Source organism: Edaphobacter sp., assembly GCF_028283685.1.
In the GTDB taxonomy this organism is placed as follows: Bacteria; Acidobacteriota; Terriglobia; order Terriglobales; family Acidobacteriaceae; genus Edaphobacter.
Genome location: NZ_JAPWKF010000005.1, coordinates 288,357 through 346,027, shown reverse-complemented (window position 1 = coordinate 346,027; position 57,671 = coordinate 288,357). Strand labels below are relative to the sequence as shown.

Annotated in this window: 51 protein-coding genes and 1 pseudogene (1 of these 52 only partly in view); 25 read left to right on the top strand and 27 right to left on the bottom strand. The window is 62.1% G+C overall.

Translation table 11 applies throughout. The features are described 5' to 3' along the window. The 9 genes from scpB to PW789_RS08520 all read right to left on the bottom strand — a co-directional run. Positions 1 to 1,123: the 5' portion of an SMC-Scp complex subunit ScpB gene (gene scpB / locus PW789_RS08560; RefSeq protein WP_299374349.1), read on the bottom strand. Its footprint begins 173 nt before the window's first position; 1,123 of the gene's 1,296 nt are visible here — the first part of the coding sequence; its start codon is at positions 1,121 to 1,123; the stop codon falls past the left edge of the window. Positions 1,124 to 1,242: 119 nt separating this feature from the next. Continuing rightward, positions 1,243 to 2,847, bottom strand: a complete 1,605-nt coding sequence (locus PW789_RS08555; protein WP_299374346.1) for an inorganic phosphate transporter — start codon at positions 2,845 to 2,847, stop codon at positions 1,243 to 1,245. 173 nt (positions 2,848 to 3,020) lie between these two features. Beyond that, positions 3,021 to 3,521 (bottom strand): PEP-CTERM sorting domain-containing protein, encoded by a 501-nt coding sequence (locus PW789_RS08550; protein WP_299374340.1) that lies wholly within the window; start codon positions 3,519 to 3,521, stop codon positions 3,021 to 3,023. A 258-nt stretch (positions 3,522 to 3,779) separates the two neighbouring features. Continuing rightward, positions 3,780 to 4,751, bottom strand: a complete 972-nt coding sequence (locus PW789_RS08545; RefSeq protein WP_299374337.1) for a segregation/condensation protein A — start codon at positions 4,749 to 4,751, stop codon at positions 3,780 to 3,782. A 9-nt stretch (positions 4,752 to 4,760) separates the two neighbouring features. Then, a complete protein-coding gene (trpS, locus tag PW789_RS08540) occupies positions 4,761 to 6,335 on the bottom strand; it encodes a tryptophan--tRNA ligase (RefSeq protein WP_299374334.1) in 1,575 nt (524 codons plus the stop codon). Positions 6,336 to 6,370: 35 nt separating this feature from the next. Further along, positions 6,371 to 7,135 (bottom strand): site-2 protease family protein, encoded by a 765-nt coding sequence (locus PW789_RS08535; protein ID WP_299374331.1) that lies wholly within the window; start codon positions 7,133 to 7,135, stop codon positions 6,371 to 6,373. Between the two features lie 2 nt (positions 7,136 to 7,137). Next, positions 7,138 to 7,938 carry an acyltransferase gene (locus PW789_RS08530; protein ID WP_299374328.1) on the bottom strand — a complete coding sequence of 267 codons (801 nt, stop codon included), beginning with the start codon at positions 7,936 to 7,938 and terminating at the stop codon, positions 7,138 to 7,140. 33 nt (positions 7,939 to 7,971) lie between these two features. After that, the gene (locus PW789_RS08525; protein WP_299374326.1) at positions 7,972 to 8,703 is read right to left on the bottom strand and encodes an SIMPL domain-containing protein; all 732 of its coding nucleotides are present in this window, start codon (positions 8,701 to 8,703) and stop codon (positions 7,972 to 7,974) included. Next, positions 8,700 to 8,882, bottom strand: coding sequence for a hypothetical protein (locus tag PW789_RS08520; protein ID WP_299374323.1), 183 nt, complete (start codon positions 8,880 to 8,882; stop codon positions 8,700 to 8,702). The genes PW789_RS08525 and PW789_RS08520 overlap by 4 nt, the downstream gene beginning before the upstream one ends. A gap of 139 nt (positions 8,883 to 9,021) precedes the next feature. Between PW789_RS08520 and PW789_RS08515 the strand changes: the two genes are divergently transcribed. From PW789_RS08515 to PW789_RS08485, 7 genes are all read left to right on the top strand, one after another. Continuing rightward, positions 9,022 to 9,294, top strand: a complete 273-nt coding sequence (locus PW789_RS08515; protein ID WP_299374406.1) for a hypothetical protein — start codon at positions 9,022 to 9,024, stop codon at positions 9,292 to 9,294. Between the two features lie 233 nt (positions 9,295 to 9,527). After that, positions 9,528 to 9,812, top strand: a complete 285-nt coding sequence (locus PW789_RS08510) for a hypothetical protein (protein ID WP_299374321.1) — start codon at positions 9,528 to 9,530, stop codon at positions 9,810 to 9,812. 93 nt (positions 9,813 to 9,905) lie between these two features. After that, entirely contained in the window at positions 9,906 to 11,915 is a 2,010-nt protein-coding gene (locus tag PW789_RS08505; protein WP_299374318.1) for a (Fe-S)-binding protein, read from the top strand. Further along, positions 11,912 to 12,679 carry an electron transfer flavoprotein subunit beta/FixA family protein gene (locus PW789_RS08500; RefSeq protein WP_299374314.1) on the top strand — a complete coding sequence of 256 codons (768 nt, stop codon included), beginning with the start codon at positions 11,912 to 11,914 and terminating at the stop codon, positions 12,677 to 12,679. The genes PW789_RS08505 and PW789_RS08500 overlap by 4 nt, the downstream gene beginning before the upstream one ends. Continuing rightward, the gene (locus PW789_RS08495) at positions 12,676 to 13,644 is read left to right on the top strand and encodes an electron transfer flavoprotein subunit alpha/FixB family protein (RefSeq protein WP_299374311.1); all 969 of its coding nucleotides are present in this window, start codon (positions 12,676 to 12,678) and stop codon (positions 13,642 to 13,644) included. The genes PW789_RS08500 and PW789_RS08495 overlap by 4 nt, the downstream gene beginning before the upstream one ends. Positions 13,645 to 13,795: 151 nt before the next feature. Beyond that, entirely contained in the window at positions 13,796 to 14,890 is a 1,095-nt protein-coding gene (gene moaA / locus PW789_RS08490) for a GTP 3',8-cyclase MoaA (protein WP_299374308.1), read from the top strand. A 106-nt stretch (positions 14,891 to 14,996) separates the two neighbouring features. Next, positions 14,997 to 16,076 (top strand): sensor domain-containing diguanylate cyclase, encoded by a 1,080-nt coding sequence (locus PW789_RS08485; protein ID WP_299374305.1) that lies wholly within the window; start codon positions 14,997 to 14,999, stop codon positions 16,074 to 16,076. Positions 16,077 to 16,092: 16 nt separating this feature from the next. On the opposite strand, the gene PW789_RS08480 is transcribed toward PW789_RS08485, so the two are convergent. Continuing rightward, a complete protein-coding gene (locus PW789_RS08480) occupies positions 16,093 to 17,058 on the bottom strand; it encodes a hypothetical protein (RefSeq protein WP_299374302.1) in 966 nt (321 codons plus the stop codon). Positions 17,059 to 17,261: 203 nt separating this feature from the next. On the opposite strand from PW789_RS08480, the gene PW789_RS08475 reads away from it, so the two are divergent. From PW789_RS08475 to PW789_RS08465, 3 genes are all read left to right on the top strand, one after another. Then, positions 17,262 to 17,615, top strand: coding sequence for a hypothetical protein (locus PW789_RS08475; protein WP_299374299.1), 354 nt, complete (start codon positions 17,262 to 17,264; stop codon positions 17,613 to 17,615). Positions 17,616 to 17,746: 131 nt separating this feature from the next. Beyond that, on the top strand, positions 17,747 to 20,473 hold the full coding sequence (locus PW789_RS08470) for a TonB-dependent receptor (RefSeq protein ID WP_299374296.1): 2,727 nt from the start codon (positions 17,747 to 17,749) through the stop codon (positions 20,471 to 20,473). Between the two features lie 82 nt (positions 20,474 to 20,555). Continuing rightward, on the top strand, positions 20,556 to 20,999 hold the full coding sequence (locus PW789_RS08465) for a MerC domain-containing protein (protein ID WP_299374293.1): 444 nt from the start codon (positions 20,556 to 20,558) through the stop codon (positions 20,997 to 20,999). Between the two features lie 49 nt (positions 21,000 to 21,048). Here PW789_RS08465 and PW789_RS08460 read toward each other — a convergent pair whose 3' ends face one another. After that, a complete protein-coding gene (locus tag PW789_RS08460) occupies positions 21,049 to 21,444 on the bottom strand; it encodes a hypothetical protein (RefSeq protein WP_299374290.1) in 396 nt (131 codons plus the stop codon). A 242-nt stretch (positions 21,445 to 21,686) separates the two neighbouring features. Between PW789_RS08460 and PW789_RS08455 the strand changes: the two genes are divergently transcribed. Then, on the top strand, positions 21,687 to 22,616 hold the full coding sequence (locus PW789_RS08455; protein WP_299374287.1) for a DMT family transporter: 930 nt from the start codon (positions 21,687 to 21,689) through the stop codon (positions 22,614 to 22,616). Positions 22,617 to 22,620: 4 nt separating this feature from the next. Here the strand turns inward: PW789_RS08455 and cysS are convergent, their stop codons facing one another. Both cysS and tsaD read right to left on the bottom strand, forming a co-directional pair. Beyond that, positions 22,621 to 24,114 carry a cysteine--tRNA ligase gene (gene cysS / locus PW789_RS08450; protein WP_299374403.1) on the bottom strand — a complete coding sequence of 498 codons (1,494 nt, stop codon included), beginning with the start codon at positions 24,112 to 24,114 and terminating at the stop codon, positions 22,621 to 22,623. A 127-nt stretch (positions 24,115 to 24,241) separates the two neighbouring features. Next, complete coding sequence (tsaD, locus tag PW789_RS08445; protein ID WP_299374284.1) at positions 24,242 to 25,465, bottom strand: tRNA (adenosine(37)-N6)-threonylcarbamoyltransferase complex transferase subunit TsaD; 1,224 nt, start codon at positions 25,463 to 25,465, stop codon at positions 24,242 to 24,244. Positions 25,466 to 25,487: 22 nt separating this feature from the next. Here tsaD and PW789_RS08440 point away from each other — a divergent pair, with 22 nt between their 5' ends. The 3 genes from PW789_RS08440 (at position 25,488) to PW789_RS08430 (ending at position 30,575) form a co-directional block, all read left to right on the top strand. Then, on the top strand, positions 25,488 to 26,885 hold the full coding sequence (locus PW789_RS08440; protein ID WP_299374281.1) for a CCA tRNA nucleotidyltransferase: 1,398 nt from the start codon (positions 25,488 to 25,490) through the stop codon (positions 26,883 to 26,885). Positions 26,886 to 27,016: 131 nt separating this feature from the next. After that, positions 27,017 to 30,046, top strand: a complete 3,030-nt coding sequence (gene fdhF / locus PW789_RS08435; RefSeq protein WP_299374278.1) for a formate dehydrogenase subunit alpha — start codon at positions 27,017 to 27,019, stop codon at positions 30,044 to 30,046. Positions 30,047 to 30,098: 52 nt separating this feature from the next. After that, complete coding sequence (locus tag PW789_RS08430; protein ID WP_299374275.1) at positions 30,099 to 30,575, top strand: DUF1641 domain-containing protein; 477 nt, start codon at positions 30,099 to 30,101, stop codon at positions 30,573 to 30,575. A gap of 18 nt (positions 30,576 to 30,593) precedes the next feature. Here the strand turns inward: PW789_RS08430 and PW789_RS08425 are convergent, their stop codons facing one another. Further along, positions 30,594 to 31,868 (bottom strand): D-tagatose-bisphosphate aldolase, class II, non-catalytic subunit, encoded by a 1,275-nt coding sequence (locus PW789_RS08425; RefSeq protein WP_299374272.1) that lies wholly within the window; start codon positions 31,866 to 31,868, stop codon positions 30,594 to 30,596. A 16-nt stretch (positions 31,869 to 31,884) separates the two neighbouring features. Continuing rightward, positions 31,885 to 33,789 carry an enterotoxin gene (locus PW789_RS08420; protein WP_299374268.1) on the bottom strand — a complete coding sequence of 635 codons (1,905 nt, stop codon included), beginning with the start codon at positions 33,787 to 33,789 and terminating at the stop codon, positions 31,885 to 31,887. Positions 33,790 to 34,013: 224 nt separating this feature from the next. Here PW789_RS08420 and kdsA point away from each other — a divergent pair, with 224 nt between their 5' ends. Continuing rightward, positions 34,014 to 34,865: a 3-deoxy-8-phosphooctulonate synthase gene (gene kdsA / locus PW789_RS08415; RefSeq protein WP_299374266.1), complete on the top strand. Its 852-nt coding sequence runs from the start codon at positions 34,014 to 34,016 to the stop codon at positions 34,863 to 34,865. Between the two features lie 224 nt (positions 34,866 to 35,089). On the opposite strand, the gene PW789_RS08410 is transcribed toward kdsA, so the two are convergent. Together PW789_RS08410 and PW789_RS08405 are read right to left on the bottom strand one after the other, a co-directional pair. Then, positions 35,090 to 35,989, bottom strand: a complete 900-nt coding sequence (locus PW789_RS08410; protein WP_299374263.1) for an OmpA family protein — start codon at positions 35,987 to 35,989, stop codon at positions 35,090 to 35,092. A gap of 307 nt (positions 35,990 to 36,296) precedes the next feature. Then, positions 36,297 to 36,857: a DUF2393 family protein gene (locus tag PW789_RS08405; protein ID WP_299374260.1), complete on the bottom strand. Its 561-nt coding sequence runs from the start codon at positions 36,855 to 36,857 to the stop codon at positions 36,297 to 36,299. Between the two features lie 165 nt (positions 36,858 to 37,022). Here PW789_RS08405 and PW789_RS08400 point away from each other — a divergent pair, with 165 nt between their 5' ends. After that, a complete protein-coding gene (locus tag PW789_RS08400) occupies positions 37,023 to 37,202 on the top strand; it encodes a hypothetical protein (protein WP_299374257.1) in 180 nt (59 codons plus the stop codon). 30 nt (positions 37,203 to 37,232) lie between these two features. Here PW789_RS08400 and PW789_RS08395 read toward each other — a convergent pair whose 3' ends face one another. Continuing rightward, positions 37,233 to 37,994, bottom strand: coding sequence for an ATP-binding protein (locus PW789_RS08395; RefSeq protein ID WP_299374254.1), 762 nt, complete (start codon positions 37,992 to 37,994; stop codon positions 37,233 to 37,235). Positions 37,995 to 38,245: 251 nt separating this feature from the next. Between PW789_RS08395 and rpmE the strand changes: the two genes are divergently transcribed. Together rpmE and PW789_RS08385 are read left to right on the top strand one after the other, a co-directional pair. Further along, complete coding sequence (rpmE, locus tag PW789_RS08390; RefSeq protein WP_299374251.1) at positions 38,246 to 38,476, top strand: 50S ribosomal protein L31; 231 nt, start codon at positions 38,246 to 38,248, stop codon at positions 38,474 to 38,476. A 153-nt stretch (positions 38,477 to 38,629) separates the two neighbouring features. Then, positions 38,630 to 39,926 (top strand): annotated as a pseudogene (locus PW789_RS08385) (tRNA dihydrouridine synthase). A 6-nt stretch (positions 39,927 to 39,932) separates the two neighbouring features. On the opposite strand, the gene PW789_RS08380 reads toward PW789_RS08385, so the two are convergent. The 4 genes from PW789_RS08380 to PW789_RS08365 all read right to left on the bottom strand — a co-directional run bounded on the left by PW789_RS08380 (position 39,933) and on the right by PW789_RS08365 (position 44,294). Beyond that, complete coding sequence (locus PW789_RS08380) at positions 39,933 to 41,492, bottom strand: FAD-dependent oxidoreductase (RefSeq protein WP_299374247.1); 1,560 nt, start codon at positions 41,490 to 41,492, stop codon at positions 39,933 to 39,935. 146 nt (positions 41,493 to 41,638) lie between these two features. After that, positions 41,639 to 43,285: a hypothetical protein gene (locus PW789_RS08375; protein WP_299374244.1), complete on the bottom strand. Its 1,647-nt coding sequence runs from the start codon at positions 43,283 to 43,285 to the stop codon at positions 41,639 to 41,641. A 40-nt stretch (positions 43,286 to 43,325) separates the two neighbouring features. Further along, complete coding sequence (locus PW789_RS08370) at positions 43,326 to 43,751, bottom strand: GNAT family N-acetyltransferase (protein ID WP_299374239.1); 426 nt, start codon at positions 43,749 to 43,751, stop codon at positions 43,326 to 43,328. 9 nt (positions 43,752 to 43,760) lie between these two features. Continuing rightward, positions 43,761 to 44,294, bottom strand: a complete 534-nt coding sequence (locus PW789_RS08365) for a YfiT family bacillithiol transferase (protein WP_299374236.1) — start codon at positions 44,292 to 44,294, stop codon at positions 43,761 to 43,763. Positions 44,295 to 44,365: 71 nt separating this feature from the next. Between PW789_RS08365 and PW789_RS08360 the strand changes: the two genes are divergently transcribed. Further along, positions 44,366 to 45,190, top strand: a complete 825-nt coding sequence (locus PW789_RS08360) for a glycoside hydrolase domain-containing protein (protein WP_299374233.1) — start codon at positions 44,366 to 44,368, stop codon at positions 45,188 to 45,190. Positions 45,191 to 45,220: 30 nt separating this feature from the next. Here PW789_RS08360 and PW789_RS08355 read toward each other — a convergent pair whose 3' ends face one another. The 3 genes from PW789_RS08355 to PW789_RS08345 form a co-directional block, all read right to left on the bottom strand. Continuing rightward, positions 45,221 to 45,700: a hypothetical protein gene (locus PW789_RS08355; RefSeq protein ID WP_299374230.1), complete on the bottom strand. Its 480-nt coding sequence runs from the start codon at positions 45,698 to 45,700 to the stop codon at positions 45,221 to 45,223. A gap of 77 nt (positions 45,701 to 45,777) precedes the next feature. Beyond that, entirely contained in the window at positions 45,778 to 46,200 is a 423-nt protein-coding gene (locus tag PW789_RS08350) for a fosfomycin resistance glutathione transferase (protein ID WP_299374225.1), read from the bottom strand. Between the two features lie 22 nt (positions 46,201 to 46,222). Further along, a complete protein-coding gene (locus PW789_RS08345; protein WP_299374222.1) occupies positions 46,223 to 47,623 on the bottom strand; it encodes an ATP-binding protein in 1,401 nt (466 codons plus the stop codon). Between the two features lie 139 nt (positions 47,624 to 47,762). Between PW789_RS08345 and tldD the strand changes: the two genes are divergently transcribed. The 4 genes from tldD (at position 47,763) to PW789_RS08325 (ending at position 52,834) form a co-directional block, all read left to right on the top strand. Then, on the top strand, positions 47,763 to 49,220 hold the full coding sequence (gene tldD / locus PW789_RS08340; RefSeq protein WP_299374400.1) for a metalloprotease TldD: 1,458 nt from the start codon (positions 47,763 to 47,765) through the stop codon (positions 49,218 to 49,220). 281 nt (positions 49,221 to 49,501) lie between these two features. Next, positions 49,502 to 50,050, top strand: a complete 549-nt coding sequence (locus PW789_RS08335; protein WP_299374219.1) for a hypothetical protein — start codon at positions 49,502 to 49,504, stop codon at positions 50,048 to 50,050. 150 nt (positions 50,051 to 50,200) lie between these two features. Next, the gene (locus tag PW789_RS08330; RefSeq protein WP_299374214.1) at positions 50,201 to 50,929 is read left to right on the top strand and encodes a hypothetical protein; all 729 of its coding nucleotides are present in this window, start codon (positions 50,201 to 50,203) and stop codon (positions 50,927 to 50,929) included. Positions 50,930 to 51,178: 249 nt separating this feature from the next. Then, on the top strand, positions 51,179 to 52,834 hold the full coding sequence (locus tag PW789_RS08325) for a sensor domain-containing diguanylate cyclase (RefSeq protein WP_299374204.1): 1,656 nt from the start codon (positions 51,179 to 51,181) through the stop codon (positions 52,832 to 52,834). Positions 52,835 to 52,896: 62 nt separating this feature from the next. Here PW789_RS08325 and PW789_RS08320 read toward each other — a convergent pair whose 3' ends face one another. Next, positions 52,897 to 53,727, bottom strand: coding sequence for a rhamnogalacturonan acetylesterase (locus PW789_RS08320; protein ID WP_299374201.1), 831 nt, complete (start codon positions 53,725 to 53,727; stop codon positions 52,897 to 52,899). Between the two features lie 211 nt (positions 53,728 to 53,938). Between PW789_RS08320 and PW789_RS08315 the strand changes: the two genes are divergently transcribed. Further along, positions 53,939 to 55,198 (top strand): MFS transporter, encoded by a 1,260-nt coding sequence (locus PW789_RS08315; RefSeq protein ID WP_299374196.1) that lies wholly within the window; start codon positions 53,939 to 53,941, stop codon positions 55,196 to 55,198. 25 nt (positions 55,199 to 55,223) lie between these two features. Continuing rightward, a complete protein-coding gene (locus PW789_RS08310; protein WP_299374191.1) occupies positions 55,224 to 56,138 on the top strand; it encodes a VWA domain-containing protein in 915 nt (304 codons plus the stop codon). Positions 56,139 to 56,147: 9 nt separating this feature from the next. On the opposite strand, the gene PW789_RS08305 is transcribed toward PW789_RS08310, so the two are convergent. Further along, positions 56,148 to 57,299: a cation:proton antiporter gene (locus PW789_RS08305; RefSeq protein ID WP_299374188.1), complete on the bottom strand. Its 1,152-nt coding sequence runs from the start codon at positions 57,297 to 57,299 to the stop codon at positions 56,148 to 56,150. Positions 57,300 to 57,671: the final 372 nt, after the last annotated feature.

Here is a 57,671-nt window from a genome sequence, read left to right as displayed (position 1 = left end):
CAAGCTCGCCCGCAGTCTCCGGAGCATGGTGTTCAGGGTGCGCCTCGGCGGGTACCTCATTTGCGGGCACCTCATCTTCGCCTCCCTGCTCAGCAGCTGCCTCCGCAGGATGTGCCTCCATCGGAATCTCCTCCTGCTCGGCAAGCTCTCCGGCCATCTTCTCGAACTCCTCAATCGAGGGCAATTCATTGATGTCCTTCAGGCCGAACCGCAGCAGAAAGTCCTTCGTCGTCTTGTAAAGAATCGGCCTGCCGATGACCTGCTTTCGCCCCGCCGTCGTAACCAGCTTGCGCGTCATCAGGCTGCCCAGCACGCCCCCCGAATCTACGCCGCGGATCTCCGAGACCTCAGGCGCCGTGATGGGCTGCTTGTACGCCACAACGGCCAGCGTCTCCAGAGCCTGCAACGACAGCTTCAGCGGTGGCTTCAGCGACTTCACAAAGCCGCGCACCGCATCGTGGTACTCCGGCTTGGTCGCCAGGCGGAAGCCGCTTGCAACCTCGCGAACCTCCAGGCCACGATCGCTGCTTGCATAGTCCCGCATCAACTGGTCAAGCATCGAGCGGAAATAGTCCCGCAACCGCCGCGCCTTTTCCTTCTCTTCCTTCGCCTCGCGCGCTATCTTCTTCTCGGGATCCTCTCCCGCCTGAGCAGGAGCATCCGCCACAGCCTCATCCGGAGCGGCCTCCTCCGTAGTCGTCTCGCTGACGACAGCCTCTGCAGCGAGCAGCTCCGCGGCAGCCTCTTCCTCTGAAGCAGCCTCGTCTTCGTCTGACGCGGCGACTTCCTCGTCCGGCACAGCAGACTCATCTGCTGTTACCGCAGACGCTTCTATTGCCGCAGATTCTTCTATTACTGCAGACTCTTCTGTTACTGCAGACTCTTCTGTTACTGCAGACTGCCCGTCACCGATGACCTCGGCATTCAGACCATCCGCATCACCGGCGTCCTCTTGCACGTCGTCGTCGACAAACTGCTCATCGAGCGCCAGCGTCTGCTGCGCGGCATCGATCTGGTCGAGCTCGGCCTGGGCCTCCTGTCCTAGCAGCCCAATCAACTGGGCGAGGGTTACAGGCTCTTCCGAGGCGTAGATGACGGCTTCGATCTTGGCTTTAAGGCTCATGTCCCTACGAGTTTATAAGAACGCGACGAGGCCGGGGATGGCCTTTAAAGCCAGTTTGGGACGGGTTTTACACAAGAAAGGGGCATTTTGGGGCTCACGCCCGGTCAGCCCCGAATCCTTCAGCGAACGAAGAGGCTGAAGATCCAGTACAGCAGGCCCGACAGCAGGGCCGCCGCCGGCAGCGTAAAGAACCACGCCAGCGCGATATTGCGCAGCGTGGACAGTTGCAGGCCGCTCTTGCTCGCCGTCATGGTACCGGCGATGCCGGAGGACAAAACGTGCGTCGTACTGACCGGCAACCCGAAGTTGTCTGCGGCAAGAATCGTTCCCATCGCCACCAGCTCCGCCGCCGCTCCCTGAGCATAGGTCAGGTGGGTCTTGCCGATGCGCTCGCCGACCGTGACAACGATCCGCTTCCAGCCGACCATCGTTCCCAGTCCCAGCGCCAGTGCCACCGCAACCTTCACCCACGTGGGAATGAACTTCGTGGAGTGATCGATCAGCTTCTTGTAATTGGTAAAGACCGTGGTGTCCTGTGCAGCGACATGCGGACCGTACTTCGGCAGCAGGCGCAGCGTCTCGCTCACCAGGTACATCTGGTTGCGGATATTCGACTGCATGTCGGCGGGAACGCGGCTGTACGTGCCGTAACGCATCACCTCATCCTGGATCGACCCCACCGTCTGCTCCAGCGCAGGCATCGTCTGCACCTGGAACTTACGTGAATTGACGAAGCGCTCCAGCTCCGGCCCCGGATCGGCCACCGTCACCATCGGGTCGGCATAATGCGAGATGGACTGGACCGCCTGCTGCGATACGGCGGCAAAGGTCTGTACCTCGGATGCGCTGACGGCGTGGTTCAGGGCATACGCCGTGGGAACCGTGCCCACCAGCACCAGCATGATGAGTCCCATGCCCTTCTGGCCGTCGTTCGATCCATGCGCAAAGCTGACGCCGGTGCAGGTCAGCACCAGCAGGGCGCGAATGTGGAACGGCGGCGGCTCAGTTCCCTTCGGAGCCTCGTACAGGCGCGGATCGCGCAGCATAACCTTGAAGATCAGGTACAGCGCCGCGGCGCCCACCAGGCCGACGATCGGCGAAAACAGCAGAGCCTTAAAGACCTTCGCCACCTGCTCCCAGTCCACGCCGCTGAACCCGCTGGCGCCGTGCAGCAGCTGATTGGTGATGCCGACTCCGATGATCGAGCCGATCATCGTATGCGAGCTGGACGCCGGAAGGCCGCGATACCAGGTCGCCAGGTTCCACAGGATCGCCGCCATCAGCAGCGAAAACACCATGGCAAAGCCTGTGCCCTTGCTGACCTTCAGGATCAGCTCCACCGGCAGCAGCGTAATCACGGAGTAAGCCACCGCGCCCGAGCTGGTGAGCACGCCGATAAAGTTCCAGATGCCCGACCAGATCACCGCCGTATGCGGATCGAGCGAGTGGGTGTAGATCACCGTCGCCACCGCGTTGGCCGTGTCATGAAATCCGTTAACGAACTCAAACCCAAGAGCGATCAGCAGAGCGATGCCCAGGAGAAAGTATGGATACATGCTGGTGGTGTGGACGAAAGAGAGATCGATCGTAAGACGATTGACGATGTAAGCAACACCACCCAAAACAAGAAGAGTAAAAACTACGGCCCCGGTCCTGCCAGGGGAGGTCTTCTTCAGCTTCTCGTCAAGCATACGACCTGACGGAAGGGTGGCTTGTGTTGCCATAAAACGGTATCACCTAAAAAGGTCAGGTCGTCGAATCAATATGCCGTGGCTATAGTACCGCCGGATTGTGAATGCAGTGTTACAACTGCGCCGGAATAAGTTTACAAATTGTTTATTTTCATAAACTTACATCCATTAATATTTCCTTCACAATCCGGTCGGGTTCTTGCCTGTTACGACAATGTCTGTTCTGCGAGTCTTTCGGGATTCGCGCGGAGACGAATCAGCAGGCCTCCAGCGATAGCACCGAAGCCAAGCAGAAGCAGCGGTGATGGCTCGGGAACCGGTGAGGTCTCTGCCTCTTCTGCGACGACCGTGAAGCCATCGAAGTTAAAGTTCCCGGGTATGAAGGTCGGATCGGACGTGGATCCGCTGAACAGCACAGGACCACTGAAGAGATGGCCTTTGGCCTCAGCGCCGCCACCTGCTGCGGCAGTGAAGAAGTCGACCAGCTCAGTGATTGGATTGCCGGAAACGTAAGCAGTCACGGGAATCTCGAAGTATGTATCGGTATAGAAGGTCGGTACGGGGGTGGCGGGCAATGTAGCGGTGACGGTGCCATACGGTGTGTTGTAGGCGGTGAAGTTGTAAACGGTGTCTGCTTTGCCCGGGATGGTGGCCAGGCAAAGCACGGCACCAACGAGCGCCAGAACACGGCCAGGTGCTTTGCGCATAAAGAGGGTCCTTTCCTCACGTTCAGTAAAGAAAACTGGAATTCATCCGCATGCCCAAAGATTCCGGGACATGCGAACTGCATGGATTGTTCGGGGATGAGATCCTTGTCAGCTCACAAACGGGCTGCTTCTGGCTTCGACAAAAGACAGTAGGACGGCATAACTCATAACTGCAGCTTGACGCAATGAAAAGACGCAAACCGTCGCCGGCAAGTTGCCACGCCCGCTAGAAAATTTTCTCTATCTTGATCTCTACAACTACTTCCAGTCGTCGCGCGCCTGTTGCTGATCGGCAAAAACCTGGTCGAAGTTCTCTGTTTTCTTGATGAGGATGTCTCCCTGCAGCTCCGGCTGATGCAACAGCACAGCCTGCAGACGGACCAGCTCCAGCATCGCAAGGAACATGCAGATCAGTGCTCGCTCGGTATGTGTGTTGTGCAACATACGGCGCAGCGAGATCGGCTTGTCTTCCATCACCAGACGCCGCTTTACGTAGTCGATCATCTGCGCAACCGTCACCGACTCTTCATCGACGTTCAGCGTCGGCCGCTTGCGCAGGCGCTCGAGGATCTCCTGAAAGACGCGGACCAGGTCCACGGTATCGGCATCGATCTCGCGCTCGGCCGCAGCCGTCTCGCGAAACTCGCGGATACCGGGATTGCTCCAGGTGGCCTCTTCGATCTGCTGCTTCTGCAGCAGCATCTGCGCCGCGGCCTTGAACCGCTCGTGCTCCAGCAGCCGCTCGACCAGCTCGCGGCGCGGATCCTCGGACTCACCGCCGGCAACATCGGCGGGATCGCGCGGCAGCAGCATCTTCGACTTGATGTGGATCAGCAGCGAGGCGGTGTAGATAAACTCGCCCGCCGCATCCACGTCGGTCTGCTGCAGCTTGTGCGTGTATTCCAGAAACTGCTGCGTGATCCGCGCAATCGGAATGTCGTAGATGTCGATGTTCTGCTTGCGGATAAGGTCCAGCAGAAGATCCAGCGGTCCGTCATAGACCTTGCCGACGATCACGGAAAAGGGTGACTGAGAGGCCTCGTTCTTCTCCTTCTCCTTATCCCTGTCCCTCGCGGGGCGTTTGGGCTCAGGCGCGGGCGCCGGAACCGGATGCTTCAGGGCAAAGGCCTCCGTCTGCTGCTCTACGGGAGCGGCGGTGGACGTCTGCTCGGCCTGTGCCGTCTCTTCGACGACCGGCTCGGATTCGGGATGAAGGGTTTCGTCTGCCATAAAGCCTTATTAGCCGGGGATAACGCTGTATTCGGATTCCGTTGACGTGATGTCAATCGGCGGAGGATTCAGGAGATGCAAAAGGTAGCGATCGCCCGATCTCTCCACAGAAAATTTGATGTCGCTCTTACCTGCATTCTTCTTCGCAGCGATCCACTCGCCAAGGATAAGCTTCTGGGGAACGACAAAGTCGCGCAGATAGTAATTTTCATCCCAGCAGAGTAATACCAGCATCTCGTACGATTTCGGCTTAGCCGAGAACTCCCAAGCCGCCCCGGGACCGTTTTGCTTGGCGACCGCGACCAGGATTCGCTGGCCCTTCTGCGTGATCCAGACGCCTTCGGCATCGGGCTTGAGCACCTTACCCGATGGCAGGAGATCTGTACGCCATCTCTCGCGCAGATTTCGCGTCAGAATGGGAGCATCCAGGTCCCACCAGTCTTTGAAGGCCGTAAGGTTCCGGCTGGCGCTCTTATCCAGCTCCTGAAAGGGCTGATGGAGCCTGACGCCGGAGCGATCGCGCGACAAACCGGTTACAGCTCGAATCTGCTGCATGGTCTTCTCCGCACGCTTCGAGGCACGGGCAGAACCCTCGTCCAGAATCTCCCAGACACGGTCCGGGTCTTCGATCAGACGTGCCCTGCGCTCGCGGATAGGATGCAGGTGAAGATTGATGGAAGCAGCTGCCATGATCTTGCACTCATCGCAGCGGATCGTCGCGGTACGGCAACCCTGCGTGATGTGCGTCAGAACATGGGGCTCGCTGAAGAGGCGATGCATGTCGCCGACGGGACAGATATCGGGGTCGCCCGGCACGTCGGACGTCGGACGCTGTCCGCCGTTGCTCATCCGCAACATCTTGGACTCCACATCGCCTGTGGTATCCGAAAGCAGGATCGAGTTCCCGTAACTCTTCGACATCTTTCGACCGTCGATGCCAGGCAGCTTCGGCGAAGGGGTCAACAATACCTCCGGCTCAGGAAGAAGAAGCTTGTCCGGGTCGGGCTCCGTGACCGTCCTGTCGCCGACGGTTGCAACGTGCTTCGGGCTGTAGAGATAGTTGAAACGGCGTGCGACCTCGCGAGTCAATTCGACGTGCGAGACCTGATCCTGTCCCACAGGAACAAAGTTCGGCTGGTACACGAGGATATCGGCCGACTGCAGCAGGGGATAGCCGAGAAATCCGTAGGTCGCCAGGTCCTTCTCGCGCAACTGCTCCTGCTGATCCTTATACGTAGGAACGCGCTCCAGCCAGCTGACCGGAGTGATCATGCTAAGCAGAAGATGAAGCTCGGTATGCTGCGGAACATGCGATTGCACAAAGATGGTGCACCGGTCCGGATCCAGCCCAGCCGAAAGAAAGTCCAGTGCCACTTCAAAGATGTTCTGCTTCAACAGGCTGGGATCGGCATAGTCCGTCGTCAGCGCATGCCAGTCGGCGATAAAGAAGTAGCACTCATACTCGTGCTGCAGCTTCACCCAGTTGTAGAGCGCGCCCATGTAATTGCCCAGGTGCAGCTTGCCCGTGGGGCGCATGCCGCTAAGGACGCGGGGGCGTGAGGATGTCGTCATCTGCTCGGTCATGTTTCGTCGGTCTAGCAATGATACGGGAACACGCTCTACAGCATGGCCAGGATGCGATCGAACGTCGATTGCAGCGGATACAGGAAGGTGCGGAAGATAAATCCTCCCGCCAGGAACATGAAGATCCACAGGGCGAAGACACCCATGCGGTCATAGACCTGCAGCGCGCCATACGGCAGAAAATGCCGCAGAATACGGCTTCCGTCCAGCGGAGGAAACGGCACCAGGTTGAAGACGAACAGCAGCAGATTGATCAGAATAATGTAGTAGAACAGCAGCGCCAGGGGAAACAACGCAGGCAGATTCTCCGTCGAGACCGGAAAGTGCATGGCCACCGCCATGGCCGTCAGTACAGCAACTCTGCCACCCGAGATCACATGCTTGATGATCAGCAGCAGAATCAGCGCCGCCGTCGCCAGCAGCAGGTTGCTGATGGGACCGGCGATGGTGACGATAATGTCGTCGCGGCGATAGTTCTTGAAGTTTCGCGGCGTCACCGGCGTGGGCTTGGCCCAGCCAAGCAGGGGCCAGTGATAGACCAGAGCCACCAGCGGCATCAGCACCGAGCCAAAGGGATCGAGGTGCTTGATAGGATTCAGCGTCACGCGGCCCAGCATCTTTGCAGTGGGATCACCCAGCCGCCATGCCGTCCAGGCGTGCGCGCACTCATGGACGCAGAACGCCATAATCAGCGCCAGCACCTGCATGAGGATAAGAACGACGTCCTGATTCATAATCTCTAGCTTATCGAAGAACAGAAGAACCAGGGCCGCCGCCAGCCTGGGCAGCGGCCTCCGCAAGGTTATTTCTGCTCCTGCGCGTCCTTCTCGCGCTTGACCTTGGCCGGAATGCCCACCGAGACTGCACCTGCCGGAACCGGCTTGGTCGCCAGTCCCAGAGCTCCCAGCATCCCGTTCTCGCCCACGCTCGCTCCTGCCAGTACCGTCGCGTGATAGGTCACACGCGCGCGCGGGCCGATCTCCGTCTTCTTGTTGGTCACATCGGCCTGCACGTTGATGTCGTGCGTGTGCGAGTAGATATTCGCGTAGTCCGAGATGCTCGAACCATCGTGAATCACGATCTCGCCACGATCATCCAGCATCACGTTCTTGTGGATCGTGCAGTTGTCCCCGATGGTGAGGTTGTAGCCGTAGGTGAACTCCACGTTGTGGAAGATCTTCACGCCCTTCCCCACGTGCCGGAAGATGTGATGGGCCAGCATGCAGCGGAACTTGAAGCCCAGCCAGTGATTCAAACCCAGCGGCGAGCGGTCGAACTGCTGCCAGAACCAGATCAGAGGCTTGCGCAGCGCATACTTCTCGGCATCGATGTCGCCGTAGTACTCCGGCTCCAGCGTGACGTTGCGCGGATCGAAGTTCTCCGCCAGCACATTGCCCGCCAGCTCGCTGTCCAGCTGCACATTCAGCTTGCCGCCGTGCGGCTTGCCCAGGTAGATCTGATACAGCTCGTCACGCACAATCTCCGAACGACGGTCCACATTCTGGTGACGGGAGATCTCCTCATTCAGGTGCGCAATCCAGCGGCGAAAGGTCGCTTCGGCTTCGGGAGTAGGCTTCAGTTCGCGATATTTGTACTGCGGCATGTCATTCCTTCCGTTGTCTTTTTTTGACGATGGTTATTCGATGGCAAAGACAGCGTAAACGGTCGCAGAACGTTCGATCTCACGCGGATTGATCGCCAGCGGCTCAACCTTGTCCATCGGCACGCTCGCCATAGCCATGCTCCGCATCATCGGACGCGGGCCGCTGGGCTGAGCCTCATTGCTCGCATAAAGCAGAGAGCCAAGTTTTGCTCCAAGGCTTGAGGCCATCAGCTCGGCCTGTCCGCGCGCGCGTTTGATCGCCTTGGCAGCCGCCTCGGCATCGGGAGCGTTGTCATCCTTGAAGCCCCATTCGATCTGCCCGGATTGGTTGGCGCCCGCCTTCACCGCTACATCCAGCAGCTTCGCCGCCTCGTTGGCCTCCGTCTTCACCGTCCAGCTCTGCGTTACCTGGAACTGGCGCTCAGCCTTCTGTGCCTCGGTCAGCTTCTCCAGCTGGTAGGGCTGCACCGGCGAGACCTGCTGATTCTGGCTCTGAATCGTCTCCTTCGGCACACCGGCTGCGGTCAGCGCCTTGACGATGGCATTCGAAACCCGCGAGCCGTTGGCGTACGCCGTGTTGCTGTCGCGGCCATAGGCAATGAAACCGATGTTCAGCGTCGCCTGGTCCGCGATGGCCGTCACCTTGTCGGTCGCGGTAATCGCGATGGTGCGGTTGTCTTTATTCACCTGGATGGTCTGCGCGGCCCCGGCGATCGACGTCAGGGCGAGCGCCACGGTCATCATGCTGCTGCGAAATCCGGTCATGCCTCTTCTCCTCGGTTGGCAAGCAGGTCGGCAAGCGTCTTCTTGTGCCTTGGCTTTTCGGCCTGCTTCTGTTTCGGGTCAGGTAGAACGCGCTCCGGCGGAGGCGCACCGACGCGCTCCCGCGCATTCGATTTGATTGCCTTCACCGCCGAAAACACCTTCTTCTTCGCCTTGCTCATATGCTGTCCGGAGGCTCGGCACACGCTGCGAAGCCCTTTGCGATTATGCAATACTTTGATCGCAGCGTCTGGTAACCGCCAGACGGTACAAGGGATGTGGCAGATGACCAGCCCGGCCTCATCCGGTAGAGGTGCAGAGATGGAAGAACGCGATTTTTTTGACGAACGGCCCGAACAGCGTACCCACAACATGACCTGCCCACACTGCGGCCAGCAGGGCGAGTATGAGCTCGGCTGGATCGTACGCCGTAAGAAGTCCCAGGTTCCCCGCGGAGCCGACGAACGGGACCGCGCCCGCTTTGCCAAGGCGCAGAGCTACATGGTCCGCCGCGACGACATGGTCGGCTGCAAGAACGTGCGCTGCCGCAAGCGCTTCGAAGTCGCCGGTATCCAGTCGGTCGCCTTCATCTAGCCAGCCCTAAAGCTCCTCATTTCACGGTGGCGAGAAAAGTATCATCGCCTGCTTTACGAATGAATGGACATTCAGTTATGCTTTCGCCCGCTGGACGAAGACCGTTACTTTCGCCCTGCGGTGACCGGATATCGGTATGAAACAGAAGGCTATGGTTTAATAAGTACGAAGTCCGACTTTCACCGTCGGCATAACCTTCGAACCGCAAGATCCGCAGGGAGAATTGAAGAATCATGGCGAACACGCTGCTGCCCATCGAAGAACGTAATCTGACCCCCGACGAGGTCGAAGCCCTGGATCGCCGCCGCCGTCGCGGCCAGCTGTTTCTGGTTATTGGCTTTCAGTGCCTCATCATCAGCACTGGGCTGACGGTCTGGTCGGGACAGGACTTTACGTATTCGCCGGGCTGGGCCCATCCCATGGTTTATTGGGACCTCATCACCGGCATCCTCGCGGTGACGTTTCTCACAAGCGGTGTGCGTCTGCGCCGGGGTCTTACCGAGTTCATCAGCTACTAGCTACGCGCTGGCCGCTGGATCCCACTCGAAGAGCCCCGGTACATGATTCGAAAGCGATGATGCCCTCAAAAGCATCCTCGCGGACAGGGTCGGATGCTGGCAGGCGCGCTTCGAGTGGTGATCCCGGTCCGTGGCATCCCCGCCACGACGCTTCTTCCCGACACAACAGGAATTCATTACTCTGCCACGCTGGCTGAACCTGCGGGCTTCTCTTCAGCTGAATCAGTCCTGCTGGTCCTCTGCGTCCTGCTCTCCGCGGGACTCTTCTTCTGGCGCTTCGCCCCCATCCTTCGCAACATCCTGCGCTCCCGCCCCGACGCGGACTTCTCCCTGCGCCCCATCGGCCGCCGGGTATGGGCTTTCGTCTCCGAGGTCCTCTGCCAGTCCAGGGTTATCCGGCAGAGACCGCTCCCTGGCCTGGCGCATGCCTTCGTCTTCTGGGGCTTCCTCGCCTTTGCGCTGGTCAGCCTGAATCATCTTGCCTCCGGCGTCAGGCTCGGATTTCTTGATCCGCAAGGCCGGCTCGGCAGCTTCTACTTCCTCTTCGCCGCGGCATGGGCCGTGCTGGTGGCCGTCTCCATCGCAGGACTCTTCATCCGGCGCTTCTTCATGCGCCCGGTATGGCTGGGAGAGAAGCTCTCCTACGAGTCCGGCTTCATTGCCTTCCTCATCTTCCTGCTGATGGTCACCTACCTCGGCGCCTTCTTCGTCGATAAGGGCAGCACAGGCGTCAACCTCCTGTGGTGGATGCACACCCTTTCGCTGCTCATCTTTCTGCCGCTGATCCCGCACACCAAGCACCTGCACCTGGTGCTCAGCCCGCTGACCGTCTTCCTCAAACGCGATGGCTTCGCGAAGATCCCTCCGCTCGCAGGCGATGAGGACTTCGGCCTGGTCGCCGGCAAGGACATCACGCAACTCATCTCGCTGCAGACCTACAGCTGCGTCGAGTGCGGCCGCTGCACCGAGCACTGCCCTGCCGCCACGACAGGCAAGCTTCTCAACCCGAAAGAGATCGTCCTCGGCCTGCGCAGCTATCTCAACGAGCTGGGCCCGGCATCGGAGACACCGCTGCTCGCCGAAGCTCGTGACACTGCCCCCGCCGATGCCCACCAGCAGCTGCTCAGCATGGAGGCCGCCTTCGCCTGCACCACCTGCGGCAGCTGCGAGTTCCAGTGTCCCGTCGGCGTGCAGCACGTGCCCATCATCGTCGGCCTGCGCCGCGGCGCGACCAACACCGGCGCATGGGAGGACACCTACGGCACCAAGCTCTTCCTCGCGCTCGAGAAGAGCGGCAACGCCCTCGGCCTCAGCGCCATGGAGCGCGACAAGTTTATTCAGAAGCAGCAGTTCCCCCTCTTCGACGGCACCCAGGAGTACTGCCTGTGGCTGGGCTGCATGGGCGGCTACGACCCCCGCGGCCGCGAGATCATCGCCGACTTCGCCCGCGTCATGCGTCACCTCGGCACCACCTTCGGCGTGCTGAAGAAAGAAAAATGCACCGGAGATCCCGCGCGCCGCCTGGGCAACGATCTCGTCTTCCAGACGCTCGCCGAAAGCGGCCTCAAGGCCTTCGAGACCGCGAAGGTGCAGAAGATCGTCGCCATCTGTCCGCATTGCGTGCGCACCATCGCCAACGACTGGAGAGAGTACGGCATCGCTCCCGTCATCGAGCATCACTCCGAGTTCATGGCACGCCATCGCGATCATCTGCCGCAGCAGGCAGGCGAAAGCATCGTCTACCACGACCCCTGCTACCTCGGCCGCTATCAGGAGATCTACGACGAGCCTCGCGCCGTCATCGCTCAGGCAGGCACGCTGGTCGAGGCGCCGCGTTCGCACGAGCGCAGCTTCTGCTGCGGTGCCGGTGGAGGCCTCGCCTTCCTCGGCGAAGAGCCCGGCGAGCGCGTCAGCCACGTCCGCGCCAAAGAGCTTGCAGCCACCGGCGCCAAGGTCGTCGGGACAGCCTGCCCGTTCTGCAATACGATGTTTCGCGACGCCCTGAGCGCCATCAGCGATACGCCACCGCAGCTGCTCGATATCGCGCAGCTCACCGCAAGAGCCATTCCCGCATCACCCGATCCAATGGGAGGAACACAGTGAAGATCGTCGTAGCCATCAAGCAGGTCCCGGAGCGCGATGCGCCCATCCGCATCGCCGCCGACGGCCGATGGATCGAAGAGGGCGACCTCAGTTACACCATCAACGAGCCCGACGCTTACGCGCTGGAAGAGGCGCTGCAGCTCAAGGAAAAGACCGGCAGCGGCGAGGTCATCGTCGTCTGCGCCGGGCCGGAGCGCGTCGAAAGCACGCTGCGCGAAGCACTGGCCAAAGGCGCCGACCGCGCCATCCGCATCGAGGCCGACGATCTTCAGTCGCTCGACACACTCGGCGTGGCCAGCATCCTCGCCGAGGCCATCAAGGCCGAGTCGCCCGACCTCATCCTCACCGGCCTGCAGTCCGACGATCTCGGCCTCGGCCAGACCGGCGTCGTCCTCGCCGAGCTGCTCGCCATACCGCACGCCACCATCATCATGCAGGTCGAGCCCACAGGCGCAGGCCTCAAGGTGAAGCGTGAGCTCGAAGATGGCTGGTTTCAGCACGTCGAGATGCCTCTGCCCGCGCTGCTCACCATCCAGTCCGGCGGCAACAAACTGCGTTACGCCACACTGATGGGTATCAAGAAAGCGAAGACGAAAGAGTTGAAGACCGTCTCTCCCACCACACCGCCCACTGCTCCGGCGATCACGCTCGAGCGTGTCTACTTACCCGAAAAACAGAAGAAGACCGAGATGCTCACCGGCTCACCGGACGAGATCGCGGCCAGGGTCGTCGAAAAACTGAAGTTCGAAGTGAGGGCGTTATGAGTGGAGTTCTTGTCGTCATGGAGCAGCGCAGCGGCACATGGAACCGCATGAGCTTCGAGGCTCTCGCCGCCGGTCTCGATCTTGCCGCAAAGCTCGGCCTCGAGTGCACCGCCGCCATCGTTGGCGATGCCGTCCAGTCGCTTCCCTGGCAGAGCGACACGCAGCCGAAGACCGTCTACGCCGTCGAAGATTCCCTGCTGAAGGACTACACCTCCGACGGCTTCGTCACGGCGCTCGAGCAGCTGATCCGCAAGCTTCAACCGGGCTACGTTCTCTTCCCACACACCTACCAGGTGCGCGACTTCGCCCCCGCACTCGCCACCCGCTTCGGGCAGGTGCTCATCAGCGACGTCATCGCCATCCACGATGGCCCTGTCTTCGTGCGCCAGCTGTTGCAGGGCAAGCTGAACGCGGACTATCGCCACAGCAGCACAGGCCCATGCTTCGTCTCCGTACAGGCCGGCTCGTTCCGTGCAGAAGCATCGTCCGGCGGCAGCATGTCGATGGAAGCGTTCGCACCGGCGCTCGAAAGTTCCACCATCCGCAACAAACCCGGCGAGCGCTTCCGTGAATCCGCGCAGACCGTCGACCTCACCGCCGCTCCGCTCATCGTCTCCGTCGGCCGGGGCATCGGCGAGCAGGACAACCTCCCCGTCGTCGAGGAGCTGGCCACTGCGCTCGGCGCCGAGCTGGCCGCCTCTCGTCCCATCTGCGACAACGGCTGGCTGCCCATGGAGCGGCAGGTCGGCAGCTCCGGCCAGACCGTCTCGCCCAAGCTCTATCTCGCCGTCGGCATCTCCGGCGCGATTCAACACCTCGTCGGCATGAAGGGAGCGAAGACCGTCATCGCCATCAACAAGGACGAGAACGCCCCCATCTTCGAGGTGGCGGACTACGGCATCGTAGGCGACCTCTTCGAGATCGTGCCCGCACTCACCAAGGCTATTCAGGCCGCAAAGAGCTAGGGGCCAGCGCCGCAGCACGACGATGTGCGAAGCATGCGCGCAGCCAGTTCCAGGGGCTATCTTTCGCTGCTGGAGAGACGCATACTGTTCCGTAGAGGGTCCAGCCTGTTTGGCCGTAACGAATGGGCTCCCACTGCATCTAACAGACTGAATGGCAGCCACCTTTCCCATCGTGACGGCACCAGACGGCCCCGCAGAGCCTGAGCTCGCGCAGGACGCCTCTCCGTCGCGTCTGCGCGACAGCTTCGGTCGTGTCATCACCGATCTCCGCGTCTCCATCACGGATCGCTGCAACTACAAGTGCGTCTACTGCCGCACCGGCAACGAAGGTGCGCAGTACACCGAGCTTCCCATCGAAGACTACCTGCGCATGATCCGCACCTTCGTCTCATTAGGCATCGAGAAAGTCAGGCTCACCGGCGGAGAACCACTGCTGCGCCACGGCCTGGTCGAGATGGTGCAGGAGCTTTCTCGGATACACACGGCCTACGACGCTGAAGGGAATTCAACAAACGTTGGCTTGCCCTTGGACATCGCACTGACCACAAATGGACACCTTCTCGAAGGCCTCGCCCAGCCGCTCAAAGATGCCGGACTCAACCGCGTCACCGTCAGCATGGATGCCGTTGATTCCGAGACATTTTCGGCCATCACGCGGGTTCCGCGCAGCTTCGATCGCGTCGTCGCGGGCATCCGCCGTGCGCAGCAGGTTGGACTCGGCCCCGTCAAAGTGAACTGCGTTCTGCTGCGAGGCTTCAACGATCACCAGATCGAACAGTTCGCTGAGTTCTCGCGTACCGAGGGTGTTATCGTTCGCTTTATCGAGTTCATGCCGCTCGAAGAAGACCGCAGCTGGAAGCCCGAAACCGTCGTCCCGATGGACGAACTGGTCAGCCGTTTGAATGCCTGGCGGCCGCTGGTCGAACTCCCCGCCAACTCCCCCAGCGAAACCGCGCGCCGGTTCACCTTCGACGACGGCAAGGGCGAGATCGGCATCATTGCGCCGGTTTCACGGCCCTTCTGCGGCCACTGCAGCCGCATCCGTCTGACGTCCGACGGAAAGGTTCGCACCTGCCTCTTTTCCCAGACCGATCACAATCTGTATGCCCGCCTGCGAAATGGTGGAACAGAAGAGGCTCTGCGGTCGTACATCCGTAGTATTGTCATACGCAAGGAAGCGCGTCATCATATCGGCGAGGCTGGATTCCAAAAGCCATCCCGAAGCATGGTTCATATCGGTGGATGACAGGCCATCATTCACAACCGGCACGCAGATCATAAAAATAGAACGTTTCGATATTCGTCATACTTTTTGAGATCTCCCCATCTCTTCCAGCCCTGAGGTTCTGTGCTTGAAAGACCGAAGACAGTTCGAAGTCATTGAAGGCCGTCAAATGGATCACCTGCGGGTGTTCCACGACGTTGCGCGTGCTCTCACCGCGAGCCTTGAACTGGAAGACATCCTCAGCACCATCATGAACAAGATGGCGCAGTTCTTCGGCCCCGAGCGCTGGTCCATGTTGCTGGTCGATGAGAAAAAATCTGAGCTCTACTACGCCATCGCCATTGGAGAGAACGCTGACACCCTGCGCGGCCTGCGCGTTCCCATGGGAGAGGGCGTCGCCGGCTGGGTCGCCTCCACCGGCAATCCCCTCGTCGTTCCCGACGTCAAGCTCGATCCTCAGTGGGCGGCCTTCTCCGCCAGGCATCCCGAGCTGAACATCCAGTCCATCGCCTGCGTGCCTGTACGCTCCGGCGATAAGACCCTCGGCGTGATCCAGCTGATGAACAGCAAGCTCGATCTGATGTCGGAGTACTCGATCACGTTCCTGCGCATCCTCTGCGACTACGCCGCGATCGCGATCCAAAACGCGCGCTCGATGACACTCATCCAGCAGCTCACCATCACCGACGATGCGACCGGCCTCTTCAACGCGCGCCATCTCTACACTCTTTTGGAGCAGGAGGTCACCAAGAGTGATCCGTTCAGCCTGCTCTTCATGGATCTCGATCGCTTCAAGAACGTGAACGACACCCACGGCCATCTCATCGGGACACGCCTGCTGGCCGAGGTCGGCAACCTGATGAAGCGCTCTCTTGGTCCCGGCACGGCGGCCTTCCGCTACGGCGGTGACGAGTTCGTCGCGCTGCTGCCCGGCATGCGCAAGACCCAGGCGATCGACGCCACGCTTCGCCTGCACGAGACCCTCAGGAGTACGCCCATGCTTGAAGGCGCGGGCCTCGCTCTCAGGCTCTCCGGCAGCTTCGGCGTTGCCACCTTTCCCGAGGATGGCAACACCATTCAGCTGATCCTGCGCTCCGCCGATTCGATGATGTACGAGGCCAAGGTCACGCGCGACAACGTTGCCGTCGCCGGTCATGGCGTCCTGCTGGAAAAAGCGCCGATGGCCGCCGGCAATCGCTCTCGTTAGCTTCCGACACAGATCGTCAACGCGGATTCAGCGCAAACGGCCGCTTCGGCTGCGGCAGAATCGCATCGCGGTTCTGCCCCGCCGTGGGATGCACCCCGAAGTCCCATACCCCGAGATTCACCTCGCGGTCCGACAGGACCTCCATCAACGCATACTCGCCGAAAAGCAGCGACTGCTTCGGCGTCAGCTTCATCCAGTGGCCTCCCGGCAGCATCTCCCTCGTGGTCTCAATGACATCCTCATCCCGGCTCGCCGTTCCCAGCGCGCTGATCTTGAACGACGCCACCACCCTCGCCCCCGTCCGTACATCGGCGCGAACGATCACATAGCGACTGGCCGTCGGGTCCAGCGGATGCTTCTCGTCCATCTCCGCCGAGGCGCCATGCGTATCCACCGTCATCGGCCTGCTGCCGTCGAACCCCGCCACCGGCTGGCCGATACGGATGTAAATAGCAGGCTGATCGACGTGCAGCTGCACCATCGACTTCTCGCCCTTCAGCTGCACCAGCTGGTGCGAGCTGGAGAGCGGATTGATCATCGCCTTCACAATGTTGTGCGCCGTATTGTGGTTCAGCTCCCCCTCCGACTGCGGCAGCGGCACCAGCTGCGGCTGATCGCGGTAGGTGTCGAGCACCACCATGTTGTCGAGATCCGGCAGGCGCAGGTCCGGCGCGACCTCCGGGGTCAGCGCGGCACGGTCCGCTTCTTCCTTCAGCAGCTCCGGGTCGATCGGGGCTGCAGCCTGCCCTTCGGCATCGCTGCTCCTGGCATGATCGCGCTCCCAGCGCTTGGTGGCATCGAAGTCCACCAGCGCAGACGGAATCTCCTCCTCGGAGCCTCCGCGCTCCGCCGAGACATAGCGCACGCGATCGCCCACGATCCGGTAGCTCATCACCAGCTGGTAGGTTCCGTCCTTCAGAATCAGTCGGGTACGATGCGGGGCGGAGTCATCGGCCGGGACCAACGGCTTCTGCTGCGCCATGACCACTGCAGCCGAAAATGCCAGCCAGCCAGTCAGCATCAGAAAAAAAACAGAAAACTTTCTTTGCGCCTCACCCGTCTTACCCATAGCCCTGACAGTGTAGCCTTCCGCGCCCCTCTTTTTGACGTTTCCGGGGCCCCCACCTGGAATCGCAGGTTTGGCCCTCACGCACGAGCTATGCTAAACAGGAGAGAAGCGCTTTCATGAAACAGGTCCTCCAACTCGGCCTTCGCGAGAACCGCCCCATGTGGCTGCGGGTACTGGCGCTGGTCTGTGTCCTGGTGGTGACCGTCATGAGCACGGCGCAGGTGGCACACACCCACGCCGAGTTCTCCGCGCTCAAGCAGCAGAATCCAAAGCACAACGGCCCCTCGCCGGACGATCACTGCCCGCTCTGCGTGGCGATGCACTCCGCGCTTGCGGCGCCCCAGCACTTCACCCCCGAGCCAACGCTCTCGATCCAGAGACTCGATTCGGTCGCCGTCGAGGCCGAGCGGATCTTCCGCTGGCGGTTCGAGATGGCCAGCCGGCCGCCACCTGCACAGGACTCCATCTAAAGTCCCTGCAGGCAAAGAAGTCTTTTCATTCGGTCTCACACTGAAGCAAAGCTCTGCCTGTCATGCCGTGCACCCTTGCACCGCACTTGTTGTAAGCACCGATGCTCATTGAGCTCGACAGGAGTTTCCCTATGCGCCAGTCCGTCGCCCAACGGCTTTTTCTCTCCCTGTTTCTCTTCGTCTTCGTTCTGCCCTTCGCTCACGCCTTTCAGAGCAGCTCCGGCACCATCTCCGGCACCGTGACCGATCCCTCCGCCGCCGTCATTCCCGGTGCCACCGTAGAACTCAGCAACCATGTCACCGGCTACATCCGCACCGTCAAGACGGACGCCACCGGGCAGTACCACTTCTACAACATCCCCTTCAATCCCTACCACCTCGTCGTCACAGATGCGGGCTTCGCCAGCAACACCAAGATCATTGACGTCAGGTCGCCGGTCCCAATCGTGAATACGGTTCAGCTCAACATCATCGAATCGTCGCAGACCGTCACCGTCGAGACCGGCTCCGACCTCATCGAGAACGACTCCACCTTCCACACCGACGTCGATCGCTCCACCATGGACCGGATGCCGCTGGAGAGCCAGTCATCCTCGCTCAGCTCCATCGTTACACTCTCTTCTCCAGGCGTCGCCGCCGACTCCAACGGTCTCTTCCACGGCCTCGGCGATCACGCTGAGAACTCCTTCTCTATCGACGGTCAGCCCATCACCGACCAGCAGAGCAAGGTCTTCTCCAACCAGATTCCCTCCGACGCCCTGCAATCGCTCGAGGTCATCGGCGGCGCTCCCACGGCGGAGTACGGCGATAAGACCAGCCTCATCATCAAGGCCACCACGCGCTCCGGTCAGGGCGTCACCACACCGCACGGCAACATCTCCTTCGATTACGGGACCTTCGGCACCACGTCGATCGACGGCACGCTCGCCTACGGTGGACAGAACTGGGGCAACTTCGTCGCAGTCAGCGGCATGAACTCTGGCCGCTTCCTCGATGGCCCGGAGTTTCAGACGCTGCACGACAAGGGCAATCAGCAGAACATCTTCGATCGCGTCGACTTCCAGTTCAACGACGCCAATTCGCTGCACACCAACCTGCAGTACACCCGCTCATGGTTCCAGACGCCGAACGCCTTCGACACCATGAACGTCTCCGACCAGTATGGCAACCCCGTCGGTCCCACCGATCAGCGCTCCAAGATCGAGACCTTCAACATCGCACCCACCTGGACGCATACGCTAAACCAGTACAGCGTGCTCAACTTCGGCGCCTACATTCGCCGCGACGCCTACAACTACATCCCCAGCAACAACCCTCTCGCCGACCTCGGCCCCATTCAGCAGGAGACGGTGCAGCAGTACCGCACCCTGACCAACGCCGGCGTGCATAGCGATATCACCTGGGCCAAGGGCATCCACAACGTGAAGATCGGCGGCATGTATCAGCAGACCTATCTTCGCGAAAACCTCGACACCGGCCTTGTGGATGCGTCCCTCAACGCTCCCTGCGTCGACGCCGACGGCGATGGCGTGAGCGGCTACACCGATCCCGCGCAGTGCGCCACGGCGGGCCTCACAGCGAACGCCGCGTTCAATCCCGTCCTGCTGCCGCACGACATCACCCGCGGCGGAAGCAACTACGCCTGGCATGGGCAGGCTGCCATCAAGCAGCTCGCGCTCTATGCGCAGGACCAGATCACCAAGGGTCCCTGGCTGTTGAACCTCGGTATCCGCGGCGACTTCTACAACGGCCTCGCCATCCAGCGTCAGGCAGAGCCCCGCGTCGGCATCTCCTACAACATCAAGCAGACCAACACTGTGCTGCGCGCCTCCTACTCTCGTGCGCAGGAGACCCCGTTCAACGAGAACCTCGTGCTCTCCACCAACGGCTGCTACGACCCCGTCATCCAGGGCATCTTCGAGACGCTGGGCAGCTGCGTTCCCGCACCCTTCAACCCCGGCTTCCGCAACGAGTTCCACGCCGGCTTCCAGCAGGCCTTCAGCAAGCACCTCGTCATCAGCGCCGAGTACATCTGGAAGTACACGCACAATGCCTACGACTTCTCCGTCTTCGGCGCTACGCCCATTACCTTCCCCATCGAGTGGAAGAACTCCAAGATCCCCGGATGGATGCTGCGTGCCAGCGTTCCCGAAACGCACGGCATCAGCGGCTTCGTCGTCATGTCCTCGGTCGCCGCACGCTTCTACAACCCGCAGGTCGGCGGCGTCGGCACGACACCCGGCACTCCCGGCTCCAACTATCCCTTCCGCATCGACCACGACGAGCGTTTCAACGAGAGCGCACATCTGCAGTACGCCCTGCCCTTCCGTAAATCTGCCTGGCTGGGCTTCAACTGGCGCTTCGACAGCGGCCTCGTCGCCGGTGCTACGCCCTGCTACAACACGACCGACCCCAACACCGGATGCTCGGACTACTCCTTCGACGCCAACGGCAACCCGCTGACGCTGAACGGTGCGCCGGCGGTCAACCTCTCCAGCCTGACGGCCGATCAGCAGTTCCAGGCCGGGCTCTCCTGCGGCGGCGTCAAGGCGACACCGACCAGCGCACTGCCCGACCTCTGCGCAGCATCCCAGCTCAGCTCGTCGCTGCTCAACATCCCGACTCCCGGCACCAGCAACGACGACCACAATCCACCCCGCGTCAAGCCGCGTAACCTCTTCGATCTCGCATTGGGTGAGGACAACCTCTTCCACGGCGACAAGCGTAAGGTCGGCCTGCGCCTCACAGCAGTCAACCTCACCAACAAGGTCGCGCTGTACAACTTCCTCTCCACCTTCTCGGGCACGCACTACGTCACACCGCGCTCGATCACCGGAGAGCTCAGCTACAGCTTCTAAGACCGCACCGCAACACGTCGAAGGGCGCAGCATCGTCTGCGCCCTTCGACGCGTTCCTTCAACACACCCAGGACACCTCTCGATGCACACTCTTGCCTCTTCTTCGCTGGCGCATCTGCGCCGCCACGCCGATCATGCGGGCGTCCTTGCCTCCGGCCTCTGCATGATCCACTGCCTGCTCACTCCGCTGCTGATCAGCGCCTTTCCGGCGCTCCTGCAGTGGCTTCCCGGCGACGCCAGCTTTCATCGCGCCCTCGCCATCTCTATCCTGCTGGTAAGCACGCTCGCCTTTCTTCCCGGCTATCGCCTCCACCGCCGCAGATCGCTGCTCGCGCTCGTCGCAACCGGCATCGCCCTCGTTGCTGTCGTCGCATGGCGCGGCGAAACCCTTCCCCACCGATTGGAACTTGCAATCAGCATTCCCGGCTCGCTCATGCTGATCGCCGCACACCTCGCCAACCGCAGCTTCTGCCGCAGCTGTCCGCCATGCCGCAACGCCGCATCATGCGGAACCACGCATCTCTAAACCAGAGAAATCATGAAGTAGGAGGGAACGGCAAGCAGAGCGCCTGAACTTACTGGGCGTTCTCCCGCTGTTCCTTCATCTTCTCTTTCATCTCTTCCTTTATCTCGGCGTACTTCTTCTTCTGATCGTCGTTCAGCACGGCCTCGATCTTCTTATCGCTGTCGTCCATGATCGACTTCGCCTCGCGCGCCTTCTTCATCTTGCGCATCGACGTATCGCCCTTCAGCGCCATCATCTTCTGTTGCCGGTCGGCGATGATCGGCGTGATTTGCGTCTTCTGATCATCGCTCAGCGACAGCTTGCTGCTCATCATCTCCACCACCTTCTCCGGCGGAGGCGGCGTCTGATCGGCTGCCTGATAAGCGAACGGCGCCGCCATCAGGAATGTGGGCTGCATACTGCCGAGTCCTAGAACCCATACTGTGAGCAAGAGATACTTCTTCATTGTTGTTCCTCCTGCGCCGAATTCTGACGACCATGGCGCTTGCTGCGCGGCTTTTTTGACAATCACGACACCCCCTGCGGAGTGCGGGCGTAAGTGTAGCCCAACTCACCCATCCGTCACAAAATGCCGAGCCGGCAAAAAATGCCGCATCCTGCCTCCCCCGCCTTCATCCAAATTCAGCAAATCGGAATGACAGTCAGTACAACGTGTGTCGGCCAACGGCACTCCGGGGAAGATCAATCATGACTCGTCGCGACATCGCCGAACTACTGTTTCTCTCCGCCGTCTGGGGAGCTTCGTTCATCCTCATCGAGATCACCGGTCACAGCTTTCCTCCAGCCTGGGTCGCGCTGCTGCGGCTTACCTTCGGGGGAGCGCTTCTCTGGGCGGTGCTGTTGCTTCGTCGCCGAACCCTTCCACCCCGCAGGATGATCGTGCCGCTCCTGCTCGTGGCGCTGTTCAATAACGCGATCCCGTTCTGCCTCTTTGCGCTTGGCGAACGCACGGTTCCAAGCGGCATCGCCGCCGTGCTTAACGCGACAACACCGATATGTGCGCTGCTGCTGTCATTCGCCGTGCAGAGTATGCGCCCCGCTCGCGCCACCATCGCGGGTGTCCTGCTCGGCTTCGCCGGAGTTGTCATTGTTGTGCTTAGCCACGAAGGCGCAGCGCACAATACAGCTTCCTCCGTGCAGTTCTATCTCGGCGTACTGTTCATCGCCATCGGCAGTCTCGGCTATGCCATTGCGACCGTCATCGCAAAGAGCCGGCTGCAAGGTCTTGACCCCATCGGTCTGGCCACGACGCAGCTATCGCTCGCATGGTTAATGATTCTCCCCGTCGCGCTCTTCGGCCCGCATCCGACGGAGATCCACCCCAGTTCCATCGTCTCGGCCATCGCCCTGGGTTTTGCAGGCAGCGGCATCGCCTATTTGCTCTACTACGATCTGCTCAGCCGCATCTCATCCACACACGTCGTCGCAGTCACGTATCTGTTGCCCGTCTGGGGACTCTTCTGGGGCTACGTTGCTCACGAGCCCATTCTCTGGACAGCCTACCTCGGCGTGCTCATCGTCATCGCTGGCCTCGCGCTGATGAATCTTTCATTGCGAACCGTTCCAGCAACGAAGACACCTCCGATGGAGGACTGCGTAACCTGCGACGCCAGCTAAAGAACTACTTACGCCGCCAGCGAACGCCGTCCTTCGAATCTTCGATCAGCACGCCCTTCGCCATCAGCTCGTTGCGGATCGCATCCGCGCGTGCAAAGTTGCGCGTCTTCTTGGCCTGCGTCCGCTCCGCCACCAGCGCATCGATGTCTGCATCGGTAAACGCGAAGTTTGTCAGCAGCTCGGGAGCGATCTCGCCCGATCTGCCTTCCGCCTCCGCCCACGCCAGCGCAGCACGCGTAATCTCCGCATCGTTGTCCTTCAGCACCGCGAAGACACCGTCGAACAGATTCAGCACCTCGAGCACCGCATCGACATCCTTCTTCGTCAGCGTGCCCGCATCCGCCGAGCTGTTCGCCACGCGCACCATGTCGAAGATCGCCGCACGCGCCTCTGCGGTGTTCAGATCGTTGGCCAGCGCCTCCGTGTACTTCAGACGCGCCTCGCCGATCTGCTGTGTCAGGTTGTCGGCGATCTCGCCCGGCCTCTGCGCCACTGTCTCCGGCCACGCTCCCTTCAGCATCCGCTGATGAAACGTGCGCAGCCGCTCAATCGCATTCGTCGATTCCTTTAGCGACTCGAAGGTGAAGTTCATCTGGTGGCGATACGGCACCGAGATCAGCAGAAAACGAATCGCCGATGCGCGATAGCCCTTCAACAGCAGGTCGCGCAGCGTGTAAAAGTTTCCCTCCGACTTCGACATCTTGCGGCCTTCCACCAGCAGAAAACGCACATGCATCCAGTGCCGCGCAAACGGCTTGCCCGTCGCCGACTCCGACTGCGCGATCTCGTTCTCGTGGTGCGGAAACATCAGGTCCTCGCCACCGCAGTGCAGATCGATCGAATCTCCCAGAAACTTCATCGCCATCGCCGAGCACTCGATGTGCCAGCCCGGACGGCCGCAGCCCAGCTCCGTCGTCCAGCTCTGCTCGCCCGGCTTGCAGGCCTTCCACAACGCAAAGTCGCGCGCCGCGTCCTTCTCGTACTCGTCGATATCGACGCGCGCTCCGTCTTCAATGCCTTCGAAGTCCTTGCGCGAAAGCTTGCCGTACTCCGGAAAACGATCGATGCGGAAGTACCAGCTGCCGTCCTCGGCCTTGTACGCGATGTCCCGCGCAGCCAGCTTCTCGATCAGTTCCACCATCTCGGGAATCGCGCTTGTGGCATGTGCGACGATCTCCGACTTTTCGATGCCCAGCGCATCGGAGTCCTCAAAGAATGCCTTCTCGTACTTCTCCGTGTACTCGGCGATCGGCTTGCCCGCGGCAGCGGCGTTGCGAATGATCTTGTCGTCCACGTCCGTGATGTTCATCACGTACTTCACCGGGATGCCGATCTGCTGCAGAAAGCGGCGCAGCACGTCGACATGCAGGAAGGTGCGGAAGTTGCCGATGTGGCCGTAGTCGTAGACCGTCGGCCCGCAGCAGTACATTCGCAGCTCGGGAGCGCCGACCGGTTCCAGCGTCTCAACCTTGCCACCCAGGGTATTAAAGAGTTCCATCGTTGCCACGTGCGCTCTTGTCCCGCCGCAGCCGAGCACGTAGCGCGGTGCAGACCTCTCGCGAAATAATCGATCCTGCTTATTTTATCGGATTTACCCGAACCCACCAGCCGCTGCCGGGGTAAGCCTAAACCCCGCCCAGCCGCAGTTGTGGCGCTGGCCCCAGACCGTCATCGGCAAAGTCGCCCATCACCAGCTTCTGCCACGCCGCCGCCGCAATCATCGCCGCATTGTCGGTCGAGAGCGCCAGCGACGGAAACGCCACCGCCAACCCGCGCCGGTCGGCCTCCGCCCGGAACCGCTGACGCAGCTCGCTATTGGCGGCCACACCGCCCGAAACCACGATTCCTCGCGCGCCAAACGTCTCCGCGGCAGCAAAGCTCTGGCGCAGCAGGTTCCCCACCACGGCGTACTGAAACGAAGCAATCAGGTCAAGCGTTTGCTGATCGCAAAGCGCAGCCGCCTCCTCCGACCCCGGCGTCCACTCCGGATGCTCCGCCAGCCTGGCCCGCCGCGCCGCCACGGCCTCCCTCATCCCATGCGTCTCGATATAGCGCAGCACCGCCGTCTTGATGCCGCTGAAGGAGAAATCGAAGCTCGGCCCCTCGGTCCTCGGCGGAGCCTTCTTGTTCTTCGGCTCCACGCCGTCGCGACTCACGCGCGGCTTGATCTGCGCAAAACGAAACGGTACCGCCTGCGGATTGCCGCGCTTCGCCAGCGCATCGATCCACGGTCCGCCGGGATATCCCAACCCCAGCAGCTTCGCCACCTTGTCGTACGCCTCGCCCGCAGCATCATCCACCGTGCGACCCACATTGCGATAGCGCCAAGCTCCCTCGCCCCTCTGCTCTGCGAGATCCCTCTGCTCCCCGAGGTAAAGATGCGTGTGGCCCCCCGAGACGACCAGCGCCAGCAACGGCAGCTCCATCGGCTGCTCCGCACGCTGACGAGCCTCCATCAGCACCGCATGAATATGCCCCTCAAGATGATTCACGCCGATCAACGGCTTCTCAAATCCAAGCGTCAGCGCCTTCGCATACGTAATGCCCACCAGCAGGGCGCCCGCAAGCCCTGGCCCCTCCGTCACCGCAATCGCATCGAGATCCTCAAAGCCCACGCCCGCGCGGCTCATCGCCTCGCGCACCACCGGAACGATGTTGCGCAGATGCTCACGCGAGGCCAGCTCCGGCACCACGCCGCCGTAGTTCGCATGTAGATTCATCTGCGAAGCCACCACGTTCGACAGCGCCTCCGTGCCTCCGCGAACCACCGACGCCGCCGTCTCGTCGCACGAGCTCTCGATCCCGAGAATCAGTCCTGTCTTCCTGCTTGTCTCGCCCGCAGAGCGCATCTCTTTATCATAGGGGACGGTGATGAACGAGTCAGCCCATCCCGACGCCACGCCCGGCTACGCCGCCGCCCGCAACATCGCCGGGACGCTGCGCCACGCCGGACACCAGGCCTACCTCGCCGGCGGCTGCGTGCGCGATCTCCTCCTCGGCCTCGCGCCCAAAGACTACGATGTCGCCACCAGCGCCACACCCGACGAGGTTCTCCGACTCTTCCCCGACAGAAAGGCGATGACCGTAGGCGCACACTTCGGCGTCGTCCTCATCCGTGAGTCCGACGACAGCTCCACCGAGGTCGCCACCTTCCGCCACGACGGCGCCTACACCGACGGCCGCCGCCCCGATGCCGTGCGTTTCGCGACGGATCCGAAGGAGGATGTGCTGCGCCGCGACTTCACCATCAACGGCATGCTGCTCGATACAGCCCTCTACGACACCACCGGCGACGTCGCCTCCGCAACCCTCGACTACGTCGGCGGACGCGATGACCTCGCCGCGCGCCTCATTCGCGCCATCGGTGATCCGCTGCAGCGCTTCACCGAAGACAAGCTGCGCATGCTGCGCGCCGTCCGCTTCGCCGCGCGCCTCGGCTTCGCCATCGAACCTCGCACCGCCGCGGCCATCAGCCAGCTGGCCTCGCAGGTAACCGTCGTCAGCACCGAACGCATCCGCGATGAGCTGACCCTTATCCTCACCGAGGGCGGGGCGCGGCGCGGCTTCGAGCTGCTCGACGAGCTCGGCCTGCTGCCGCACATCCTGCCCGAGATCACGCGCCTCCACGGCGTCGAGCAGCCGCCCGAATATCACCCCGAAGGCGACGTCTTCCTCCACACCATGCTGCTGCTCGAAAACCTGCCCCCCGGCGCATCGCCCACGCTCGCCTGGGGAGCGCTGCTGCACGACGTCGGCAAGCCCGCAACCTTCCGCGCACCCGACCCCGCCATCCCCAACGATCGCATCCGCTTCAACGGACACGTCGAGGTCGGCGTCCGCATCGCCGAAACCCTGCTGCCCCGCCTGCGCCTCTCCAACGAGGAGATCGCCCAGATCGTCGCACTCGTCAAAAATCACATGCGCTTCGGCGACGTAAAGCACATGCGCGAATCCACGCTTAAGCGCTTCCTGCGCCTGCCGCGCTTCGACGAGCACCTCGCACTGCACCGCATGGACTGCCTCTCCTCCCACGGCGACCTCAGCCTCTACGACTTCTCGAAACAGCGCTACGAAGCCGTGCCCATCGAGGAATTCCACCCCACGCCCCTGCTCACCGGCCGCGAGCTCATCGCCGCAGGTTATCGTCCCGGCCCAAAGTTCAAACGCATGCTCGAAGCCGCGGAAGACGCTCAGCTCGAAGGCGCCATCCACACCGCGGCCGAGGCGCTGCAGCTCGTCCACCGGCGCTTCGGCAACCCCGACAACTAGCTCCCACCCGGCGGATCGGCTCAGGCCAACTCACTCTTTCGGGTATGCCTCCCCGCCCGCCCGTGTCCGGTAAGCGGCTATATACTCTCAGCCAGGCGATACAACGTCTGCCATCGGAGCATCAAAGAGATATGGCTTCCCCACGCCCGCTGCTCAATACGCCCGCCGATCCCTCCCCCAACATGCAGATCACCATAGACGGCGTGCGGGTTCCGGCGCACTCCGGCGGCCTGCTCATCGACCTTCTCAATACCCGCCGCGAAGCTCTCAAGCAAGAGCCCCTGCCACAGGTCTGCTACGTCCCGCAGATGGGGCCTATCGAGAGCTGCGACACCTGCATGGTCCAGGTCGACGGCAAGCTCGTCCGCGCCTGCGGCACCCGCATCACGACAGGTATGAACGTCGTCACCACGGGGGAGACCGTCGACATCGCGCAGCGCGAGGCCTTCGACCGCATCCTCAAGAACCACCAGCTCTACTGCACCGTCTGCGACAACAACAATCAGAACTGCACCGTACACAACACCACGGCGGTGCTCGACGTAAAGCACCAGTCGCGGCACTACACGCCCAAGCCCTATCCGCAGGATCACTCCAACCCCTTCTATCGCTACGATCCCGGCCAGTGCATCCTCTGCGGCCGCTGCGTCGAGGCCTGCCAGAACGTGCAGGTCAACGAGACGCTCAGCATTCAATGGGAGAGCGAGCATCCCCGCGTGCTCTGGGACGGCGGCGAAAAGATCGACGGCTCCTCCTGCGTCTCCTGCGGCCATTGCGTCACGGTCTGCCCCTGCAACGCGCTGATGGAAAAATCGATGCTGGGCGAAGCTGGCTACCTCACCGACATCCCGCCGAAGGTCCTCGACGACATGATCGACGTCGTCAAGGCCATCGAGCCACCCATCGGCTACGGCCCTATCCTCGCGCTCTCCGAGATGGAGGCCGAGATGCGCCACGCCCGCACCAGGCGCACCAAGACCGTCTGCACCTACTGCGCCGTCGGCTGCTCCTTCGAGGTCTGGACCCGCGACCGCCATATCCTCAAGATCGAGCCCACGCACGGCCCCGCCAACGGCATCTCCACCTGCATCAAGGGTAAGTTCGCCTGGGGACACATCAACGCCGAAGACCGCCTCACCTCGCCGCTCAAGCGCGAAGGCGATACCTTCGTCGAAATCTCATGGGCCGAGGCGCTCGACCTCATCGAGACAAAGTTCTCTCAGATCAAGCGCGATCACGGCCCCGACGCCCTCGGCTTTATCGCCTCCTCCAAGTGCACCAACGAAGAGAGCTACCTGATGCAGAAGCTCGCCCGCGCCGTCGTCGGCACCAACAACGTCGACAACTGCGCCCGCTACTGCCAGAACCCCGCCACCATGGGCCTGCAGCGGACTGTTGGCTACGGCGGCGACTCCGGCTCTATCTCCGACATCGAACAGGCCGGGCTCGTCCTGATGATCGGCTGCAACCCCGCCGAGAACCATCCCGTGCTCTGCACCCGCGTCAAGCGCTCGCACAAGTTCCGCGGCCAGCGCCTCATCGTCGCCGATCTGCGCAAGCACGAGATGGCCGAGCGCGCCGACATCTTCTTCCGCCCCAATCCATCCAGCGATATCGTCTGGCTCAACGGCATCTCCAGGTACATCCTCGACCACAACCTGCACAACCCCAGGTTCATCGCGCAGTGGGTCAATCACTTCGACGAATTCAAGGCATCGCTCGAGCCCTTCACCCTCGAGTACACCGAACAGATCACCGGCATCCCGCAGGCGACGCTCATCACCGTCGCCAATGAGATCGCTGCAGCCAACGGCGTCTGCATCCTCTTCGCCATGGGCGTCACGCAGCACTGCGGAGGCTCCGACACTGCAACGGCGCTCTCGAATCTCCTTCTGCTCACCGGCAACTACATGCGCCCCGGCGCCGGAGCCTATCCCTTGCGCGGCCACAACAACGTGCAGGGCGCCAGCGACTTCGGCTCCATGCCCAACGTCTTCCCCGGCTATCAGAAGGTCGACGACGAATCCGTTCGCGCCAAATTTGAAGCTGGATGGGGCGTCTCGCTACCCACCGCCGCCGGCAAAGATAATCACCAGATGATCGACGCCATCCTCGATGGCTCGCTCAAAGCGCTCTACATCAAGGGCGAAGACACCATCACCTCCGACTCCAACGCCAACTACGTGGCCAAGGCGCTCTCGCAGCTCGATTTCTTCATCGTGCAGGACATCAACTTCTCCGAGACCGCGCGCTACGCCGACCTCGTACTGCCCGCCGCCGCATCGCTGGAGAAAGACGGTACCTTCACCAGCACCGAACGCCGCGTCCAGCGCATCTACAAGGCACTCGATCCGCTCGGCGACTCTAGGCCCGACTGGGAGATCATCCAGCTCATCGCACAACGCCTCGGCGGCAAGTGGAACTACACGCATCCCTCCGAGATCATGGCCGAGGCCGCCTCGCTGACACCGCTCTTCGCCGGCGTCGATTACTCCCGCCTCGAAGGGTTCAACAGCCTGCAGTGGCCCGTCGCCGCAGATGGCACCGACACCCCGCTGCTCTTCACCGACGGCTTCCCCTTCCCCGACGGCAAGGCACGCTTCTATCCCACCGAATACATCCCTTCCTCCGAAGAGAAGAGCGAACGCTTCGACCTGCATCTCAACAACGGCCGCCTGCTCGAGCACTTCGAGCAGGGCTCCATGACCTATCGCACCGAAGGCATCCGCGACATCACACCGAACAGCTTCGTCGAAGTCTCCCCCGAGCTCGCCCGCGAGCGCGGCATCGTCACCGGAACCACCGTCCAGCTCACCTCAGCCCACGGCCGTGTGCGCATCAAGGTGCTCGTCTCCGACCGCGTGCAGGGCAGGCAGCTCTACATGCCGCTCAACACCGTCACCGAGCCCGTCAACCGCCTCACCAGCAGCCACACCGACCGAGCCACGCACACGCCGGCCTTCAAGGAAACCGCCGTCAGCATGACCGTCCTCCCCGAAGAGCCCGGCCCCAGCCCGCTGCCGCGCCGCAACTTCCGCTTCGGCAAACGTACACCGCAGGACGGCGTCGAGATCGAACGCAAATGGGCGCGCGAGGACTACCACCTGCCCGGCACCTCGCCCAAAGATAAGCTCGTGCAGATCACGTCCACCACCGTCTGACCCAGGCATCGTCCAGCCGAGCCACCGTCAAGCTCAACCACAGGAGACACGCATGGCAGCCCCGCTCAACTTCAAGCCCGCACCCGCCGATCCGCACGTCGAGCTGCAGCGCCGCCTCGACGCCGCGCCGCGCGAGCACGCCGAAGCGCTCCTCGTGCTCTACGACATCGTGCAGGCCGCGCACGACAAAGGCATCCTCGACACCGTTCACGGAGCCATCACCGCACGCGACACCATCTTCGGCAAGCTCGCCGAACTGGCCCGCACGCCCCAGGGCGAAACCGGCATCCGCAACATGCTGACCTCCGCGCGGCTGCTCGCCTCCATCGATCCCGAGCTGCTCGAGCAGCTCACCAACACACTGACACCCGTGCTCAACGATGCCACCGAGCAGCAAAAGCACGAGACGACACCGCCGTCCCTGTGGCAGATCTTCAAACGCACCACCAGTGAAGACGGCCGCCGCGGCCTCTCCTTCGCCACACTTCTCCTCACCGGCCTCGGACGTTCGCTGCAACAGAAAAAATAGCCGCTCGCAAATTGCTCTTTACGAAGGCAGGCAAGCCGCCGCATACGGGCGCAGCGCCATGCGAATGCGGTGCAGCACCAGTTCCAGCGGATCCGTGCCGATGGCGCCCAGCCGGGCGGCACGATGCTCCTCCGGCATCCATGCGCTGACCAGCGTCTCCGGCACCGCCACAGAACGAAGATTCTCCATCAGCGTCGCCGTAGCCTTCTGTGCCTCGGCAAAGTGCCAGTAGTAGCGCATACGGTCGCTATAGCTGTAACGGCGCAGAATCCTCTGCTCCTCCGCGCTGCCGTGATAGTGCTTGGCCCAGTTGGCAGGCTCGCGCACCATGATGGCCTCCATCGTGGCTGCAAGATTCGACCGCCGATCCTTCGCGATCAGCTCGCGCTCGATCGTCTCCAGGCTGAACAGCGCCTCGCGCATGGCGAACGTCAGCGCCGGCCCTACCTTCAGGATCGCAAAGCCGTTCTGCACCAGCTCCACATAACCCTGCGGATTCTGATAGTCCGTCGAGTGCGCCTCAAAGACCAGCGACGGATGCTCTTCCAGCAGCGTCACCAGGTCGCGCGCCTTCTCCGGAGCGTAGTCCACGACGCTGTCATGGTTGAACTCCACGCCCGGCTGCACCACGATGCCCACCACGCGCGGCCACGCCGACTCCAGCCCATGCGCCTGAAAGATCTCACGATGCACACGCAGCGTCTTCTCCGCCGCGGCCTTCGCCGTGACCTCCAGGTGCGACAGGCTCTCCGTCGCTCCCCCTGGAATCGGCACCTCCGTGCCGATGATGTATACCGGACGCTCCCCCGTCACCGCAGCCTCCGCCGCTGCGCACATCTGCGCCGCGCGTTCTGCAATCGTCTCATCGCTCAGCGGAGCTATATCGTCCGCGCACGCCATGCTGGCGTCCAGGTGCAGCTTGGTGAATCCCGCCGCCGCGTAACTCCGCATCATCTCCAGCGCCAGCGGCATCGCCTGCGCCGAAGGCAGATTCTGCCACGGATTCGGCCCCAGGTGATCGCCTCCCAGGATCAGCTTCTCCAGCGGAAATCCTTCCTCCGTCGCAATCGATTCCACCAGCGCGCGAAAGTCCTTCGGCAGCATGCCGGTATAACCGCCCTGCTGATTGACCTGGTTCGACGTCGCCTCAATCAGCAGCGGCATCGCATCCTGCTTCGCCTGCCGCACCGCGGCCCGCAGCACCCAGGGATGCGCGCTGCATACCGAATAGATTCCACGCATCGCGCCATCCTGCCTGCGCGACGCCACCAACTGTTGCAACAACTCAGACATCTCTGTTCCCTTTCCCTCAGCGGCTCTCGAGCGTCAGCACCTGGAAGGGCTTGAGAACGAAGTGATGCTCCGCGCCTGCATTCCATGCGATCTCCGGCTTACCCGCATCAGACTTCCACGGGCTGCGCATCCGGTAGTGTTGCTGTGCCTTCACCGGCAGCTCAAACGTCGTCTTCACATCCAGTGAGATGCTCTGTTCCCGCGGCGTCGGATTACGCAGCACAAGAATACCCCTGTTCGCATTCCACGAGGCCCAGCCATAGACTTCGCCCTTGCCAGGATCGCCGCCCACCCAGTGCGTATCCCGCAGGATCGACGCATTCTCCCGGCTCCAGCGCGCACTCTCCGCCAGCACATCCCAGTTCGCGGACGACAGCAGCGACGGCGTAATGTACATCTCCTGCAGCTGCGTGCCGCTGCCGAAGTACGAGTGCACCTCGTCCGGGAAATCGTTATTCGGATCGTCCCCCAGATGCTGCGCCTTCTCCGCATAAATCATTCCATGCAGCATCAGCGAATTCAGCGGGAACAGCGGCCCCTTCTCGACGATGTTGCGATACGTCTGCTCGTCGCGATATGTGATCCACTTCTGCCGCCAGCTCCCCTCGCCGTCGAAGCTATGGTCTTCGCCGGAGCGCCAGATCGAGTCCGCATACCGTAGCCAGAAGGGCGAAGGCTTCGTACCCGTCGTCAGGTTGACGAACAATCCGTTCTCCTGCTGTCGCAGACGTTCGATCAGGTGAATCGCCGCGGAAAAATCGCTGTCGAAGATGCTGCCCGGAAAGACCTGCCCGGCATTGCCCGTTCCGTCGAACTTGAACTGGTTCACGCCGTAGCGCTCGATAAAGTTCAGGCACGCTGCCTCGAACGCGGCGTAGTACTTCGGTCCGGAGAGCGCGTAGCCGTTCTTCACAATCTCGTAGTTCTGGCTCGTGCCGTACGCGATGCGCTCCTTCTTCTCCGTGCTGTAGCCGCCCCACGGCGACAGCCACACGCCGATTCCGAAGCCGTAGCTCTTCGCCGTCGCACGCAGCGGCGTAAATCCATCCGGGAACTGGCTGTCGAACTTCCACAACGACCTGGTATTGTCCCAGCCATCGTCCATAAGGAAAGAGTCCATCGTCACGCCGCGCTTACGCACCAGCTCTTCGCCAAAGCTATGCATCCGGTCCAGCACGCCGTCCGCGCCAAAGCGCTCACCGAAGCCGAGGTCGTACCAGGTGTTGTAGTGCAGAAACGTGCGGTAAGGATGCGCCCGCTCCAGCTCGACATACTCCAGAAAGTCGCGCCGCAGCTGCCCGGGACGCACCGTGCCGATCACCGAGGAGTAGCTGATCGACTGCCCCGCCCGCAGCGGCAGCGTACGCTTCAGACCCGCCGTCACCTCACCCTGCTCCACCGTGCTGTACGACAGCGGATGCTCGAAGCCCACGTAGAACGGCTCGCGCACAATCGGCGACCCCGCAACCGTGCCCGAGACCTTCGCTCCCTCCTCATGGAAGCGGAACATCTGCACCTCGGCGATCGGCAGAGCGTCCTTGCCCGCCGTCACCGTCAGCTCCTGCCGCAGGTACGCCGTCTCTCCGCGAGCGATGAGGCACCAGTGCACCCGCGTTCCGCTGGCAGCATCACTCAGGTCGGTACAGACCTCACGCCCGGCAACATGCGCCGCCGCGCGCGCCGCCTTTGCGTCCGCCGGTAAAGCCGTCGCCACCAGAGGGTGCTCCAGGTGCATCGTGGACGAGGCCAGCCTCTGGCCATCGTCCAGCACCAGCACAAAGACCTCGCCCGGCTTCAGCGTGCTTCCCGTGCGGAGATCCTTCACCGCAGCCAGCGACAGATGCCCGCTATCCGTCCGCACGTCTGCCTGCAGCGTCCGCGTCCCAAAGACCTCACCCGCACAGACAATCGAGGAACACATTGCCATCCCAGCTAAAGCCAAACCCGTCGCCGCTCGCAGCCGCCACATCAAGATATCCCCCTGCAACAGAACAAATCGCATATTTCGAAATAAAACGAAACAAAATGATACTTCTATATATCACGATCTATGGTGATGCGGCACGCAGAAACTGCCTCCCCGAAGCCTCATGCGCTTCCCCGCCGATAGCTCTCTTCCGTCATCTCCTATGGTCAAATATGGACGTGAACCATCCCTTTGAAATCGGCAAATCGTCTCAGGTCTCCGTCGGTCACGGACGCCTCTTTCTCATCGCCGGGCCCTGCGTCATCGAGTCCGAACAGCACGCCCGCTCCATGGCAGACGCCATCCAGCGCATCACCTCCGACCTCGGCGTCCCGTATATCTTCAAGGCCAGCTACGATAAGGCGAACCGCACCTCCATCCACAGCTTCCGCGGCCCCGGCATCGTCGAAGGCACGCGCATCCTGCGCACCATCGCCGAGAGCACCGGCCTGCCCGTCCTCACCGACGTCCACACCGCCGAGGACTGCGCCCGCGTCGCGGAATCGGTCGACGTGATGCAGATCCCCGCCTTCCTCTGCCGCCAGACCGACCTCCTCATCGCCGCCGCCGAGGCCGCCGAAAAGCACGGTTGCGCCATCAATATCAAAAAAGGTCAGTTCGTCGCCCCCGCCGATATGCGCCACGCCGTCGAAAAGGTGCGCGACTCCGGCTGCAGCCGCGTCTCGCTCACCGAGCGCGGAGCCAGCTTCGGCTACAACAATCTCGTCGTCGACATGCGCTCGCTGCCCATCATGCGCAGCTTCGCCCCCGTCGTCTTCGATGGCACGCACTCCGTGCAGACCCCCTCCGCTGCCAATGGCGTCTCCGGCGGTCAGCCCGAGTTCATTCCCACACTCGCCCGCGCCGCCGTGGCGGCAGGCGTCGACGGCGTCTTCCTCGAGGTCCACGACGATCCGCAGCACGCCAAATCCGACGGCGCCAACGCCCTGCACCTCAACCACCTGCGTCATGTTCTCGAAACCCTGCTCGCCATCCACGAGGCCGTCAAAGGCGAGGCCAGCCCGCTCTGATCCTCGATTTCACTCTGGGCCCGAGTTCGCCAGACAGTCTTTCCCGCCGAAAGTCATCAAGCAAAAAAAACGGCCCCTCGCTAGAGGGGCCAATCTGCCTTGGTTCTCTCTGGTTAGGAGAGTCTTTTGCGGGAACGATCTATGTCGCTGCCCAGCAAACTTGAGAACTTTCGGGCGGCATGACTCGCAAGGAGCGATGCCGCCCTGGGGGGAGGGCCTACCAGTTACTGGTTTGCCTCGGGGGGAGCACTGACTCCCGAGTGTGATGCTTGAGGCTGGGCCGGCACTGCATTAGACGCCGAGGACGAATCCATAGTTGCCAGGCTGTTATGCAAAAGCGTTACGCGAACGCCGTTGGTCACAGCAACTTCGCCGTCAGCTGGCTTCGTCGTATTCTTGCCCAGTCCCGACTTGTAGATGCGATAGACCGGAACCTGGTGCTCGGTGACGAGGTAGCGGGTAACGGCATCCGCCATCGCCTGCGACGTTGCTACACCGGAACGGCTGTAGGCCTGCACCTCGATGATGTATCCCTTCTCGTTGGCCAGCTTCGTCGCCACATCGTCCAGCTCAGCCTTGGCCTTCGGGCCCAGGCTCGTGCGTCCCGAAACGAAAGGAACAGCAGAGGATGTGACTTCCTGGTACTGATCCAGGTTTGTCACCGTCGTGTTCAGCGAGGTAGCGCGGTTGCTGGCCGTGGTGGCCGTGGTCTGCGCGGTGTTGGCACGATTCGAAGCGTCCGCGGCGTGCTGGTCTGCAAGATCAGCCGCGCTCTGCGCCTTGTTGATGCCTGCCGTTGCGCGGGTGTCCACGTCACGAATATCGTTTGCGTTCTTCGACTGCAGCTGATCCAGTTCGTTTACACGATCCTTTACCGGATCAACCTGCCTGTGAACCCACTTCTTACGGGCCAGGGGGTTCATATGGCCCCAGAAACCTTCCTTGGACTGAGTTTCCAGCGGCTTGCCCGTGGCATAGGTGGAGTTGTCGTCCACGCTCATGTTATTGGGGGCCGGAGCCGGTGCCGGTGTCGACTGGGTTGCCGACTGTGCCAAAGCGCTCATTCCCATGGTGGTGCCGAGTACTACAACAGAGAGACCAAACATATAGCCGGGTTTTGTCATGTTTTTATGCTCCTCGTCACCAGACGTCTGCCGTATCAGGCGTCTGTATGCCAATCTATAGAGCATCTGCCATGCCAAACTCGTAAAAATCTATATCGTGCTGATAAAGAACGCTTTACCTGAGCAATCCACGAACGGCCACCACCCCGAAGATCTTTCCGCTTCAGCAATTTCTTCCAGCCTGCGAGTAACTATTACTACCCGGGCAAAGATACGGGGAGGCACCCTCGGCGCCTCCCCGTATCTTCTTTCCCTGAAGGCTTTAGCCTCGGGCGCCTGCCGCAGCATGTCACCCGGCGGACATAGGTTACTTCGTCTCCACCCGAATGACGTGTACTTCGGGCATCTGCATATTCCAGTTCGACGGAATCGACTCGAAGATCAGCCGGAACTCGCGCTCTTCCCCCGGCCTGACCGAAGTCGCGGCCACGGTCTGCGTATCCACGTAAGGCTCCCGCGTCCGGATCAGCATCAGCGGAACCGTCTCCACCTGCGGAGGCATCTGTTCATCGTTCTTGAAGAGCACCTGCACCGTTATGCCCGTCACCGTCGAGCTGCCCGTATTGCTGACCACCCCATCGATAAACGTCGACTTTCCGCCCGAAAGGCTGGTCGACTCGCTCATCGCCAGCTTCGACAGCGGCAGGCTCGCCGCATAAGCCGCCGACGGCTGCACTCCCTTCGACTCCTCCGTCTTCTTATGTCCGGCGACGATCAGGATGCCCAGCAGCACCAGCACCACCGCTCCCGCCACCAGCCACACCGCCATCGGCATCCCTGGCGGCTTCTCCTGCTGCGGGGTAAAGACCGAAGGCTTCTGATACGGCGATCCGGGCGTCCCTTCCGGGCTGTTCTCACTTGCGCTCATAGGCCAGAATTCTATACTCCGTGCACCCGAACCAGCGTTTCCAACATCTGAATCGGTACTGGTAAAGCTTCACTCCACGGAACTTCGCAGATTTTTCATCTTCGACGAAGAACTTTCTGCCTCAGAATCACGTTAAGCAAGACAAGTACGTTAGCGAGGACCGCAATGACTCCCCCGATCGGTGCCCGAACCGATTTGCCGCATCACTCCACCGCCGCGATTGCACCTCTCGACGGCTTCGAGCCTACGCAGCCGCTCACCGCGGCGCCCTCGCCGATCTACGACTACGCCTACCGCATCGTCGCCGTCACGGCAGGCCTGGCCATGATCGCCACGTTCCTCTAATCGACCGGGCTTCTCCGCCCAGAGAAGCTCTCAGGCGAAGCTCGCCCGCTTTACCTTCTGGCGGAAGTCCTCGCCCTGCATCTCCATCACCACGCACATCTCCTGCAGACGCGACCGCATGCGTTCGCCGATCCGGTCGCCCAGCGTCTCCTCGCGCAGCCGTCCCGCCCCATCCGACCCAATGCCGCCCAGCGGAGGCAGGTTCGGGTAGTTCGTCGTGATAATCGTCGTCCGGCGGTCGTTGTAGCGCGTGTTCAGAATGTGCGCCACCGTATCCCAAACCCAGTCGGTTGGCTTCGAAGCACCAAGCTCGTCCAGCACCAGCACCTCGGCGTCAAAGACCGGCCGCAGGATGTCCATCTCCGTCTCGCGCGTGTTCGGGCTGTAGCTGTTCTGCACCTGCTTCAGCAGGTCGCGATAGTCGAAGAACAGCCCTGTCGCCCCGCGATCCACCACCAGGGCGTTCAGAATGCCGATGGCCAGGTGCGTCTTCCCCACCCCGATCGAACCGGTCAGCAGCAGACCCGTGCCGTCGGTCTCTAACGGGAAGCTTTCCACGAACTTACGCGCCCGGATCAGCGCCGCCCCCTGCGACTTGTGCGACGAGGGAAAGCCTGTGTCATAGCTCTCCAGCGTGCAGTGCTCATAGCGTTTGGGCACCGCGGCGCGCCTCAACCTCCGGGCCGCACGCTCCGCCACACGGCAGACACAGTCCTCGGCCACCTGCCGGCCATCGCGCTCCACGATGCGAAGACCCGCTCCCTCACAGATTGTGCAGACCTCCGCCGCCATGCCAGAAACCTCTCTTCCGCCTTCCAGTATCGCAGCTAACGGCCTCCCCCACGCAGCGTGGAAGGCTGTGCGAAACGCGGTGGAAAATGCTAAAATAAAGCAAGTGCTTGCCCCTTCAGGTCACTGAACCGGGCCCGGCATCGCGACAGGCTCATCGATGTGACGTGACCACGACCGTTGCAAGCGATCCGCGAAACCGAAAAAGCCAATCTCATGCGCCGGGGCAAAGAGCATCCGGCGGAAGGATCGTTATGCCAAAGCAAGGAATTCACCCGAAGTACGAGACCATCACCGTCAAGTGCGCCTGCGGTACTCACTTTGAGACCCGCTCCACGCACAAGGGCGACATCGTCCTCGAAATCTGCTCCGCCTGCCACCCGTTCTTTACCGGCAAGCAGAAGCTGATCGACACCGCCGGACGCGTCGAGCGTTTCCGTCGCAAGTTCGCCCAGTCCGATGCCGGCAAGGCAGCCACGAAGTAAGCAGTACATCGCATCACAGAGAGGGGCCTTCGCCAACCGCGAAGGCCCTTTCCCTTGCAAAAAATTCCGCCACACCCTGAGATACTGAAGACCGTGACCAAGAAGCGCTACACCCTCGAGCAGAAGAAGTGGGACGACCCCGTCGAGCACGCCATGCCCGCCGAAGCCCGCGTGCCCGCCAGCTTCACCGTCGGCAACGTCACCATCGCGCCCGCCACCGTGCTCGCGCCCATGGCCGGTGTCACCGACACGGTCTTTCGCCGCTTCATCAAGAACGCCAGCGCCTTCACGACCATCTCATCTTCCCCACAGGAGTGTCCTCCTGAGCGAAGCGACGAAGGAGCGGAGTCGAAGGACCTGCGGTTTACCTCCGACGCCACCAATGTCGAGCATGAAACATCGAACCAGCAGTCCGGCTGCGGCCTCATCATGACCGAGTTCACCTCGGCCGACGGCCTCAGCCGCATGCGCGAGACCAAGCGCAAGCGCTACCTCACCTACTACGACGACGAGCATCCCATCTCCGCGCAGCTCTTCGGCTCCAACCCCGAGACCCTCGCCGACTCCGCGCGTATCGTGCCAGGACGCCGGCTTCGACCTCGTCGATCTTAACCTCGGCTGCCCCGCCAAGCGCGTCGTCGCCTGCAACGGCGGCTCCGGCCTGCTCAAGGACCTGCCGCAGATCGAGCGCATCTTCAAGGCCATCCGCAGCGCCGTCTCCATCCCCTTCACCGTCAAATTCCGCATGGGCTGGAACGACCACCACATCGTCTGCGTCGAGCTCGCGAAGATGGCGGAGGACTGTGGCCTCAACGCCTGCGCCCTTCACGCCCGCACCCGCGAAGACGGCTACACCGGCCAGGCCCGCTGGGAGTTTATCGCCGCAGTCAAGGATGCCGTGAAGATCCCGGTCATCGGCAACGGCGACATCCGCACCCCCGAAGACGCCGCCTCCATGGTCGAAAAGACCGGCTGCGACGCCGTCATGATCGGCCGCACCGCACCCTCCAATCCCTGGATCTTCCGCCAGATCGCGCAATATACCGCCTCCAAGGAGGCCACCGGCGTCGGCACCTACGACCACCCCACCGACGCCGACCGCTACCGCATGATCCGCACCTACTTCCAGATGCTGGTCGACGAGATCGCCATCGAAGAGGCAGCCGAAGCAGCCCGCGCCGAGGCCATCATCGCCGCCGGACAGATCGCCCGCGACAAGCGCCACCGCGACGCCGTCGGCAAGATGAAGCAGTTCGCCGCATGGTTCACCCACGGCGTCCCCGGCGGAGGAGGCCTGCGCAAGCAGATCTTCGAGTCCAAAAAGGGCAATGACGTCATCGCCGCCGTCGAGCAGTTCTTCGAGTCGCGCCAGAACAGCGCCAGCGAAGACGCACCAGAGCTCATCCACGACGACGCCACCCTGCTCACCGAAGCCGCCTACTGCGACTAGCTCTCCCTAACCCTTCATCATCTGCGCCATGCGCTTGATCGCGCGATGCGCCGAGAGCGTCGCGCCCTCCTGCCAGCCCACCAGGTGCGATAGATAATCTCCGGCAAAGATCGTGCGGCCTTCCATGTTGTCCAGCTGCGTATACGCCGGCTCGCTCGACTCCAGGTGATTGTTCGCATAGCAGCCCAGCGAGTACGGAATCTTCTGCCAGCTCACGTAGATCGGCTTCGTCAGCAGCGACGACTTGCCCGGATGCAGCTTGTCGATCGCCTGCTTCGAGGCCGCCAGCTTCTCTGCCGTGGAGAGCCTGCCGAACGCATTCGGATTTCCCTTGTCGTCCGTCTCCACGTTGAAGCCGCCGATAAGGATGCCTGTCGGTGAAAACAGCTTGTCCGACGGATACCACACCAGGTCCACCACCTGCTTCGGAAAGCTGATGCCGCCGTAGATGCGGTTCTCCTTCTCCCAGAAGCGTGGCGACTCCCACGCAACCTTGTAGTTCGCCGTCATCGGCATTCCGGTGAAGGCCTTCTGCGTCGCAGCCGTAAAGTTATTCTTCGTCTTCGCCAGCACCGAGATCGGCATCGTGCAGATGCACCAGTCCGCCGTCACCGTCTGCGCCTTGCCGCCCTTCGTGTAGTGCACCGTCACCGAACCCGCGCCCGTCTCGATCTCCGTCACCGGCGCTTCATACGTGATCAGATCCCCCACCACCTTGGCGAAGCCGTAGCCGATGCGGTCCATGCCGCCCACCGGCTGAAACATCGTGGCCTGCCAGTCGATCTGGTCCTCGTAGAACTCGCCCTTCGACAGATCCGCCGCCAGCAGCTCAGAGAACTTCAGCGGCTCATGCACCTTCATCTGCTCCGGCCCTGCGCCGCGCGGCGTCACAAAGCCCGCCCGCATCGAGCCGCTGTACTTGCCCGCCGAACTCAGGTCGCCGAACTCAGCAAGAAAGTCCAGCAGGTGCGAAGCGTCCTCTTTTGACAGTTCCTGGTCGAGCGCATGCTGACTCACCGCCTTCGACAGCAGCTCCGCGATGTAGCCGCGCGAGTCGTGCACCACCTGCCGCTCCTCCACCGCCTTGCCGCCGTTCAGCGTATCCGCCTGCATCAGCGCCGAGCGCGAGAAGTTGATCTCCACCTCCAGCGGCACGCCAAGCTCATGGCAGTAGTCCAGCAGGTGCGTATGGTGCGAAGGAATGCGCGCCGGGCCAGCATTCAGATAGTGGCCGTCCTCCCACGTACACTCCTGCTTCGTGCCGTCGGTGAACTCCACCACCGTGCCCTTGCGCACCGACCACGACCGTCCGCCGGGACGATTCCGCGCCTCCAGCACCGTCACCGTAAACCCTGCCTTGCGCAGCTCGTATGCCGACACCAGACCGGCGATCCCCGCTCCAAGAATCACGACCTTCTTGCCGCGCCCAAAGTCAGCCGGAAGATCGGGCAGCTCCGAGAAACCGGTCTGTGGAATCAATCCAAGGGCATGCATCGTCGAATACGCGGCGGAGTATCCGCCAAGCTGAGCGATGCGCTGAAGAAAAACACGACGGGTAAGGCTCATGGAACGGGCTCTCTCTCGTGCTGAATTGTGGGGGTAACTGCGGCTAGTATCGCCGAACCCTGACGCCGCCGCAATACAGTTTGTAACGAACGAGGTAACAATCGGGATCGATCATCCCGACCGTGACGATCGCGGATCGTAGTGGATCATCGCGGATCGCTGCTGCGCTTGCGCCACACCGGCTTCAGACTCTGCCGCCAGCGCTCGTCCAGTCCCACCAGCTCCCACTCCACCTGCGGCGAAAGATATCGCAGCACAATCTCCGTCGCCGGATGCACCCGCAGCGCAGGCGCCACCAGGTACAGCTTCGGTGCCTCCTGCGAGAGCGCAGCGCCGTCGAAGTAGCCCAGCCGCTGAAACTCTCCCAGCCCATAGCTCGGCCGCGTCGCATCGTCCGTCGTCTGCCGATGATGCCAGCGCACGCGCACCCAGTAGTCCAGTCCCTGCAGCGCCAGCTGCAGATCCTCCTCTGCCTTCAGCTCGATCACTGCCAGCCTGCCGTCGTCCAGCACACCCAGCAGGTCCAGCATCCCGCGATCGCCCGCCGCAAATGCAGGCACCTGCGTGTACACATACTCCGGGTGCAGATGCTCATCCAACACCGTCACATTCCGCCGCAGCACGCTCTCCAGCCAGCGCTCCGTCTGCATGCGAAACAGCGGGTCGCGCTTATCGCCGTCCACACGCCTGCGCTCGAACAGCCGCGCCACAAACTCGCGCAGCGTCGGCTCCGTCTCCGTGGCCAGCGGTGTCTCATTCGCTCCTGCGCCCACCGTAATCTGCTCCTGCATATTGAACGAAGTGCCCGCATACCCTGCACGCACCCGCGCAAATTCCAGACCATGCCGCAGAAAGGCGATCTCGTTTCCGCCTCGCACCACCTGCTCCACTTCGTTACGCATCGGCTCCGGCACCAGCATCATCACGCGATTCGCTGCATCGGCAAATCGCTCGCGCACCGCCGCATGATTCGGAGCCCGCACCACCTGTGTCGCCAGATTGCCATAGTCCGCCGGATCGCGCCGCGTCAGCTCCTCCGTCTGCTGATCCAGCTCCCACAGCTCCCACTGCGCCGCGTGCTCATTCAGCCACGCCATGCGCGAGACCAGCAGCGCCGCCGTGCCGTGCGGCACAATCACCTTCAGCCCCTGCCACACCCTGCGCCCATCGCCCTGCGTCCTGCACCGGTCCAGCCAGAGGATGCCGACCGTCAGCGCGCCGTCGATCGTCGCCTGCGTCTCCTCCTCATTCACCGCGACCAGCGCCCACGCCCGCTGCCCCTGCACCAGGCGCCCCCGCGCATACGCCGGCCCAAAGCTCTTCTCCAGATCCATCGCCGAGCTCACGCTCTCCAGCGTCCACTCGTGAAAGCCGCGCTGCAGCACCCTCTCCAGCACACGCAGATAACGCGTACGCAACGACTCGCGATCCGAAGGCGTCCTCCGGTCGCGATGCGCCACCAGCTCCAGGCTCGTCGGCTTCGACTGCCCGAACCGCAGCACACTCATCCTCAGCACGCCCTCGCGCAGCCGCGTCGCCACAACGCGACGAACCAGGTTCGCCGCCTCACTCCACAGCTGCAGCGTGCAGCGTCCATGTTCGGTCGTCAGGCTGTACTTCGCCGTCTGCATCTCGAAGACTGCCCGGCCATCCTCCAGCACCACAGCCTTCGGGTGGAGTGCGAGGAACTCTTCAATGGCAATCGCAATCGCCGCAGGCTCCTGCACCTCCGGCGTCTTCGTCGCATGCCCTGCTGCTCTGCTGGGCGCACTCGCGCCACGGGAAAAAGGCATAGCCGCACGCTATCACAGCGCGGCCGCCACACCCATAACTCTAAAGCGTCTTCTGAAAGTGGAAGTCCGAGATGCGCAGGCCCATGCGGAAGTAAAACGCATGAGCCGACTCACGATGCGTGCCCGAATCCAGAGCAAACGTGGCACATCCCTCAGCCCTCGCCGTCTCTTCCAGCCAGCGCATCATCCGCTCGCCAAATCCGCGCGAACGCATCGCCGCATCCGTCACCAGGTCGTCCACGTAGAGTGTCTTTCCGCTCCACAGCACATGCATCACGCGAAACCCCGCAAGCGAGACCACCGCGCCGTCATGCTCCAGAAAAGCCAGCCGGTATCCTTCGCCCTGCTGCAGCTCCACCCGCGTTACAAACTCCTCCGCCGTCAGCGCGGGCCGCAGCTGGCTCATCACCGCGAAGCAGCGCGCAATCTCCTCGCGCCCGTCTGCGACCCGTATCGACGACTCCATCGTCATCGCCTACCAGCTTTCCCGCGCACGCAGATGCGTAATGTGCGCCACGTGATGGCGCGAGTGCCACGCATACGACAGCACCGCCACATCCAGCGGTGTATCGCCGCTCTCCGGATGCCGGTAGCCGCGTATCCACTGCTCGTCGCTCAGCGACTGCAGCAACATCACCCAACGCGCATGCAGACTCTCCACCAGCTCCAGCGACCACTCCACCGGGGCCGCCGAATCATGCAGCGTCGCCCACGACTGTTCGTCATACGGCTTGATCGTCGGCCAGTTCTCCGTCAGCGCCAGCCGCATCCGGATAAACGCATTCATGTGCGAGTCCGCGATGTGATGCACCAGCTGCCGCACCGTCCATCCGCCCTCGCGATACGGCGTGTTCAGCTGCGCGTGATCCAACCCTTCCACCGCATTGCGCAGCTGCTCCGGCAGCTCGGCCAGCACGGCAATTGCACCGATACGATCGTCAAACGTGATCGTCTCCGGCTTCTCAAACTTCCCAATCGGATACCGCGGGTCGACTCCGGTCAGCGCCATATCTTCTCCTCTTGTCATATCTAGGCCAACTTAGCACAGCGACTTGTGTAACCTCGTGACAAGGCAGCTCCATGCGTAAACTTCTCTTCGCTTTCGCCCTCCTCCTCGCCGCAGCGCCCACGTTGCAGGCGCAGACGCCGCACCTCGGCTTCGACCGCAACCTGTACCCCGGAGACGCTGCGCTCCCCGCTTTGCGCAAGCACTTCGCCTTCACCGGCTACTGGCTCAACAATCCTCCCGGCGAGACCTCCAACACCTGGATCGGCAAGCGCGATGCCTTCCTCAAACAGAACTTCGGATTTCTCGTCCTCTTCAACGGCCGCGAAGATGCGCTGATCCTGCGCGCCAAACGTCGCGGCACCGCACCCGATGCCCTCGGCAAACAGGACGCTGCACGCGCCATCGCCGCCGCCCAGCGCGAACACTTCCCCACCGGCACCATCCTCTTTCTCGACCAGGAAGAGGGCGGCCGTCTCCTCGACGAGCAATCGACGTACCTGCTCGCATGGACCGAGGCCATCGCCGCCTCCACCTACAAGCCCGGCGTCTACCTCAGCGGCCAGCCCGCCGACGACGGCCCCGGCAAGACCATCACCACCGCCGACCACGTCCGCCAGCTTGTCACGGAGAAGCACCTTCATCCCGTCGCGCTCTTCGTCTACCAGGACACCTGCCCGCCATCAAACGGCTGCACCGTCACCCCGCCGCCCATCACCGCGGCAGGCACGCCCAGCGTCATCGCATGGCAGTACGCGCAATCCCCGCGCCGTCCCGAGAACACCGCCACCTGCCGCAAGACCTACGCCGCCGATAACATGTGCTACGCCCCCGGCGTTCCGAAGATCTATCTCGACATGAACATCGCCACCAGCGACGACCCGTCCAACGGACGCTGACCAGCTACAGCGAACAGCTTCGCGTCCGCTCTACTTGCTGCGCGAGTCCCACGTCGTGCAGTGCCCCGAAGCGTCGGAGGAGCGGATCGCCTGGCACGTCGCCACGCTGTGCTGCTTGATGTTCTTGCCGCCAAACGGCGCCAGCTTCGGCGGCCCCAGAACACCCAGCGTCGCGGCGTCCCACGAGGTCGGTGTCATCACGCTCCGCTTCATCTCCATCACCAGCGGCTTCTGCGGGCTCTCACTCTTCTCCGCGTTGAAGGCGACCGTCACCGTCTTGCCGTCCATCGTCCATCGCCCGTGCCACACCTGAGGATCTTTACCCACCCAGTTCTGCTGCACCAGCGCCGAACCGTCCTCGCCAAACTCGATCATGATGACGCGATGCACCTCCTGCGAGAGGCCGCCGCTTCCTGAATAGAAGCCCTTGAGAGTCTCGGAAGACAACGACGCCGTGCAGCAGAGAAGCAGCACCAGCGCATAGAAGCCGGCGAGTGTTTTGGATCGCATGCCACAGTTATAGCCCAGCATCCTGCACTCCGCTAGCGCCTTTCCTGCGATCTCTTCGGCAGCAGCTGTAGGGAGAACTATTCCTTGCGCGATGGAAACAAAATCAGGTCTCTCGGTGGATGCTCCATCATCGTCGCCAGACGTGACTGCAGCGTTCCCGTGTGAATCTCCAGCTTATGTCCGTTCGGATCGAGAAAGTAATACGACTCGCCTTCACTGTGATTCTGCTGCCAGCACTCCGCTCCGGCATCCTGTAAACGCTTCATCGCGGCGGCAAACTCTGCCTCATCCACGGTCAGTGCCAGGTGGGTGTACTCCGGGAGACTGCCACTCCGCGTACTCTCGTCCAGCGTCAGGCAGATCCAATCGGTGCCCGCCTCAAGATATGCGCCCTTGTACCACTTCGCCACCGGCCGAAGTCCCAGCACATCGGTATAAAACGAAAACGAAATCTCAAGATCTCTCACTGCCAGAGTGATGTGATTGATGCCGCCGATCATTGTCGGTGCTGTCTCCTCATTCTTATGCGTGACCGTGTCTCGCCACCGGCAGCGAGACACGAAACTCCGTCCTGCCCGGTATCGAGTCGAACTCGATCACGCCATCATTGTGACCCACCAGACGCCGTGCAATATCCAGCCCAAGCCCTGTGCCGTGCCCCTGCGGCTTCGTCGTAAAGAACGGATCGAAGATGCTCGATTGAATCTCCGGCGGAATGCCCGCGCCGTTATCGCCGATGCGCACGACGACGTGGTCCCCTTCACGCGCAGCCCGCACCTCGACACAGCCGCCCTCCGGGGCCGCATCCAGAGCGTTATCGATCAGGTTTCCCCATACCTGATTCAGCTCCGCACCATACCCCATCACCTGCGGCAGGCCGGCTTCCATCTCCATCGATACGAAGACCGACTTTTCCCGCGTCTTCGCCTGCAGAACCATCACCGCATTACGCAGCCCGGCTTCCAGGTCAAGATTGTCAGCCACCATCGCCTGGTCCATATGCGTAAAGCCCTTCACCGCCATAATCAGGCTCGAAATCCGCATCGACGCCCCGCGAATCTCCGACGCCAGACCACGCACCGCGCATCCGCTCGCCGCCCATCGCAGCGCCGCGCTCAGCGCCGCTCCCTGCACCACCTGCGCCACCGCATTCAGCTCGTCGATCGTGACCTCTGTATCCGCCAGCGTATGCGCGCTCAACGTATTCAGGCCATGCACCGCCAGCCAGTCCGCGATCTCTTCTTCGCGATCCAGCTGCTCCATGGGAGGCCGCAGCTTCGCCTTCTTCCCCAGGCAACACGAGCGTACCTTCTCAATCTCCGTCAGCTGCTGCTCCGACAGCCGTGCAAGCCCCAGCTCCAGCGTCGCGTCCTCCGCCTCCTCCAGCCGATCCGTCAGCAAACTCACGCTGCGCTCGATCGCCGATGCCGGATTGTTCAGCTCATGCGCCAGCCCCGCCGACAGCTTGCCCAACGAGATCATCTTCTCGTTCTGCAGCTCCGTCGACGTAAACAAACGCGCCCGGTCCACCAGGCGATGCACCAGCAATGTCGTCAGCTCGAAGCAGGCATGCGTCATCTCACGAATCTGGTCGCGATGCAGAGCCAGCACCTCGGTAGGCTCGAGCGCCATGGAGTTTCCCGGCGCGGTCGCAATGCGCGAGTAAGGCAGCAGCCCCCCCACATCGCCCGCATGCCACTCCACCATCCTGTTCGGGCCCGATCCGCGATCGACAAAGAGAGCCATACGCCCCGTCAGAATCAGGTACATCCACTCCACCGGCTGGCCCTTGTGCGACAGAGGCACACCCACCTCCAGCTGCCGTAACTCACCATGCTCCGCCAGCCAGCGCAGCTCCTCTTCGGGAGCTGCTCCCACCGTTGTGTGCCGCGCTAAACGTTCCACCAGATCCGCTGCCGCCACGTGCTCGCAACCTCTCACAAAAGATTCAGGGGCCATGATTTTCCGGGAAGAAACTGCCAGAACGCGATCCTACGTGGATCGAGCCGGAAATCCAACTCCCATTGCCGCATCCCCCGACGACACCTATCATCAAATCAAGATGACCATCCCCGCCCCCGACCACAAGCGCTACTTCATCGACAAGCTCGGCGTCTCCGAACGCCTCATCGAGCGCTGCCTCGCCGAAGCGCTCTCCGCCGGGGGCGACTACGCCGACCTTTACTTCGAGTCCGTCTCCTCCACCTCGCTCGGCATCGACGAGTCCATGGTGAAGACCGCCTCCCAGGGCATCTCCGTCGGCTGCGGCATCCGCGTGCTCTCCGGTGAGCGTACCGGTTACGCCTACACCGACGACCTCTCCTCCGACCGTCTGCTCCGCGCCGCGCGTACCGCCGCCCTCATCGCCTCCGGACCAGCCAAGGAGCAGATCCACGGCTTCCGCCACACCGAATCCGACTCGCTCTATCCCATCGCCGGAGCCACCGCCGACGCCGAGATCGCCGCCAAGCTCAAGCTCATTCAGCGCGCCGACGACGCCGCCCGCGCCTACGATTCGCGCATCACCCAGGTCCGCGCCAGCTTCTCCGACGAGCTGCGCCGCATCCTCATCGCCGCCTCCGACGGCACCTTCGCCTCCGACACCCAGCCCCTCGCCCGCCTCAACATCTTCGTCATCGCCAAGGACGCCGCCGGAAACGGCGGCTCCGGCAGCACCGCCCGCGGCACCAGCGGCGGCGGCGGACGCATCACCATGGACTTCTTCGAGGGCGATAAATCCCCCGAACACTTCGCCCGCGAGGCCGCCCGCACCGCCATCCTGCAACTCGGCGCCGTCGCGGCCCCGGCCGGTGAGATGGAGGTCGTCCTCGGCCCCGGCTGGCCCGGCGTCCTCCTCCACGAAGCCGTCGGCCACGGCCTCGAAGCCGACTTCAACCGCAAAAAAACCTCCGCCTTCGCCGGCCTCATCGGCCAGCAGGTCGCCTCCAGCAAGGTCACGGTCGTCGACAACGGCCGCATGCCCAACCGCCGCGGCTCCATCAACGTCGATGACGAAGGAAACCCCACGCAGGAGACCGTCCTCATCGAGAACGGCATCCTCAAGGGCTACCTCTCCGACAAGCTCTCCTCCAAACTGATGGGCACACCCAACACCGGCTCCGGCCGCCGCGAGAGCTACCACCACATCCCCATGCCGCGCATGACCAACACCTACATGCTCAACGGCGAAGACATGCCCGAGGACATCATCAAGTCCGTCAAGCGCGGCCTCTACGCCGTCAACTTCGGCGGCGGCCAGGTGGACATCACCAACGGCAAGTTCGTCTTCTCCGCCTCCGAGGCCTACCTCATCGAAGACGGCAAGGTCACCCGCCCCGTCAAGGGTGCAACGCTGATCGGCAACGGTCCCGAAGCCCTCAAATACGTCTCGATGGTAGGAAACGATCTAGCCCTGGACGAAGGCATCGGAACCTGCGGCAAGTCCGGCCAGTCCGTCCCCGTAGGCGTCGGCATGCCCACCATCAAGCTCGACAAGATGACCGTCGGCGGTACCAACTAGCGAGTTCCTTCAGTTTCGACTGGCAAGGGTTATGGATAATCGGCGGCATTACCACCGTGGTATCCATCCTTGGTTATGTTTTAGGACGAAGCTGGTGGATTAATGCTGGTCGAACATGGGACGACACGACGAGCGATTTCTTTAGGAAAATGTGGTTCGGGATTGGGTCGTTCGGCATCCTGCTTCATCGACTCTTCCAATTTCACATCTTCAAATAAAGATGTTGACGCACTAAACCGAGCCCATGCGCTTTAGTGCCTTGCTTCGTGATAAAGCTCATCATGCACCTCGCCGGCTCCTGGATACTCCTCATCTTCGTCGCGCTCATGGCAGCAGTCGCACTCGTCCTGCTGCACCTCACCCAAGCCGGTGACATCCTCCACCAGCGCATCCCCGACCGCCCACATCGCCGCCTCCTCCTCGCCTCCATCTCCTTCTTCATCACCTTCCTCGCCGCGCGCCTTCTGGTCTACTCCATCACGCACCACGTCGGCCCCTTCGGATACGTCCTCGTCGGCGGCCGCCACATCCATCACCTCGTCTGGGGCATCCTTCTACTCCTCCTCAGCGGCTACGCCACCCTCGCCGAGGCCGGCACCGGAGCCACCCCAGGTTCCATCTTCGTCAGCCGTCTCCTCTCCATCGCCTACGGCGTCGGCGCCGCCCTCACACTCGACGAGTTCGCCATCTGGCTCACCCTCGACCCCAACGCCTACTGGTCTGCGCAGGATCGCGAGAGCATCGACGCCATCATCCTCTTCGGTGCCCTCCTCGCCATCGGCACCTGGGGAGCCCCTCTTCTACGCTCGAAGAAGCTTCCATCAGCCTGACGCTCACACAGGCGCCCTCAGGCAAATGCGGCTGGCCAGGAACACACGCTCCCCAAAGGTAGGATTGCGTCCACCCTGCCTCCAAGCGAAAGTGGATGGAGACGATCTCATCTCACCGCAGGAGCAGTCTGCCCAAGGGCCCGACCGTTTATGGAAATTGAAGTTCCCGAACACCCGATCATGACCTGGAAGCAGTTCCTCATCCACATGAGCACCGTCGCGCTGGGCCTCCTGATGGCTCTTTCGCTCGAACAGACGGTCGAGTGGATGCATCATCGCCACCAGCGTCACCAGCTCGTCGAAGATATGCGCGACGAGGCAGAGGAGAACATCAAGGTCATCGACGAGGATACGCACCTGCTCAGCCAGGAGCTCGCCACCCTGCGCTCCGTCGCCGATCGCCTCGGCAGCGCGCCGCTTCAGAAGGGCTTCCTCACCATCGACATCTCCAGGGAACTCGGCCCGCTCCCTCAGGTCGAGAACATGACCTCGCCCTCGCGCGGCACCTGGGCCGTCGCCCGCGACGCCGGCCTCGTGCCTCTCCTCCGGCACGAACAGGCACGCATCTACACCCGCCTCGACTTCGAGGCCGAGCAGGAGCTCAAGGCCGAAGACGAGGCCACGCTGCGCTACAACGATCTCCTCGCCACGCTCGACAGCCGCCAGGCTCCCGGTGGACAGCGCTACCAGCTGCGCCTCTCCGCCACTGACCGCGACCTGGCCGCGCAGAAGCTTCGCGGCTACATGGCGGCGCAGTCAGTCGTGCTCAATCGCCTCGCCTTCTGGAAGGGCGCCAGCGAAGCCATCGTCCACGAAGTCAGAACCGAGGACGAGATGATGCCGTATATCACTGATTCTGCAACGAAAGCACTGAAATAAGACCGCCTTCCAGCCCGCTGAGGAACCCCGCAAGGATCTTCCTCGCAAAGATCCTCCCCCGCCAGTCCCAAATTGCCGCTAAGCTGAACGTCATTACCAGTTATGGCCTATTCGTGGCATATCGAATTGCTCCGGAAACAGTTACATTTCTAGTTAAATTTCGTACAACGGCTCGTAGAACGGAAAAAATTCACTCAAAGGGAAGCGATGTTCGCATCTGCCAGCGGCCGACCGAAGCCCGTCAGGATCATGGGAGTTCTCCTGATCTCTGCGGTCGCCACGATCGGACTCGTCGTTGCAGGCAGTCGCACCGTCTACAACAACCTGCACGCCGCCGATGAAGAACGCGGCTGGATCGATCACTCCCAGCTGGTCATCACCAGCCTGCAAACCCAGACGGCACGCCTCGATCGCGTCGATTACAGCCTGCAGCTCTTCGCCGCCACCGGCGAGCAGCAGCATCTGAAGTCCGCGATCTCCACCCTGTCCAACATGAACGTCAGCCTGGTGCAGCTGCAGGAGATGGTCAAGGACAATCAGGACCAGGGCCATCACATCGATCAGTTCGACAAGACACTCCAGTCCCTCACCAACCTGATCGGCTCGATGGACAGCCACAATCGCGTCCTGCCGGAAAAGCAGATTCTCGAGGCGCGCAACATCCTCGGCATTGTGCTCCAGGAAGAGCGCGGCCTCCTCCACGATCGGAACGAGATGTTCCGGAAGAGCTCCGACCGAAGCTTCCTGCTCAGCATCAGCTACTTCGGCTTCTCGCTGCTTATCACCCTCGTCCTGTTCATCTTCCTCTTCCGTGACGCTCTGCGCCGCAGCCAGGACGAGAAGAAGCTCTTCTCCGCCAAGCGCGAGCTCGAAAGCACCGTCAACAAGCTGACCACGCGCGCCGAAGAGAGCGTCATCCTGACCAACGCCCGCGACGAGCTGCAGCTCTGCACCACGGCGCACGAGGCCCACGAGTGCGCCACACGCCATCTCAACCTCCTGCTGCCCGGAACCAGCGGCGCCACCCTGGTCATCAATAACTCACGCCGCATGGTCGAGATCGGCGCTCACTGGGGAGAGCCCGCCAACCTGCTCGATGGCTTCGATCCCGACACCTGTTGCGGCCTGCGCGGCGGCAAGCTCCGCTGGCGACGCAAGGGACGCACCGAGCTGCACTGCGGCCACTTCATCGGCACTCCCCCCGACAACTATCTCTGCGTCCCGCTCGCGGCGCACGGCGAGACCCAGGGCTTCCTCTTCGTCCTCTGCGACACCCCCGCCACGCTCGCCCTCGCCGAGCAGCGCGAGTCACTCATCCAGGAGATGGCCGAGCTCGCCTCCCTCTCCATCGCCGCCCTCAACCTACGCTCCAAGCTCGAAGGCCAGTCCATCCGCGACGGCCTCACCGGCCTCTTCAACCGCCACTTCATGGAGATCGCCCTCGAGCGCGAACTGCATCGCGCCGCACGTCACCGCACGCCGCTCGCCGTCCTCATGCTCGACGTCGACCACTTCAAGCAGTTCAACGACACCTACGGCCACGAAGCTGGCGACATCGTCCTTCGCTCCGTCGCCGAGTGCTATCGCCGCATGGTCCGCACCGAAGACGTCATCTGTCGCTACGGGGGTGAAGAGTTCGTCGTCATCATGCCCGACGCCAGCGAAGAGGTCGCCCTCCGGCGCGCCCAGATGATCCGCGAAGCCGTCTCCGATATCCGCACGCAGTTCCGCGGCGAAGCCCTGCGCTCCATTACCGTCTCCGTCGGCATCGCCCTCTACCCCTCCAATGCAATCGATGGCAACGACCTCATCCGCTCCGCCGACCGCGCCCTCTACCGCGCCAAGCACGAGGGCCGCAATCAGGTCATCCTCGCCGACGCCCCCCAGCACGTCATCACGACGTAACGCTTCCGGCAGAACAAAGCGGCGCAGAGAGATCTCTGCGCCGCTCTTCCTTTTCTCTGCCTCTATTTCACATACTGCGCCAGATCCGTGTGCTGCTCCTTCAGAGCCTCGGCCACGCACGAGGCCACCATCTCCGCTCCATCGGGAGCCGTATGCGTGTGGTCTCCCGGAAAGAACGCAGCCGTCTTCTCCGGCCCCATCTTCTCCAGCCGGTCGGCCTCGACATCGCTCATGTCGACATAAGGCACCTTCTCCTGCTCAGCCACCTGGTGAATAAATCCGTCGTAGCCCATATCCCGCTCAATGTGGCCGTCCGTCCAGATATTGCGGATCGTCAGGCTCAGCAGCATCGGATGCGCTCCCTTGGCCCGCGCATCGTCAATATACTTCCGCACATACCAGCCGAAGGTGTGCACCACCTCGTGCGTTCCGTCCAGCAGCGTCACCTCCTGCTGCTCGTCGCCGATACCCTTCAGCGTCCCGCGCGGCTTTGCGCCGTCCAGCGCCCCACCGTCGTTGTGCCCCATCTGGATCAGCACATAATCGCCCGGCTTCACGCTCTTCAGCACCTCGTCCCACGCGCCCTCGTGAATAAACGTGCGGCTCGACCGTCCACCGCGCGCACGGTTCACCACGTTGATTCTGCTGGTATCCACGTAGTGGGCGAAGTGGTCGCCCCATCCCCAGTCCTTCTTGTTCTGCGCCGTCGAGTCGCCCACAATCCAGATATTCGGCAGCGCCGGATTGGCAGGCATCGTCGGAATCGCATACTGCGGCGTCGGACGCGCCACGCTGTCATCCTTGTTCAGCTGCTGTGCAGGACTGACACAGCTCAAAGCGGTGAAGACCATCACCGCCACTACAGGGAAGAGGGGCCGGGAACTGCTCATCATATCTGAAGCTTACTGCTCAAAAGGCCTGCTGCACCATTCCGCGGCGAGCGCCACAGCTTCACAGAACCACGGCCCCACGATGTTCCGCTATTGTTCCAGCCCGTTACTCGATACAAACTATTGCGACTTCGGCGCCGTCCAATCATCCATCCCTGTACCATGAAGATCGGTACCCTCTAACCAACAGCACCGGAAGAAGCCACACGTAGGAATGTCCAGCAGCGAACCCAAGTTTTTAGCACGCATCTTCAGAGCGTTTCGCTATCGCGACTTCCGCCTGATGTGGATCGGCGCCTGCGTCTCCACCATCGGCACCTTCGTGCAGCAGTTTGCACAGAGCTGGCTCGTCTACGACCTCACCAAGGACGCCTTCTACCTCGGCCTCGACCTCTTCCTCGGCCAGCTCCCCATCATCCTGCTCTCCCTCTTCGGCGGCGTCTTCGCCGATCGCATGGACCGCCGCAAGATGCTGCTCGTCTCGCAGTACATCCAGATGACCTGCGCCTTCCTTCTGGCCGCCCTCTTCGCTCTGCATCTGGTCCAGGTCTGGCACATCCTCGCGCTCTCCTTCTTCGTCGGCGTCGGCCAGTCCTTCGGCGGGCCCGCCTACTCCGCGCTGCTGCCCTCGCTCGTCGATCCCGAAGATCTCTCCAACGCGATCGCCATGAACTCCATTCAGTTCAACCTCGCGCGCATCGTCGGTCCGGCCATCGGCGGCATCGCCTACGCCACCCTCGGCGCCACCTGGTGTTTCACCCTCAACGGCGCCTCCTTCCTCGCCGTCATCGCCTCGCTCTTGATGATCCAGGTGAAGTTCGTCCCCGCCAAGACCACCGTCTCGGTCCTCAAGAGCATGAAGGAAGGCATCCAGTTCATACGATGTCGCGACGGCATGAGCGCCCTCGTCATCCTCGCCTTCTGCACCACCCTCTTCGGCTTCTCTCTCAACGGCTTCCTCCCCGTCTTCGTCCGCAGCGTCTTCAATAAAGGCCCCGAAACCTACACGCTTCTGCTCGTCTGCTCCGGCGCAGGCTCCATCTGCGGCGCGCTCTCCGTCGCCGCCGTCGAAAAGATGAAGGGCCAGGGACGCCTCACGCTGCTCATCCTCGTCCTCCTCGGCCTCATCATCGCCGGCTTCGCCATGTCCCACTGGCTGCCGCTCTCCTGCGTTCTGCTCTTCTTCTCCGGAATGGCCATCATGGCCTCGGCCTCGTTCATGGTCTCCCTCGCCCAGCTCATCACCACCGACGCCATGCGCGGCCGCGTCATGAGCGTCTACAACCTCGCCTTCCGCGCCGGTATCCCCCTCGGATCCCTCGCTCTCGGCAAGCTCATCCCCCTCATCGGCGTCTCCAAGGCCCTCTCCGGCTCCGGCATCGCTCTCACCCTCGTCTCGCTCTACTTCCTGCTCACCAACCGCGAATCCACCTTCCGCACCGCACGGCAACAGCAACAGCAGCAAGAGATCTGACAGAAACTCCGCTATTCTCGGAGCGATGCCTCCGCGCTTCCCTCTGACGGCCCTCTGCATCGCCGCGCTGCTCGCCTCCGCCTGTACCACCGGCTCGCAGACCTCCGCTCCCTACAGCATCAAGGTCAACGTCGATGAGGTCGAACTCACCCTGCACGCCGACGACGCACAGGGCATGCCCGTCAACGATCTCCGCGCCAGCGATCTCCAAATCACCGACAACGGACATCCCCCGCGCCGCATCGTCACCTTCCAGCCCATGCGCAATCTCCCCATCCGCGCCGGCATCCTCATCGACACCAGCTCCTCCATGGAACCCAGCCGCGAGACCATGCTCGACATCGCCACCGTCTACGCCCAGCGCGTGCTGCAACAGGCCACCGACCAGGCCTTCGTCATGAGCTTCTCGAAACGATCGCAGACGCTGCAATCATGGTCCGGCAGTCCAGCCGCTCTCACCGCCGCCATCGCCCGCAGCGGCAATATTCCTTCCACCACGGCGCTGTATGACACACTCTATGCCGCCTGCCGCGAACAGTTCGGCAGGCTTGCACACGACACCACCGGTAACTTCATCATGCTCTTCAGCGACGGCGATGACGACGCCTCCTACCTTCCACTACGCTCCGCCGTCGACATGTGCCAGCAGACCAACACCGCCATCTACGTCTTCCGTCCCGACTCCGCCATCACCGGACTGCACAATCTCTCCGACCTCGCCTCGCTCACCGGAGGCCGCGTCTTCCGCATCGGCGCCTCTGGCGCGGAGATCGACGAAGATCTGCACATCATTCAGGCCAATCTGCGCAACCAGTACCGGCTCATCTACAACCCGGCCGCGATGCCGCACAACGGCGCCTTCCATCGCATCCTCATTGTTCCGCCCGATCGCGTCGCCGCCATCACCACCCGGTCCGGCTACTACGCTCCATCTCACTAGCTCAGCGAGCTACAGCCCATCCTCCGCTGCCGCCGAGACCAGCTGCGGCAACACAAACGACGGCAGGATCGTCGCAATCGCCGCATACGCCAGCAGTCCGCCAAACAGCTCATCGCTGATATGAAACTGCGCATGCAGCATGCCCGCGATCACCAGCGTGAAGATCAGCGTCGGCACCAGCGCCACCGCCACCCGGATGCCGCTCCTGCCTCTGCGCCGCGTAAACACCAGCGCCTCCACCCAGTCCTTGCCCACCCGTATCGGAATCACCACCGCGGCCAGCGCCAGCCCATACAACACCGCCCGCCACACCAGCGCGCCGCCCGGAACCTCCATACCCTCCCGGAAGAAGTAAAACGGCACGAAGAACGACGAGAACAGCCGCACCGCCTGCAGGTTCGTATCCGACGCCAGTGTCTGCATCCTGTCCTGCAGCAGACCCGCCACCATCCCGGCCACAAACGCTCCCACCAGGAAGTGCACCCCCAGCCCCTGGCTCACCACCGCGCAGATAATCGCCACCATGATCAGCAGCGAAAACTCCGACCCCGGCGCATGCGGCACCACGTACCGGCCCAGCGCCAAAAAGAGAATCGGCGTCAGGACAATCAGCAGCACTAAAATCCCGCTCGAGACCGCCAGCGTCTTCATCGACCCTGCCTGCGACACCACAAACAACACCAGCAGCGCCACAATCTCCGCCGCAATCGCATTCATCGAGACCTGTCGCTGCTCCACCTCATCCAGCCCCGAGTGCGGCAGCGTATCCAGGATGAAACCCGTCGAGGGCGTAAACAGACCCAGCGAAAGCAACGCCGCCGGCTGCCACGCCATGTGCATAAACCGTATCGCCACCCACGTTCCCACCAGCAGAATCAGACCGCCCGCCATCAGGTACGCCGTCAGGCGCGGAACCTGCGTCCGCAGCTCATCCAGGTCCACCTCAAGCCCGGCAAACAGGAACAGCGATGCGATTCCCAGCGTCGCCACCACCGGCATCACGCCGTCGGCCGCCGTCTGCGGAAAAAACTTCGCCACCACGATACCCAGCACCACGCAGGTCAGCGGAGCAGGCAGGCGGAATCGCTGCAGGGCCCGGGGAATCACCAGCAAACCAAAGACGAAGCCCAGATAGATCAGCGTTGCGCTGGAGATATGCATCGTCGTCTGCCCCACCTAAAAGGAAAAAACATCGGAAACACCTGTTGGACTATACCAAGGAAACCCAGGTCCGCAACCAAACCTGTCAAGCCCCGGAACCGTTCAAGCATTTGATGCCAGAACACTTACAGAGTGCCGGTTCACCCCGCTCCGCCAACTAGAATTAGAAGCAGGGCAAGAAAAGAGAAGAAAAGCCAGTAACCAAATAAAAGCAACGGCTGCTTCTGATGGAGCAGCGGCTCTCCAAAAGCAATAAGTCGTTTCCTTTGAAGAATTTGCCTTTTAAGTCTTTCTTTTCAAGATTTTGCAGAATACCTCCTTAGCAAGTCCATTATTTTGAAGACTTTGCACAAAACCCGGGGGAGGGGGTCC

Coding starts and splice junctions, on each gene's coding strand:
- PW789_RS08555 (WP_299374346.1), bottom strand. CDS start 2,847: ATGGCAACACAAGCCACCCTTCCGTCAGGTCGTATGCTTGACGAGAAG.
- PW789_RS08550 (WP_299374340.1), bottom strand. CDS start 3,521: ATGCGCAAAGCACCTGGCCGTGTTCTGGCGCTCGTTGGTGCCGTGCTT.
- PW789_RS08545 (WP_299374337.1), bottom strand. CDS start 4,751: ATGGCAGACGAAACCCTTCATCCCGAATCCGAGCCGGTCGTCGAAGAG.
- trpS (WP_299374334.1), bottom strand. CDS start 6,335: ATGACCGAGCAGATGACGACATCCTCACGCCCCCGCGTCCTTAGCGGC.
- PW789_RS08530 (WP_299374328.1), bottom strand. CDS start 7,938: ATGCCGCAGTACAAATATCGCGAACTGAAGCCTACTCCCGAAGCCGAA.
- PW789_RS08525 (WP_299374326.1), bottom strand. CDS start 8,703: ATGACCGGATTTCGCAGCAGCATGATGACCGTGGCGCTCGCCCTGACG.
- PW789_RS08520 (WP_299374323.1), bottom strand. CDS start 8,882: ATGAGCAAGGCGAAGAAGAAGGTGTTTTCGGCGGTGAAGGCAATCAAA.
- PW789_RS08515 (WP_299374406.1), top strand. CDS start 9,022: ATGGAAGAACGCGATTTTTTTGACGAACGGCCCGAACAGCGTACCCAC.
- PW789_RS08510 (WP_299374321.1), top strand. CDS start 9,528: ATGGCGAACACGCTGCTGCCCATCGAAGAACGTAATCTGACCCCCGAC.
- PW789_RS08505 (WP_299374318.1), top strand. CDS start 9,906: ATGCTGGCAGGCGCGCTTCGAGTGGTGATCCCGGTCCGTGGCATCCCC.
- PW789_RS08495 (WP_299374311.1), top strand. CDS start 12,676: ATGAGTGGAGTTCTTGTCGTCATGGAGCAGCGCAGCGGCACATGGAAC.
- moaA (WP_299374308.1), top strand. CDS start 13,796: ATGGCAGCCACCTTTCCCATCGTGACGGCACCAGACGGCCCCGCAGAG.
- PW789_RS08480 (WP_299374302.1), bottom strand. CDS start 17,058: ATGGCGCAGCAGAAGCCGTTGGTCCCGGCCGATGACTCCGCCCCGCAT.
- PW789_RS08475 (WP_299374299.1), top strand. CDS start 17,262: ATGAAACAGGTCCTCCAACTCGGCCTTCGCGAGAACCGCCCCATGTGG.
- PW789_RS08470 (WP_299374296.1), top strand. CDS start 17,747: ATGCGCCAGTCCGTCGCCCAACGGCTTTTTCTCTCCCTGTTTCTCTTC.
- PW789_RS08465 (WP_299374293.1), top strand. CDS start 20,556: ATGCACACTCTTGCCTCTTCTTCGCTGGCGCATCTGCGCCGCCACGCC.
- PW789_RS08460 (WP_299374290.1), bottom strand. CDS start 21,444: ATGAAGAAGTATCTCTTGCTCACAGTATGGGTTCTAGGACTCGGCAGT.
- PW789_RS08455 (WP_299374287.1), top strand. CDS start 21,687: ATGACTCGTCGCGACATCGCCGAACTACTGTTTCTCTCCGCCGTCTGG.
- cysS (WP_299374403.1), bottom strand. CDS start 24,114: ATGGAACTCTTTAATACCCTGGGTGGCAAGGTTGAGACGCTGGAACCG.
- tsaD (WP_299374284.1), bottom strand. CDS start 25,465: ATGCGCTCTGCGGGCGAGACAAGCAGGAAGACAGGACTGATTCTCGGG.
- PW789_RS08440 (WP_299374281.1), top strand. CDS start 25,488: ATGAACGAGTCAGCCCATCCCGACGCCACGCCCGGCTACGCCGCCGCC.
- fdhF (WP_299374278.1), top strand. CDS start 27,017: ATGGCTTCCCCACGCCCGCTGCTCAATACGCCCGCCGATCCCTCCCCC.
- PW789_RS08430 (WP_299374275.1), top strand. CDS start 30,099: ATGGCAGCCCCGCTCAACTTCAAGCCCGCACCCGCCGATCCGCACGTC.
- PW789_RS08425 (WP_299374272.1), bottom strand. CDS start 31,868: ATGTCTGAGTTGTTGCAACAGTTGGTGGCGTCGCGCAGGCAGGATGGC.
- PW789_RS08420 (WP_299374268.1), bottom strand. CDS start 33,789: ATGTGTTCCTCGATTGTCTGTGCGGGTGAGGTCTTTGGGACGCGGACG.
- PW789_RS08410 (WP_299374263.1), bottom strand. CDS start 35,989: ATGACAAAACCCGGCTATATGTTTGGTCTCTCTGTTGTAGTACTCGGC.
- PW789_RS08405 (WP_299374260.1), bottom strand. CDS start 36,857: ATGAGCGCAAGTGAGAACAGCCCGGAAGGGACGCCCGGATCGCCGTAT.
- PW789_RS08400 (WP_299374257.1), top strand. CDS start 37,023: ATGACTCCCCCGATCGGTGCCCGAACCGATTTGCCGCATCACTCCACC.
- PW789_RS08395 (WP_299374254.1), bottom strand. CDS start 37,994: ATGGCGGCGGAGGTCTGCACAATCTGTGAGGGAGCGGGTCTTCGCATC.
- rpmE (WP_299374251.1), top strand. CDS start 38,246: ATGCCAAAGCAAGGAATTCACCCGAAGTACGAGACCATCACCGTCAAG.
- PW789_RS08380 (WP_299374247.1), bottom strand. CDS start 41,492: ATGAGCCTTACCCGTCGTGTTTTTCTTCAGCGCATCGCTCAGCTTGGC.
- PW789_RS08375 (WP_299374244.1), bottom strand. CDS start 43,285: ATGCCTTTTTCCCGTGGCGCGAGTGCGCCCAGCAGAGCAGCAGGGCAT.
- PW789_RS08370 (WP_299374239.1), bottom strand. CDS start 43,751: ATGGAGTCGTCGATACGGGTCGCAGACGGGCGCGAGGAGATTGCGCGC.
- PW789_RS08365 (WP_299374236.1), bottom strand. CDS start 44,294: ATGGCGCTGACCGGAGTCGACCCGCGGTATCCGATTGGGAAGTTTGAG.
- PW789_RS08360 (WP_299374233.1), top strand. CDS start 44,366: ATGCGTAAACTTCTCTTCGCTTTCGCCCTCCTCCTCGCCGCAGCGCCC.
- PW789_RS08355 (WP_299374230.1), bottom strand. CDS start 45,700: ATGCGATCCAAAACACTCGCCGGCTTCTATGCGCTGGTGCTGCTTCTC.
- PW789_RS08350 (WP_299374225.1), bottom strand. CDS start 46,200: ATGATCGGCGGCATCAATCACATCACTCTGGCAGTGAGAGATCTTGAG.
- tldD (WP_299374400.1), top strand. CDS start 47,763: ATGACCATCCCCGCCCCCGACCACAAGCGCTACTTCATCGACAAGCTC.
- PW789_RS08335 (WP_299374219.1), top strand. CDS start 49,502: ATGCACCTCGCCGGCTCCTGGATACTCCTCATCTTCGTCGCGCTCATG.
- PW789_RS08330 (WP_299374214.1), top strand. CDS start 50,201: ATGGAAATTGAAGTTCCCGAACACCCGATCATGACCTGGAAGCAGTTC.
- PW789_RS08325 (WP_299374204.1), top strand. CDS start 51,179: ATGGGAGTTCTCCTGATCTCTGCGGTCGCCACGATCGGACTCGTCGTT.
- PW789_RS08320 (WP_299374201.1), bottom strand. CDS start 53,727: ATGATGAGCAGTTCCCGGCCCCTCTTCCCTGTAGTGGCGGTGATGGTC.
- PW789_RS08315 (WP_299374196.1), top strand. CDS start 53,939: ATGTCCAGCAGCGAACCCAAGTTTTTAGCACGCATCTTCAGAGCGTTT.
- PW789_RS08310 (WP_299374191.1), top strand. CDS start 55,224: ATGCCTCCGCGCTTCCCTCTGACGGCCCTCTGCATCGCCGCGCTGCTC.
- PW789_RS08305 (WP_299374188.1), bottom strand. CDS start 57,299: ATGCATATCTCCAGCGCAACGCTGATCTATCTGGGCTTCGTCTTTGGT.